Raw genomic sequence first — 57,308 nt, forward strand, 5'->3', positions numbered from 1 at the left:
CCTCAACCTTCAACTCCTCCAACACCGGCGGCTGGAAATGCGGATCCCCCGACTCCCGCATCTGCTCCTCATACACCGCCTCCGCCGGATACACATGCGAATCCATGAACTCCAGCAGATCGATCTGGTATTGCCGGGCGCGATCGGATAAGTCGAACAGCGACATGCGGACTCCTCGTGCGGTCGGGTCAGGACGACTGGGCGAGGAGCGAGGCCTGGTAGCGGCGCATTCCCCGGATCCATCGGTCGTAGTCGGCGCCCTTGTGCCGGTACATCTCCAGCACTTCGGGGTGCGGAAGGATCAGGAACTGTTCGGCTTCCATTGCGGCGAGCACGCATTCGGCCACCTCGGATGGTTCGAGCACCGAACCCGCGGTGGTGACGGCGCGTGCGGCGGTGGCCGACAGGGCGGCGTCGTCGGTGAGCAGCTTGGTGTTGACGCCCATCGGGCACAGGCAGCTGACGCGGACGCCCTTGTCGCCGTACGTGACGGACAGCCATTCGGCGAATCCGACTGCGGCATGTTTGGTCACCGAGTAGGGGGCGGACCCGATCTGGGTGAGCAGCCCGGCGGCGGAGGCCGTGCTGACGAAGTACCCCTCGCCGCGCTCGATCCAGCCAGGGACCAGGCGGCGTGCCGCGCGGATATGCGCACGGACATTCACGTCGAGGGCGAGGTCCCACACCGCATCGTCGGGTTCGAGGCCCTCCCCGGCCGCGACACCCGCATTGGCGAAGTAGAGGTCGACGGGGCCGAACGCCTCCTCCGCGGCGTCGATGACCGACGCGATCTGTGCGTCCTCGGACGCGTCGGCACCGCGGGCGATCGAGGCCCCCGGACGTGTCGCGTTGATCCGGTCCGACACCGCCTGGGCCGATGCGGCATCGAGATCGGTGACGACGACCCGGGCGCCCTCGGCGGCGAGCCGCTCCGCGAGTGCACCGCCGATTCCACCTCCGCCACCGGTGACGATGGCGACCTTCTGCGCAACCTGCACGAGATTCCTCCCTCGAGGGACACGGACGTGCCCCAGTCTTCCACAGAAAACACCTGAACCCGGTGTCGGATTCAGTTTCGTCGACCTGGGTGTCCCACGCGCTGACGCCGTCGGAGAGAGCTCAGCTCCGCTCGGGGAACCTCAGTCCATTTGCCCAGATGCGCGTCGTGGTGAACACGACGTCGTCGAAGTCGACGGGAGTGCCGTCGGTCCCGTTCACGCTGGCCACGAACACGTTGTACGCCAACCGGCTGACCATCCCCGACAGCGCCCGCGACGCCAGCATCGGGTCGAGTTCTTTGTCGGCGATGCCCCGCGCCTGCAGTTCCGCGATGCCCCGCGCGTTGCGCGCGATGAACGCGTCGGCCCGCTGACGCCGCAGGTCCGCGAACGCCGGGTCGATGTGCGCGACCTGTTCGAGCAGCCCCATCAGCTTGGCGTTACGCCGATAGGCCTCCAGGTAGGCGCGGTTACTCGCCTCCAGGACGGCGTACGGGTCGTCGGTGTCCTGCACCCGTTTCATACCCGGGTGCATCATGTCTTCCTGCGCCACCTCGAGCACGGCGGCGAACACCTGTTCCTTGTTGTCGAAGTAGGTGTAGAACGACCCCGTCGAGCAGTTGGCTTCCTTCGTGATGTCGGTGAGCCTGGCATCGAGGTACCCGGACCGCTCGAATACCGTCCGCGCGGCCGCCACCAACGCCGCGCGAGTGCGTGCTCCACGCGGGGTCGCCGGAGGCTCCCGCAACAGATCGGTGGCCGCCATCGACGGGGCGGGCTGGTCGTCCCACTCTTCATGGACGGTGCGCGTGGTCATTTCCTACTTATACGCCAGCACGGCAGGCCCGCCCAACCCGACGCTCAGGTGATGGTGATGCCGCCGTCCACCGCGATCGTCTGGCCGGTGACGTACGCGGCGGCGTCCGACGCGAGCCACACCACGGTCGCGGCCAGCTCCTCCGGATCGCCGAGGCGACCGAGAACCAGCCGCGATTTCATCGATTCGAGGTACCCGTCCTGGTACTGATCCGTCATCTCCGTCTCGAAGAACCCGGGAGCGATCGCATTCACTCGAATGCCCTTGCGGGCACCCCACTGCTGCGCCAGGTCGCGGGTGAGACCGATGACCCCGGCCTTGCTCGCGGCGTACGCGGCCTGCGGAAGTCCCGCGGTGGTGAGACCCAGCACGCTCGCGATGTTCACGATCGCGCTGCCCGGCTTCATGACCTTGCCCGCCGCCTGCGCCGCCCAGTAGGAACCGTTCAGGTTGATGTCGACGACCTGCCGGAACTGCTCCGGCGTCTCCCGCGTCGCGGGAACAGCCGTACCGACGCCGGCGTTGTTGACGAGCACGTCCACGCGGCCGAACTTCTCCATGGCCGCGTCGATCATGTTCTGCGCCTGAGCCGGGTCGGCGATGTCCGTCGCAACGCACAGCGCCTGACGGCCCGCGGCCCGCACCAGGTCGGCGGTCTTCTCGAGACGGTCGGTGCGGCGTGCTGCCAGCACCACGTCGGCGCCGGCCTCCGCCGCGGCCTGCGCGAACGCCACCCCGAGGCCCGACGACGCACCGGTCACGACGACCACCCGATCGGTCAAGCTGAACTTGTCGAGAACGGACATACGAAGCGACTCCTTTGTCGTCGGGCTACGGGGTACGGGTTCAGAGGCCGAGGTCGCGGCCGATCAGTTCCTTCATGATCTCGTTGGAACCGGCCCAGATCTTGGTGACACGGGCATCCATCCACGCACGGGCGGCACGGTACTCGGTCATGAATCCGTAGCCACCGTGCAGCTGCACGCAGTGGTCGAGGACCTCGTTCTGCACCTGAGCAGTCCACCACTTGGCCTTGGCGGCGTCCACTGCCGTGAGCTCACCGTCGGCGTGTGCGGCGACGCAGTTGTCGACGTAGGCCTGGGTGACCTCGACCCGGGTGACGAGGTCCGCGAGGAGGAACTTGTTCCACTGCAGCGAGCCGATGGGCTGGCCGAATGCCTTGCGGTCCTTGGCGTACTGGATCGTCTCCTCGAGGATCGGCGCGGCGTGAGCGATGTTCGAGACGGCGGCGCCGACACGCTCCTGCGGCAGCATCTCCATCATGTGGATGAATCCGCGGTCGATCTCACCGATGATGTTCGTCGACGGGACACGCACGTTCTCGAAGAACAGCTCGGCGGTGTCCGACTCGTGCTGGCCGACCTTGTCGAGCTTGCGTCCGCGCTCGAAGCCCTCCATGCCCGTCTCGACGGCGAACAGGGTGATGCCCTTGGACTTCTTCTCGGGGCTGGTGCGCGCCGCGACGATCACCAGGTCGGCGTTGTAGCCGTTGGTGATGAACGTCTTGGAACCGTTGATGATCCAGTCGTCGCCGTCCTTGACCGCGGTGGTCTTGAGCGACGCGAGGTCGGAACCGCCGGAAGGCTCGGTCATACCGATCGCGGTGAGCAGCTCACCGGTGCAGAACCTGGGCAGCCAGCGCTGCTTCTGCTCCTCGGTCGTGAGCTGCACAAGGTACGGCGCGACGACGTCGGCGTGAATACCGAAGCTCGACGACACGGCGGCGCTCGCCCGCGAAAGCTCCTCGGCGAGAACCGCGTTGAACCGGTAGTCACCGGCCTCGCTTCCGCCGTACGCCTCGGGGACCTCGAGGCCGAGGAATCCGTTGCGGCCGGCTTCGAGCCAGATCTCGCGGTCGATGAAGCGCTGCTCGATGAGCTTGTCGGCCACCGGCAGGAGGTTGCGGTTCACGAACTCCCGGGCCGATTCGCGGAATGCCTCGTGATCGGGGCCGTACAGGGTGCGTCGCATGACCGCTCCTTTTTCGAAATCCAGCTGTGGTGTGTCCACGCTTGTAAGCGTGTGCTTATTTTCTAAGCGCTTGCTTATACTGATGGTGCGGCGCGGTATTGTCAACAGCCGCGCAGCCGAGGATGGAGAAAGACATGAGCGAATCACCGAACCAGGTGATCAGCCCTTCCAAGGCTGCCGCCCGCATCCGAGCCGCAGCCGTCGACGCGTTCGCGACCAGCGGTTACGGGGGCACCACCACCCGTGAGATCGCCGCCCGCCTCGACATGAGCCCCGCCGCGATGTACCCGCACTACCGATCCAAGGAAGAGCTGCTCTTCGCGATCAGTTACGAAGGCCACACCGCGGCGCTCGACGTCGTCGTGAGTGCAGACCTCCCCGACGAGGCGCCCTCGACGAGACTGCAGGCGATGATCGGCGCGTTCGCGAGCTGGCAGGCCACGCACCACGCACAGGCTCGCGTCGTGCAGTACGAACTCAACGCCCTCACACCCGAGCACTATCGCGACGTGGTCAAACTGCGTCGCGACATCACCCGCATCGTTCGTGCCGTCGTCGACGCCGGGGCCGCATCCGGCGAATTCACGGTGCCCGACGGCGAAGGCGTCACCCTCGCCCTCATGTCTCTGTGCGTCGACATCTGCCGCTGGTTCCCGGCAGGCGCCTACACCGAGCCGGAGGCTGTCGCGGACCTGTACGCCGACCTCGCCATGCGCATGGTGGGTGCCGGCGAGGTATTGCCAGGATCCAGTGGGGTCGGCTAAGCTAGAACATACGTTCGATTCGGGGGAATCGACGGCAACCGGGGGGTCGGGGTGGATGCAGCAGCGGTGACCGCGTTTCTGGCCGAGTTACCGAAACTCGACCGAGATATCGACGATGCGACACGCATCGACGTACTCCGCACACTCGAAGAGGTGAAAGCCGCCTGCGCGGGCGTGCAAGCCCGGGTGACCGCAGATCTCGACGCCTCCATCCGCGCCGCACGAGCAGACCGCGAAGTGCCGGCCGCACAGCGAGGGCGAGGCATCGCCAACCAGGTGGCGTTGGCACGACGGGACTCACCGTTCCGAGGTGGCCGTCATCTCGGTATGGCGACCGCTCTCGTCCACGAGATGCCCTGCGCCTTGGCGCTGCTCGAACGAGGGGTGCTCAGCGAGTGGCGGGCAACAATTCTCGTCCGCGAAACTGCATGCCTCACCCGAGAAGACCGCACTGCACTCGATTACCTGCTGTGCGCCGACCCGGCAACATTGGACGGGCTCGGCGACCAGGCGGTGTGCGCGAAAGTTCGCGCGGCCGCTGCGGAAGTCGACGCCGAGGCCGTGGTGCGGCGGGCCCGCAAGTCGGTATCGGATCGGCGGGTCACCTCCCGTCCCGCACCGGACACCATGGCCTACGTCAGCGCCCTACTGCCGGTGGCACAGGGGGTCGCGGTGCACGCGACTCTCGCCCGTGACGCCGATTCGATCCTCGCCGCCGGTGACGAGCGCACGCGGTCGCAGATCATGGCCGACCTCCTCGTCTCCCGAGTAACCGGCGCGCCCCACACCGCGACTGCACCTCCGATCACCGTGAACCTCGTCATCTCCGACCGTGCGCTCCTCGACCGGGGGTCCGAACCCGCCTGCATGCAGGGGTACGGGCCCGTCCCCGCGGCACTGGCGGGGCATTGGATCAAGGAGGCAGTCGAGGCCGCGATCGATCCAGGCACCGGGGACGAGGCGCGGGTGACCCTGCGCCGCCTGTACGCGAACCCGCACTCGGGAGCCCTGACCGCAACCGAGTCCCAAGCCCGCTGCTTCCCCGCCGGGTTGGCGAGGATGATCGATCTCCGCGATCGAACGTGCCGGACACCGTGGTGCGATGCGCCGATCCGGCATCACGACCACATCCAACCCCGCGAATACGAGGGCCCGACCACCGCACACAACGGCGCCGGCCTGTGCGCGGCCTGCAACTACGCCAAACAAGGTGCAGGGTGGAACGCCAAGCCCCACCAGGTGCCCGGCGGACTGCACAAGATCGAGATCCACACCCCCACCGGACACCGGTACCGATCAACCGCACCACCACTACCGAAACCGTTGCCGTTCCGTGAGGTTCAGATCAGCTCACCAGTGGAACGCATCCTCATCGAATACCTCCACGCGGCCTGAACATCGGGTCGCCGCACACTAGACCGCGTGACACACGTGTGCGGTAGCATCTCCGCACGCGGCCGTGGGGGTCCTGTCGAGTACTGGGGGGATGGGGATGAGCAAAACACTGCGTCTGGAAGATGACGCAATCCAACGATGCGTGGGCATCTGCAACACGATGATCGAGCAGATGGATCAGGCGATTAAGAATGCCGACCAATTGAGGTACGTCTCGGGCTTTGGTGGATTCGACTCAGCCAAGGAACTCCAAGGTCGATACGACGCCAAGTTCAACGGCGGCGATGGCTCCGGTTCCGTCAGGGAGCGCCTCAACCAGTTTCGTCTCGTTATCGAGACTATGCGGGACACCTTTCAGGCCGGGGGCGACGCGTTTGCAGATACCGACAGCGCCATCGGGCGGGCACTGGCCGGAATCCACGGAGAAATCGAACAATGAAACGCAACGCAATCGCTCTCGCTGCACTCTCATTGGCACTCTTGGCAGGGTGTGGCACCGAGGTTGAACCTCAATCGGAAATTGAATCCGTGGTCACGCCTACTCGGGTTCCCAGGCACGTCGACCAGTCCGACCGCCCTCAAGTCACCTTCGACCCCTGCCTCGACATCCCAGACACCACGATTGCCCAGGCCGGATACGATCCGGCAAGCGAGACGAATGCCGACTTCAAAGGTGGCAGCTACACCTTCCTCGGCTGTGGCTATGACACTCCACAGCGCCGCTACGTGATGAACGTGCTGTCCGGGAACATCACGTTCGCAGAAGAACAAGAGAAGAAGAAGGACCACTCGACACCCATCGATATCAACGGTCGTCGCGCGATCTTGATCTTCGATCCAAGTGTGTCCGACGCATGTGACCTCAGCATCGAAACCTCTTATGGCATCCTCGGCTTCACGCGCAGCGTGTTCGCGGGAAACGGCCAGCATGCGCCCGAATCCGAGTGGTGCGCAGGACTCGAGGATACCGCCCGGATCATTGAGCCGTTCATCCCGAAGGGAGATTGACCGATGGCACCGAAGGACCCGCTCGCTCCCTTCTTCAACGCGGTGCTGCCGAATGGCGCCGGCGATCAGCACCGCACCAAGTTGCAGAGGTCGGCGGAGCAGCTTGGATCAGACGAAATAGACCCTCCATACATCACCACGATGGAGAGTTTCGAGGGCTGGCAACACTCGGAGATTTACGCGAAGACGCAGGAAATGAACCCCGACGACATCGGCGGGCTCGCTCAGGCTTGCCATGCCATCGTCGGCTCACTACCCATCGGGTTCGGGTTTGCCCTGCTCAAGAACACGATTGCCGAAAAGTGGGAGGGCGCTGCCGCCGACGCGGCGCTCGCTGCGACGGATACCCTTGCGGGTGCGAGTGACCAATTGACCTCGGGGGTTCAAGCAATTGGCGTGAAGCTCGACATTCTCAGCAGTGCTGCGCAGGATGTGAAAAACAGCATCCCAGCACCGATGTCGGAGCAACCCCTCAGCCTTCTTCCCCTCACACCCACTGCCGCCGAAGCTCAGGAAGCAGCGCGGGATGCGGCGAGGGAGGAGGCCATTCGGAAGCTGCAGAACATCTACGTCCCGAATTACCAGGACGTGGGCACGAATGTGCCGGTCCTTCCTGCGCCACACTCACCCAACGGCAGGGTCGATTCCGTCGATCCGAATGTCGCTGCGCCGAGCTCGGGCAGTCCCGGTTCCTGGGGCACAACGGACAGCCATACCTCCTCCGCGTCGGGCGAGGGCGATTTGTCGGCGGATAGCGAGAACTCCGCGGACGGTAATTCCGCAGGCGATGATGCCGCGGCTACGTCCGCAGCGAATGCCGAATCTGCTGCCAACCAGGGCGCTGGGGCTGGATCCGGATCGGCCGCGCAGACTGCCGCAGCGAATGCGCAGAATGCGGCCGGTACCGGTTCGCAGTCGGGCAGCGGCGCGGGTGCCGCGGGTTACGGCGGCGGAATCGGCGGAGGTTCGGGGTCCGGTGCCGGAGGTTCGGGCCTCGGGGGTTCGGCGTCGGGCGCGCGCCGGAAGAACGACAAGCGCGACTCCGAGTCCAGCTCGAGCGGTGTGGTTCCGGGTGGCCCGATCCCGTCCGGTGGCGCCGCAGCCGGCGCAGGGGCGGCTGCCGCTGCTGCAGCGGCGACCCCGGTGAAACCGAGCATGAGTCGTCCCGGAATGGGAATGGCACCCGGGATGATGGGTGCACCCGGCCGAGCGGGCGGCAACGGCGATGGCGACACGGAGCATCAGACGCCGAGCTATCTCATCACCGTCGACAACGGCAACGAACTGATAGGCAAACTCGACCCCGTCGCACCCCCGGTGATCGGCGCATGAACTGGCGGCTGACGTCAGCCCAATTCATGTGCCTTTGGGAGGCAACCGATCTCGACCGGATGCCGTACCCGCTGCAATACCGGTCCGCAGCTGCGACAGCGGACCGGTACGCCGTCCAGCAACGCGAGCTGGAGCAGTGGCGGACCACGCTCGACGAACCGAAACTGGTCGCCGCAATCCAGGCGCTCCGGGATCCGCAACTGTCCGTCACGGTGCTCGCCCCCTCCCCCGAACTCGACTCGGGGCTTCGCCGGAGGGGCAGCATCCGTGGCCGGGTCGCCGTCGTCGCCGAACAACTGCGCGGAGAACCGGGCCGCGGCGACATCCGGATCGACGCCGGCACCGAGGGTGTCGACTGGCTGACCACTCAACTCCTGAAAGACCTGCCCGACTGCGCGCCCGGACGGACCCCGTCCCTGACCGCGCACCCCGACGACCTCGAGAACCAAAGCAGCGGTACTTCCGTCCTGCAGAATGCTCGCGCCTCCGACGGCACTCTCCTGCGAGGGATCGTCGGCCGGCCACGGACCGGAATCGGATACATCTGCATCCGGGGTCCGCGCAGCGGGCTCGACGAGCCCGTTCTGGGTGAACTGACCTGGATCGACGTCGAAGCGGACGGCCGGTACCTCTATCACCAGGACAACCGTGTTCATCTGCGGTCCGCGACAGTCCGGTTGGTTCGCGACGAGCTGTCGAAACGCGTGTCGGCGGCCCTCGCCAACCCTTCGCCGACCCGCGACTGAGCGTTACCCTTGTCCCATGACCGATCGGGACAGGGACGGGACGGGGAAACCCCTCAACGCACGCCCCCGCGACGAACTCGGCCGACCCCTGCCCCACGACGCCGAGGGTGTGCCGCGCATCCCCGACGACCTGCGGTTACCACCCGACGAGGCGATCACCGAGGCTCAGCGGCTACTCGACCACGGCATGCCGTTCCACGCCCACGAGGTCCTCGAGGGTACGTGGAAGATCGCCCCCGAGGACGAGCGGGAACTGTGGCAGGGGCTCGCCCAGCTCGCGGTGGGTCTCACCCATCTGATGCGGGGCAACAAGACCGGCGCGCGGTCACTGCTGCGCCAAGGCCACGACCGGATCCGGCATTACGAGGTGGAGGCGCCGCACGGCCTCGACATCGCCGGCCTCCTGACGTGGTCGGAACACCTCACGGACGAGATCGATCGCGTCGACCCGCTGCCGGCGACGCCCGTACCCCGATTGAGAATCCCCTGATGACTCTGCTCCCCATGTTCCCGCTGGGCTCGACGATGCTGCCCGGTCAGCAGCTTCCCCTCCACGTCTTCGAACCCCGCTACCAGGAACTGGTTCGCGACTGCCTGGACGCACCGGACGGTCCCCGTTTCGGGGTCGTTCTCATTGCCCGTGGCAACGAGGTGGGCGGCGGCGACGTCCGCCACGATGTCGGCACCATCGCGAGGATCGAATCCCACGCGTCGATCGGCGACGGGCGGTACGAGCTGTTCTGCCGCACCGAGGAACGGATCAAGGTGTCGAAGTGGTTGCCCGACAACCCGTATCCGATCGCTGAGGTCGATGTGTGGCCGGACGAGAACACCGGCACCCAGACGGCGGACTACGAATTCCCGTCCCTCATCGAGAGACTCGAATTCCTGTACGGTCTCCTTCGCCGTCTCGCGACGGAGACCGGCAATGTCCCGCCCGACGTTCCCGTCATCGGCGCTTTCCGCGGGTCGCTCGGCACGCGGCTCTACGAGATCGCCACCTACATTCCGATGGGGGACGCCGACCGCCTGCAGATCCTCGCTGCGGCGGGCGCGGACGAACGCTTGCGGGAGGTCTCCGAGGCGATCGAGAACGCCATCGAAATGGTCCAGTTCCGGCTGATGTGACCTAGCCCTCCCCAGGGTTGGTCAAGAGCACTCCGGGAAGGGTGTAGTGTTGTCAATGCAACGCGGGGTGGAGCAGCTCGGTAGCTCGCTGGGCTCATAACCCAGAGGTCGCAGGTTCAAATCCTGTCCCCGCTACCACTGGAAACGGCTCCGGAGATTCAATTCTCCGGAGCCGTTTTTCGTTGTTCCACATCCTCCGGGACTAGAACGTATTCTCGTACGTGAGGCCTCAGGAGGGACAGTGCAGCTCGCCGACGTCGATCTCTACAACCCGGACACCTTCGCGAAGGGCGTGCCCCACGAGATGTTCGCCGTGTTGCGGCGGGAGGCACCGGTTTACCGGCACCTCGACGAGCGCGGCGACCCGTTCTGGTGCGTCACCCGGCATGCCGACATCGTGACGGTGAACCGGGACGCCGAGACGTACTCGTCCTGGCGGGGCGCCACCTACATCGACGACCTGAGCCCCGACGACCTGGCGGGCCAGCAGCTGATGATGCTGAACATGGACCCGCCCGACCACACGGCGCTGCGGAAGATCGTGAGCAAGGGTTTCACGCCCCGCCGCATCGGCCAGCTGCACGAGATTCTCGCGAGGCGGGCCACGACCATCGTCGACGCGGTGATCGAGCGCGGCGAGTGCGACTTCGTCGTCGATGTCGCGTCCGAACTCCCGCTTCAGGCGATCGCCGATTTCCTCGGGGTGCCCCAGGAAGATCGCAAGCTGATCTTCGATCTGACGAATCAGATGATCGGCTCGTCCGATCCGGAATTCCATCTCGAGGAAGGGCAGGAACGGGCGGCGGCGGCCCAGATGTTCGCGTACAGCCTGGAGATGTTCGAGGACCGCAAGAAGCACCCGCGCGACGACATCGCAACAGCTCTCATCCAGGCCGATGTACACGGCGAGAAGCTGGGCGAGCTGGATTTCAACATGTTCTTCATGCTCCTTGCGGTCGCGGGTAACGAGACCACCCGCAACGCCATCTCACACACCCAGCTGGCGCTGATGGAGCATCCCGAGGAGCGCAGGAAGGTGCTCGAGGATCCGTCCAAGCTCGACGCTCTGATCGAGGAGGGGTTGCGCTGGGCCACCCCGGTCATGCAGTTCCGCCGGACCGCGACCACGGACACCGTGCTGCACGATGTCGAGATCTCCGAGGGCGACCGCGTGGTCATCTGGCACATGTCGGGAAACCGCGACGAGGCGGTGTTCGACGACCCCTACACGTTCGACATCGACCGCCCTACGGGCCACTACTCCCAGCACATTGCGTTCGGCGGCGGCGGTCACCATTTCTGCCTCGGCGCCAACCTCGCTCGCGCCGAGATGAAGGTGATGCTGGGCGAGATTCTGCGTCGCATGCCGGACATGGAACAGACGGCACCGGCACAGCGCCTGCGCTCCAACTTCATCAACGGGCTCAAGCACATGCCGGTGACGTTCACACCCTCGTCCATCTGAGCGGAGCGCCGCCTTTTCTGACAGCCTGGTCGAGTGAACAACGTCGACGCAGTGGTCATCGGGTCCGGTCCCAACGGACTCGTCGCGGCCGCGACCCTGGCAGATGCGGGCTGGGACGTCGCGGTCGTGGAGGCGCAGCCGACGCCCGGCGGTGCGGTGAGGTCGGCGGAACTCGTCCCCGGCTTCACGTCGGACCTGTTCAGCGCGTTCTATCCCCTGTCCACCGTGTCGCCGGCGCTCCGCGGTCTCGACCTCGAGTCGCACGGACTGCGGTGGAGTCACGCGCCCAGCGCGCTCGGGCACGCCCGCTCGGCTGCCGACGAGGACGCGCCGGTGATCCACCCGAACCCCGCGGACACGGCCGCCGACCTCGAACGCCGCCAACCCGGTGACGGCGTCGCGTGGACGGCGCTGGTCGAGCAGTGGCACGACATCAAGGAACCGCTGCTGAGCACCCTGTTCAGCCCGTTCCCGCCCGTGCGTGGTCCGAGCCGACTGCTGCGACAGCTGGGGACCGCCGAGTCGCTGCGGCTGGCCCGATTCCTCCTCCTGCCCGCACGGCGGATGGCCCATGAACTGTTCCGGAGCGAGGCGGGTCGACTTCTGTTGCTGGGTAACGCGATGCACGCCGACACCCCGCCGGACGCAGCGGGCAGCGGCGTCATGGGTTACATCCTGACGATGCTCGCCCAGGACGGCGGTTACCCCGTTCCGGTGGGCGGCGCGGGCGAATTGTCGGCCGCGATGGTGCGCCGGGCCGAGCACGCGGGTGCGCACTTCCACTACGGCGACGCCGTGACCGGGATCGACGTCCGGTCGGGTCGCGCCGTGGGGGTACGGACGGCGTCGGGTGTCCGCTACACGGCACGTCGGGCGGTGATCGCCGACGTCTCTGCGCCCGCACTGTACGGGTCGCTGCTTCCCGACCACGCCGTCCCCGCCCGCGTGCGGGCCGACCTCGAGCACTTCGAGTGGGACACGCCCGTCCTGAAGGTCAATTACGCCTTGTCGCAGAAGATTCCGTGGCGTTCCCCCAGCCTGAGCGGAGCGGGCACCGTACACCTCGGTGCCGACGACAACGGACTCGTCCGCTGGATGGCCGACCTGACCACCGGCACCGTTCCGTCCAGCCCGTTCCTGTTGTTCGGGCAGATGACGACCGCGGATCCCACCAGGTCACCGGCAGGTACCGAAAGCGCCTGGGCGTACACGCATCTACCGCGCGACGTCACCGACGACGCGTCCGCCGATCTGCTGGCCGCGCGGGTCGACGACGTCCTCGAGGCGCACGCACCGGGTTTCTCGGAGCGGGTCGTCGGACGGGTCGTCCAGCGCCCGTCGGATCTCGAGGCGGCCGACGCGAATCTCGTGGGTGGCGCCGTCAACGGCGGGACGGCGCAACTCCATCAGCAGCTGATCTTCCGGCCGGGGCCGGGCACGTCCCGTTCGGAGACGCCGGTTCAGGGCCTGTACCTGGGAAGCGCCTCCGCACACCCGGGTGGCGGCGTACACGGGGTGTCGGGCCTGAACGCCGCCCGCGCCGCGCTCGGCGAGGACGGACCGCGTGGGTGGCTGCGGCGGCGCACGTCGCGCGCCGTCATCGACCTGTTGTCGAAGGGACCGATACCCTAATTTGTCCCGTGCCGGGGTACCTCACCGTGCAATGATCTGAGTCGTCGAATTCGGACCACGAAGGGGCATCATGCAGCATCGAGAATCGTCCTTCGCCGGCGTCGGCGGAATTCCCATCGTCTACGACGTGTGGCTCCCCGAGCGGCGCCCGCGCGGCGTGCTGGTTCTGTGCCACGGCTTCGGGGAGCATGCCCGGCGCTACGACCATGTGATCGAACGGCTCGGGGAGCTCGACCTCGCTATCTACGCGCCCGACCACCGCGGGCACGGGCGGTCGGGCGGCAAACGGGTCCACCTGAAGGACTGGAGCGAGTTCACCGACGACCTGCACCAGTTGTTCGGCATCGCGTCGACGGACTGGCCCGGCACCGACCGCTTCCTCCTCGGGCACAGCATGGGCGGTTCCATCGCGCTGACCTATGCACTCGACCACCAGCAGGACCTGAAGGCACTCATGCTGTCCGGGCCTGCGGTCGACGTGACGAGCGGCACGCCGCGCATCGTGGTCGAGATCGGCAAGCTGGTGGGTCGCTTCCTCCCCGGAGTGCCCGTCGAGTCGCTCGACGCGAAGCTGGTCTCCCGCGATCCTGCGGTCGTATCGGCCTACGAGGAGGATCCTCTCGTCCACCACGGAAAGGTGCCTGCCGGGATTGCGCGCGGAATGATCCTCGCCGCCGAACGGTTGCCGGAGCGTCTGCCGTCGTTGACGGTTCCCTTGCTGCTCCAGCACGGCCAGGACGACGGACTCGCGAGTGTGCACGGCACGGAACTGATCGCGGAGTACGTCGGTTCGGAGGATCTCACGGTGGAGATCTACGAAAACCTGTTCCACGAGGTATTCAACGAACCGGAGAACGAGGAGGTACTCGACGACCTCGTCGCGTGGTTGCGGCCGCGCGTGCAGGCCTGACTTCGGCGGGGGTGTTCTGCACCCCCGGACGATGGATGCCAGGATGGGCTGATGAAACGTCACGTCAGCGCCACTCTCGACATCGAGGTCACCGACGCCACCAGTCTCGAATTCAAGATCGCGGTGGCCCGGACCCCCGGTTCGGAGTTGTCGGAATCGCTGACGTTCACCCTCGACGGTCATCGTGTGGAGGCACGAGAGATGGTGGCGGAGCACGGCACTCGCGTCCACCTCCTGGACAGCGAACCCGGATCGCTGCACGTCGAGTATTCGGCTTCGGTTGCGGGTAAAGCCGATTCGCCTCCAGTCACCGACTACGACCTGTCGAAGTATCTGCGCCCGAGCCGATATGCGGAGGCGGACAAGTTCTTCGGTTTCACCGGCGGCGAATTCAATCTGTCCAAGCCGCACCCGGAACTACTGCAGGACATCACCACGTGGGTGGGGTCGCGGCTGCTGTACCAGGCGGGTTCGAGCAGATCCACCGACAGCGCCGTCGACACGATGCTGTCCGGGGCGGGCGTGTGCCGTGACTTCGCCCACCTCACGGTGGCGCTTCTGCGGGCCGTCACCATTCCGGCGCGGCTGGTGGCCGTGTACGCGCCGGGGTGCGATCCGATGGACTTCCATGCTGTCGTCGAGGCGTTCGTCGATCACGAATGGCGTGTGGTCGACGCGACCCGATTGGCTCCGCGTTCGGCACTCCTGCGGATCGCGACGGGTCGCGACGCCGCGGACACGGCATTCCTGGACAATCACGGAGGGGCGATCACGCTCGAGAACACCGTGGTGACAGCCGTCGTCGACGGCGAATTCCCGTCCGACGACTATGCGACGCCCACCTCACTGACCTGACGGGTCAGGTTGCGTCCGAAAGCCTTTCGGTGAGCACGCCCACCTGAATCTTCTTGGCGTCGGCGTGCACCTCGCGGCCGGCGTCGGTGACGTCGACGAACACGCCTCGCCGGTCCGCCTCGCACAGCGCCCGCGCGACCAGGCCCGCCTTCTCCAGCCGGGCCACGCTCCGGGACAGGGCGCTGGGGCTGAGGTACATCTCGGCCGCCAGGTCCTGCATCCGAGGTCGCTCGCAGGTGGCGTCCATCAGTCGGTCGAGCGTCTCGAAATCACTCATGCTCAGGCCGTGAGCGTGTTGCATCTCACGATCCAACTCGCAGGCGATCTCGTTGTATCTGCTCGCGAGCAACCGCCACGTGCCGCGCAGGTCCGCTTCAGAGCTCATGCCCCGCACCCTAGCGCGCATACGCAAAAGGTGCAAGCGAATTAAATGCAAAAGAAATTAGTGCTTGCGCATTGATTGCACGTGCATCTACATTCTTCCTGTGACTATCAGCGACGCCACCCCGGACCTCGCCACCTCGTCGGGCGCCACTACGACCCCGTCGACCGACCAGGCCTGGACGCCCCGCCTCTGGGGCGTCCTGGCCGTGCTGTGCCTCGTCATGTTCCTCGACGGTCTCGACGTCTCGATGGTGGGTGTTGCGTTGCCCTCCATCGGAACCGAGTTGGGGCTGTCCACCACCTCGCTCCAATGGATCATCAACGGATACGTACTCGGATTCGGTGGTCTGCTGCTGCTGGGCGGACGCACTGCCGACCTCCTCGGACGCCGCCGCGTCTTCTTGATCGCACTCACCGTGTTCGCGATCGCGTCCCTGGTCGGCGGACTCGTCGACAACGGCACGCTGCTCATCGCGAGCCGCTTCGTGAAGGGACTCGCCGCAGCGTTCACCGCGCCGACCGCGATGTCCATCCTCACCACCACGTTCAAGGAGGGGCCCGCCCGCAACCGGGCCCTGTCGATCTTCTCCGTCTTCGGAGCCAGCGGCTACTCGTCCGGCCTGATCCTGGGCGGACTACTGACCAGCGCCGGGTGGCGCTGGACCTTCCTGATGCCGGTGCCGTTCGCGGTTCTCGCCCTGGTCGCGGGCGCCGTCCTGATCCCCCGCGACCGCGCCGCCGACAACGGCGGACACGACATCGTGGGAGCCGCCACGCTGGTGTCGGGGATGCTGCTCGCCGTCTACACCGTGGTGTCGGCACCGGCCCGCGGCTGGGCCGATCCGCTCACGCTGGGCTCGTTCGCACTGGCCGCAGCCCTGCTGGCGTCGTTCTTCGTCGTGGAGAACCGGGTGGCGCACCCGCTGGTACGTCTGAGCATCCTCCGGGTCGGCTCGATCGTGCGGGCGAACCTCAGCATCGTCGCGCTGTTCGGCTCCTACCTGAGCTTCCAGTTCATAATGACCATCTTCCTGCAGTCGGTGCTCGGATGGTCGCCGCTGGAGATGGCGCTGGGCCTCCTGCCCGCCGGCATCATCGTGGCCTTCGGATCGCCGTTCGTCGGACGTCTGATCGACGCGTTCGGCACGGCACGCATGATCATCGCGGCACTGACCTCGTTGAGCCTCGGCTACCTGTGGTTCCTCTTCGCGGGGAGCGACCAGCCCCACTACGCGGTCGCGATCCTGCCGAGCGTGCTACTGCTGGGCGTCGGTTTCGCGCTGGGCTTCACGTCGATCATGGCCCAGGCCACGTCGGGCGTCGACGACTCCGAGCAGGGGTTGGCGTCGGGCCTCGTGCAGACATCCGCACAGGTCGGTGCAGCACTCGTGCTGGCACTCACCACCGCGCTCGTCACCGCCGGCTCGCACACGGCCACCGGTATCAGCGGCGCCGGGTTCCACCAGTTCCACTCCGGCCTCGTGCTGGTCACGGGAGTCGCGTTGCTGGGATTGCTGATCACGGTGTCACCGCTGCTTCGCAGGGTGCTCAACCCCGCATAGGATCCGAACGGCGGAACGGGTGGGCACAGGCCCACCCGTTCTGGTCGTTCAGGCCGAGTGCCGCTTCGACTCCGTGAGCGCGCGGGACGCGAAGTCGACGGTGAGTCCGATGATCATGCGACTCTCCCGCAGCACCTTGCCGATCACGGGGAACGCGTGGATCTGCCCACTCCAGATGTGGGTCTCGATCTGCCGTCCCTCGCGATCGAACCTGTCCGTGATGATCTCGACGTCGGGCCGCATGATCTCGTATTCGGCGGCGGTGAGGAAGACGGGCGGGAACAGTGCCGGATCCGCGTTCACCGGAGACTGGGCGCCCGGAATCTGATCGGGCCCGGCCAGCCAGCGATCCTTGAGCTTGGCCACCTGCGACATCGGCAGGTACGCGTCGCGTTTCATGAAATCCGGGTCGTGATCCTCGAGGTCGAGGTTGAGCAGCGGGGAGTACCCGATGACGGCTGCCGGGCGGGTGAGGCCCCGCAACGCGGCAACTTCCGCGACCTTCATCGCGAGATACCCGCCCGCCGAGTCCCCCGCGACGATCACCCTGCTGGGGTCGTCGCAGACGTTCAGCACCTCGGTATATGCGGTCATGGCGTCCACCAGCGACGCCCCGATCGCACCCTTGGGAAGCTGCCGGTACTCGACCGAGACGACGGGCGCACCCGAACGTGCGGCGAGCAGCCCGCACAGTGCCCGGTGGGTGGCGAGCCCGCAGAACACGAATCCGCCGCCGTGGAAGTAGAGGATGGTGGCGCCGTCCATCGACGTGATCGTGGGTCGCGGATGGGTGATCTTCTCGCACGGCACCCCGCCGAGCGAGATCGCCTCGATGTCGAGGCCCTTCGGCTTGGGAAGCCGGTCGATCAGCTCGTCGAGGGTCGCCAGCAGTTCGATGCCGCGGTCCGTCGTCGGCCATATCGTGAACAGCGGTTTGACGAAAGCCCTGGCAAACCAGAACGTCATGCGCGCCCGCCGACTGACATTCCAGTGCCACACGATCGATTCACGCGTTCGCATACTGCCCTCCGTTGTATCGGACGCTTGTCCAGCCAAGTGGACACCCTAGGGCGATCCGGAGAGAAACGCACCCGAAACTGTCACGTCTGCTCCCCGAGACCTCCCGCCACGGTAAGTCGAAGTCGCCCGTTGCCGAGCGACTTCGACTGATTTTCGTCCGATTGCCGGAGGTTCACCGAGCCAGTCGCTCCTCCAGCCGAGCGATGATCTCGGTCGCCACCTGGGTGGGCGATCCGCCCACGTCCACCACGATCGCGTCCTCGTCCGGCTCGATCGGTTCGAGCGTCGAGATCTGCGTGTCCAGCAACGACGGGGGCATGAAGTGGTCGAGCCGGGCGGTCAGCCGTTCCCCGATCTGCGCCCGCGACCCGGCGAGATGCACGAAGACGACGTTGTCGCCCCGCAACACATCGCGGTAGCTGCGCTTCAGCGCCGAGCAGGTGATGACCCCGGGAAGACCGTTCTCGGTGTGTTCCCGAATCCACCCCGCGACGACATCGAGCCACGGCCAGCGGTCCTCGTCGGTCAACGGCTGCCCCGACGCCATCTTCGCGACATTCGCGGGTGGGTGCAGGGCGTCTCCCTCCTGCAGGTCCCAGCCCATGGCGCCGGCGATGATCCCCGCGACCGTCGACTTCCCGGACCCCGACACCCCCATCAGCACCAGGACCGGATCCGCGGTCTGCGGCGTGCGTCCTGCAGATTCGCGCGTACTCACGTGCATCTCACCAACCTCACTCGACATTTCTCAGCCCCTCTAGATGAATACGCTCAGTGCGAGGACACCGGCCAGACCGGTGACGGAGATGATGCATTCCATCACCGTCCACGTCTTCAGGTTCTGTACCACCGTGACGCCGAGGTATTCCTTCACCAGCCAGAATCCCGCGTCGTTGACGTGCGACAGGAACAGCGAGCCGGACCCGATCGCCAGCACCATCAGCGAGACGTGCGTGGAGGTCAGCTCGGCGGCGACGGGTGCGAGGATTCCGGACGCGGTGACGGTCGCGACGGTGGCCGATCCGGTGGCGACGCGGATGAGCACGGCCACGAGCCAGGCGAGGAACAGCACGGGAAGGGCGCTGTCCTTGATCGCGTCGGCGATCACGTCGGCGATGCCGGTGTCGATCAGGACCTGCTTGAATCCGCCGCCGGCGCCGACGATGAGGAGGATTCCGGCGATCGGGGGCAGTGAACTCTCCAGCGAGCCGGCGATGGCCTTGCGGTCCATGCCGCCACCCCGGCCGAGGAGCGCCATCCCGGCGAGCACCGCGAGACCGAGGGCCACCACCGGCGTTCCGAGGAAGTCGAGCAGCGCCTTCGCGGGCGACTCCGAGTCGGCGGCGATGACGTCGGCGATCGCCTTGCCCAGCATCAGGACGACAGGCAGCAGGATCGCGGACAGGGTTGCCGCGAAGCTGGGCCGGCGACGCTCGGCGGCGGCTTCCGCGCCTTCCCGGTCCTCGACGGTCACGTAGAGCTCGGGGACGGGGACGTCCACCCAGCGTGCCGCCAGCTTGCTGAACAGCGGCCCGGCGATGACGACGGTGGGAATCGCGACGAGGACGCCGAGCGCGAGGGTGAGTCCGAGGTTGGCGTTCAGGGCCGCCACCGCGACCAGCGGCCCGGGGTGCGGCGGAACGAGACCGTGCATGGCCGACAGACCTGCCAGCGTGGGAATCGCGATCCGCATCAACGACAACCCCGAACGACGCGCGACCAGAATGATGACGGGCATCAACAGCACGAGGCCGATCTCGAAGAACATCGGCAGGCCGATCACGGCGCCGACCAGCGCCATCATCCACGGCAGCGTCCGCGGGCCCGCCCGTCCGACGAGGGTGTCGACGACGCGGTCGGCGCCACCGGAATCGGCGAGCAACTTGCCGAACATGGCACCGAATCCGATCAGGATTCCGACGCTGCCCATCGTGGCCCCGAAGCCCTCGACGAACGACTTCACCGAATCTTGCCCACCCAGACCTGCGGCGATGCCGACGCCGACGGCGCCGATCGACAGCGCGAGGAACGGATGGAGTTTGAGCCAGGTGATCAGCGCGATGATGACGGCGACGCCGACGACGGCGGCCGTGATCAGCCGCGCGTCGTGGCCGGCACTGTCGGCCGCTGCGAGTAGTGACGCGGTACTCATTCTGTTGCTCCAGGGAGATCGGTGATGGAATGACCCTTGTTCGTGACTCAGGTCACTCTGCCTCATAAACCATATGATTTCAAGGCCGAACCCAATTAAGTACTACTTAGAGTCTGAATCGCGCGCCAACGTGTGTTCAATGGGGGCAGCCGTGGGAACATCGGCGGATGACCAACGCAGACGGCGGCGAGTACCGGCAATTGCACGAAACGGTGCTCGATCGGCTCGGTAGCGACATCGTGGCCGGAGTCGTCGCACCCGGCACCCGGATCTCCGCCGACGACGTGGTCACCCAGTACTCCGTCTCCCGCACCGTCGTCCGCGAGGTGGTCCGCGTTCTCGAATCGCTCGGCCTGCTGGCCGTCCGACGTCGCGTCGGGATCACCGTCCTGGGCGAGGAGCACTGGAATTCACTGGATCCGAGCGTGATTCGGTGGAAGTTGGCCGGCCCGCAGCGGTTCGAACAGCTGTCGAGCCTGAGCGAACTGCGGTCGGGTATCGAACCGCTCGCCGCGCGTCTCGCGGCAACCCGGGCGACACCGGAACAGTGCGGGGCGCTGACGGCGGCCGTCATCGGAATGTCGTCGACGTCCCGCGCCGCGGACACGGACGCCTATTTGGCCCACGACTCCGATTTTCACCGCACACTGCTGACCGCGTCGGGGAATCCCCTGTTGCGCGCGATGTCGCAGATCGTCGTGGAGGTGCTCGAGGGCCGCACCCGGCACTCACTGATGCCGCACGTCGCCGAGACCGAAGCAATCCGCCTGCACGGCGTGGTGGCGTCGTCCATTCAGATGGGCGACGCCGACGCGGCGGAGGCGGCCATGCGCGCGATCGTGAGCGAATCCGCGACGGCAGTCGAGCAGATGAAGGACGAAGAAGACACCCACGAGTGAGGTACTCGCGGGTGCCTTTCTCACAGCTCGGTGAGTCTTATGCGACCGAATCCGATTGCATGGCTTCGAGTTCCACGCCCTTCGTCTCCTTGACCCAGCGCAAAACGAAGACGAGTGACAGCACGGCGCACACGGCGTAGAAGCCGTAGGAGATTCCCAGCGAGAAGTCCTTCATCGACGGGAATGTCACGGTGATGAGCCAGTTCGCGGCCCACTGGGCGCCCGCCGCGAGGGAGAGGGCGGCGGCGCGGATGCGGTTGGGGAACGCCTCGCCGAGCAGGACCCACACCACGGGACCCCAGGACATTCCGAAGGCCACCACGAAGAGGTTGGCGGCGACGAGGGCGATCGGGCCCTGCAGTCCGGTCAGGTGCGGCGTCGTGACGCCGTCCACGACGGTGGTGGACGCGGTTCCGAAGATGAACGCCATGGTCGCGAGCGTCACGGCCATACCGGCGGAGCCGATGATCAGCAGCGGTCGCCGGCCCACACGGTCGATGTACGCGATGGCGATGAGGGTGGTGGCGATGTTGACCACCGACGTGATGACCGTGATCTGCAGCGAGCTGCCCTCGTCGAAACCGACGGCCTGCCACAGGACGCTGGAGTAGTAGAAGATCACGTTGATACCGACGAACTGCTGGAAGACGGAGAGTCCGATGCCGATCCACACGATCGGCATCAGGCCGAACGCGGAGCCCTTCAGATCACGGATCGACGGTTGCGTCTCACGGGCCAGCGTCGAGCGGATGCTCTCGATCTTGAGGTCCAGGCCCTTCTCGCCGAGCAGGACCGCGAGGATGCCGCGGGCCTCGCCGAGGCGGCCCTGGGCGATCAGATAGCGGGGGGATTCGGGAATCGTCAGCGACAGCAGTCCGTAGGCCAGTGCGGGCACGCACATCGCGAGGAACATCCAGCGCCAGGCCTCGAGCCCGAACCAGAGTTCTTCCTGCGACCCGCCGGCGAGGGCAGCGAGGGCGTAGTCGACCAGGAGCGAGACGAAGATGCCCGTGACGATCGCGAGTTGCTGCAGCGACCCGAGACGTCCCCGCACCCGGGCGGGCGAGATCTCGGCGATGTAGGCGGGTGCGATGACCGAGGCCAGACCCACGCCGATGCCGCCGACGATCCGGAACGTCACCAACATCTCGACGTTGGCCGCGAATCCGGTGCCGATGGCGCTCAGCAGGAACATCACGGCAGCGGCCCGCATGGTGACGAGGCGTCCGTACCGGTCGGCGATCCGGCCGGCCAGCATCGCTCCCGCCGCGGCCCCCAGCAGCGCCGAGGCGATCGCGAATCCGAGGAGAGCGGAATCGACCTGGAACTTGCCCTCGATCGCCGACACCGCGCCGTTGATCACCGCACTGTCGTAGCCGAACAGCAACCCGCCGAGTGCGGCGACGACCGCGATACGGACGGGAACCGAAGTGCCCTCTGCTGTGTCGCCGGGCGATTCCGCGCCGGGCAACAGGACGTTTTCAGTCATGGGACTCCTCGTGAGCAAGGGGGTGATCAAGACTCGGATCGAGCCGAGGCCTGCGCGAGAGCGCATTCGTTGTGGTGTGGAACACAGTAGGCAACGAACACAGGAATCGTCAAGACATGAACACAGATAGACGGATATGACCGATTTATGTTCACTGATGAACACTCAAGGCGGCAGAGCCTTGTCCGCGAGAGGAGCGAATTCAGCGGCGAACAGTCAGGCCGGAAGCGCAGATCGCAGACCCAGCGCGACGGCGCCGAGCACCTGCGCCCGCGGGCCGAGTTCGGCCACGCGGATGTCCAGGGAACGGACCGCACTGGGCACCGCGTAGCGGCCCACCACCTCGCGCATCGGCCCGAGCAGAAGTTCGCCGGCCAGCGCGAGTTCGCCGCCGATGACGAGTCGTTCGGGATTGACGAGGTTGCACAGGCTCGCTACCGCGACGCCGACGTGCCGCCCTGTGTCGGCGAGCACCCGGATGCAGGCGGCGTCACCGCCCTCGGCCATCGCGACGATGTCGGCGATGGTGAGATCGGGACCGCGACTCGGGGCGAGCAACCCGATCACGACGTGCGAGGCGACGAGGGTCTCGAGGCAGCCGCGGTTGCCGCAGCGGCATACCTGACCGAACTCGTCGAGTGTCAGGTGGCCGATTTCGCCTGCGGTGCCGCCTCTTCCGCGGTACAGCCGGCCGTCGAGGACGAGGCCGGCACCGACTCCGTCGGACAGTTTGATGTAGGCGAGATCGGTGGTTCCGCGGCCCGCTCCCCACATGTGCTCGGCGAGCACGCCGAGGTTCGCGTCGTTGTCGACCTGCACCGCGGTGCCGAGATACTCCGACGCGATGGCGGCCGCATCGACACCGACCCACCCCGGGAGGATCGACGGGCCACCGACCTCGCCGGTGTCGGTCTCGAGCGGAGCGGGCAGACCCATCCCGACCGCGAGGACGGACGTACGGTCGCAGCCGAGGCGATCGAGCGCCGCGTCGAGAAGGGCGCCCGCCTGCACCACGCCGTCCGCGGCGCGGTGCCCCGCACCGAGTTCGACGCGCTCCTCGGCGAGCACCTCGTGTGCCATGTCGGCGACGGCCACGGTGAGATGGCGATGCCCGAAGTCGATCCCGACGGCGAGCCCCATCTTGCGGGTCAGCTTCACCGCACGGCCCCGCTGGCCCGGGTGGTCGCCGCCCGGCACGGCAACCATCCCGGCCGCGGTCAATTCCTTGACCATGTTGGACACGGTGGCGGGCGCCAGCCCGGTGCGGCGCGCGATCTCCGCCTGGGTGAGCTCACCCGACGTCTGGAGCGCGCGGACCACACGGTGCTGGTTGGCGGACTTCAGCGAGGACTGAGAACCCGGCCTCGGGGAGTCACCGTTGTCACTGTCGCGCACGACATCACCGTACCGCGCCGCTTCTCGCGCTACCGGGCGAGTGCCGCCGCCTCACGCGCGAGGCCGCTGATCCGGTCCCAGTCCTTCTGCTTCACGGCGTCGGCGGGTGTGAGCCAGGATCCACCGACGCAGCCGACGTTGGGCAGCGACAGGTAGTCCCCGACGTTCGACGTCGAGATACCGCCGGTGGGGCAGAACCGTGCCGCCGGAACGGGTGAGTGGATCGAGCCGAGGAACTTCGCGCCACCCGACGCCTCGGCGGGGAAGAACTTGAGTTCGCGATAGCCGCGCTCGAGCAGGAAGAGCACCTCGGAGACCGTCGCCGCGCCCGGGAGGTGTGGCAGTCCGGTGTCCGTCATCGCCTTCAGCAGAGTTTCGGTGCTACCCGGCGAGACCAGGAACTGTGCTCCCGCTTCGGCCGCCTGCGCGGCCTGCACCGGTTCCACGATCGTGCCCGCGCCGACGCGGATCTCCGGCACCTCGTTCGCGATCGCCTTGATGGCGTCGAGAGCACACGGCGTGCGCAGGGTCAGTTCGATCATCGGGATGCCGCCGGCCACCAGGGCGCGGGCCACCGGCACTGCGTCGCCGAGGTCGTCCACGACGACGACGGGGATGACCGGGACGCGGTCGAGGAGGGAGGGGCTGTTCGTCACTGAGATACTCCTTAGACGGGTTGGGGGTGGAAAACGCTGGCGCCCTGGGTGGCCGGTCCGACAGCGGCACGCAGGCCGGCGAAGAGTTCGCGCCCCGTGCCGACCCATTCGTCGGCACCGAGCGCACGACCGGTCGCCGGGCGGGCGGCCAGTTCCTCGTCGTCGAGGTGCACGTTCACGGAGCCGGTCACGGCGTCGACGGTCAGGACGTCGCCGTCACGCACACGCGCGAGCGGTCCGTCCGCGGCCGCCTCGGGGGTGAGGTGGATGGCCGCGGGAACCTTCCCGGAGGCGCCGGACATCCGGCCGTCGGTGACCAGCGCGACCTTCCGGCCCTGGTCCTGCAGAACGCCGAGTACCGGTGTGAGCTTGTGCAATTCGGGCATCCCGTTGGCGCGCGGGCCCTGGTACCGGAGTACGGCCACGAAATCGCCGGTCAACGTGCCCGCCTCGAACGCGGCGAGGAAGTCGAGCTGATCGTCGAAGACCCTGGCCGGAGCGGTCACCACGCGGTGGTCCGGGTGGACGGCCGACGTCTTCATCACGCACGAACCCAGGTTTCCGGTGAGCATCTTGAGCCCGCCGTTGACGTCGAACGGATCTTCCGGTCCGCGCAACACGCTGGTGTCGAGGCTGATTCGCGTGCCCGGCTGCCATTCGACGCCCTCACCCGACAGCTTCGGTTCCTCGGTGTACCGGCGCAGCCCGGGGCCGACGACGGTCTTCACGTCCTCGTGCAGCAGTCCCGCGTCCAGCATCGACGACACGACGTAGCCGAGTCCGCCGGCCGCGTGGAAGTGGTTCACGTCGGCCGAGCCGTTGGGGTAGATCCGGGCGAGCAGCGGCACCACCGCGGATAGTTCCGACAGGTCGTCCCACGTGAGGGTGATTCCGGCGGCGCGGGCGATCGCCACGAGGTGCATCGTGTGGTTGGTCGAACCGCCGGTGGCGAGCAACGCCACGCAACCGTTGACCACGGCTTTCTCGTCCACGACCTCACCGACCGGCGTGTAGTCGTCGCCGAGTGCGGTGAGACCGGTGACGCGCCTACCCGCCTCCGACGTGAGGGCCTCACGCAGCGGGGTGCCGGGGTTCACGAAGCTCGATCCGGGCAGGTGCAGGCCCATGACCTCCATGAGGAGCTGGTTGGAGTTGGCAGTGCCGAAGAACGTGCACGTGCCCGCGCCGTGGTAGCTCGCCGCCTCCGCGTCGAGCAGTTCCTCGCGTTCGGCCTTGCCCTCCGCGTACAACTGCCGCACGCGCGACTTCTCGTTGTTGGGCAGACCGGACGTCATCGGCCCGGCCGGGACGAAGATCGTCGGTAGGTGACCGAACCCCAGGGCGCCGATGAGCATCCCCGGCACGATCTTGTCGCACACACCGAGCATGAGGGCGCCGTCGAACATGTCGTGGGACAGTCCGATCGCCGTCGCCATCGCGATGACGTCGCGGCTGAACAGCGACAGCTGCATGCCGTCGCGGCCCTGGGTGATGCCGTCGCACATCGCGGGGACACCACCGGCGAACTGGGCGATGCCACCGGCCTCCATGACCGCGGCCTTCAGCTGCCGCGGGAAGTGCTCGAACGGCTGGTGCGCCGACAGCATGTCGTTGTACGACGAGACGATCGCGATGTTGGGCTTGACGAAGCTGCGCAGCGCCTTCTTGTCGGCCGGGCCGGACGCGGCGAAGCCGTGCGCGAGGTTCGCGCAGGCCAGCTTGCCGCGCGCCGGGCCGCGGTCCCCCGCCGCCCGGATGCGGTCGAGGTAGATCGTGCGCTCGGGTTTGCTGCGCTCGATGATGCGTTCGGTGACAGCCGCGAGGACGGGGTGCACGTCGGCCGTCGGTGTGGGTGCGTCGGTCATGCGGTGACTCCTTCGTGCCAGGCGCGGCCGTCGCGCTCGATCAGGGTGGTCGCGTCGGTGGGTCCGTTGGTGCCGGCCGGGTAGCGGCGCGGGGCGCGGTCGGACTTCTTCCAGCCGACGAGGATCTGCTCGACCCACTCCCAGGCGGCCTCGACCTCGTCGCGGCGCATGAACAGGGTCGGGTTGCCCCGGACCACGTCCATCAGCAGCCGCTCGTAGGCGTCGGGCGACGGGCGCTTGAACGTTTCGATGTAGTTGAGGTCCAACGACACCGGCTTGAGCCGGATACCGCCGGGTCCGGGTTCCTTCGCCGTCATGTGCAGCCGCATGCCTTCGTGGGGCTGCAACTGGATGACTAGTCGGTTGGGTTCGCTGTGGCCCTCGCTGCCGGGGAACATGGGGTGCGGGACGGGCTTGAACTGCACCACGATCTCCGAGCAGCGTCGGTCCATGCGCTTGCCGGTGCGCAGGTAGAACGGCACGCCGGCCCAACGCCAGTTCTGGATCTCGGCCTTGACGGCGATGAACGTCTCGGTGGCGCTCTCCGGGTTCTCGACGTCCTCCTGGTAGCCGGGGACGGCGATCCCGTCGGCCAGTCCGGGGCCGTACTGGCCTGCGACCGTGCAGCGTTCGACGTCCTGTGGGCTCATCGGCTTGAGGGCCTGGAGGACCTTGAGCTTCTCGTCTCGCACGGTCTCGCGGTCGACGTAGGTGGGCGGTTCCATCGCAACGAGGCAGAGCATCTGCAGGAGGTGGTTCTGCAGCATGTCGCGCAGGGCACCCGCCGACTCGTAGTAACCGCCGCGACTGCCGACTCCGAGCGACTCGGCGACGTTGATCTGCACGTGGTCGATGGACGAGGAGTTCCACAGCGGCTCGAGGAACGTGTTGGCGAATCGCGTGACCAGAAGGTTCTGGACGCTTTCCTTGCCGAGGTAGTGGTCGATGCGGAAGATCTGCGATTCCTCGAACACGGCGCCGACCGCGTCGTTGACGGCGCGGGCCGAGGCGAGGTCGTGTCCGATCGGCTTCTCCAGCACGACGCGGGACTGCGCGTCGGCGAGACCGTTCAGGGCGAGGTTCTCACAGATCGGCCCGAACAGACCGGGAGCGCAGGCCAGGTAGAAGACCCGGATCGCCCCTTCCCGCGCCGCGAGGCACTCCGTCAGGCCCGCCCAGTTCGCCGGATCCGCGGCGTCGACGGAGACGTATTCGAGGCGATTGAGAAATCGCTCACAGGTGTCCGAATCCAGTTGATCGCTGGAGACGAACCGCGCGAGTTCTCCCCGCACCTTGTCGCGGTAGCCGTCGGTGTCGAGACCGGCTCGCGAGGCACCGATCACGCGGGTTTCGGCGGGCAGCTGGCCGTCCCGATCGCGCAGGTAGAGCGCGGGAAGCAGCTTACGAACCGCCAGGTCGCCGGTTCCGCCGAACACGACGAAATCGCACGGTTCCACGGTGGTCGCTGGTGACATGTCATCTCCCTCTGAAAGCCGGATGTGTGGGCCGTCACAGACGACAGTAGGCGACCTTTGGCTTTCGATCAATACAGACTTAAGTATTTCTGCGAACAAAGGTCACGGCCTTACGTTGTCAGACGCGTGTCCGGTTGGTTGAATGGCCTGCATGCGGACGCCTCGCTCGACGACCTCCCCGGCGACGGGTGGCGACGTCTTCGCCCTCATTCGCGCAGGGCAAGCAACGACGCGCACCGAGATCGGCACCCTCACCGGCCTCTCCCGCACCGCTGTCGCGGCCCGGGTGTCTTCGCTGCAGGCGTCGGGGCTCGTCGTCGAACGCGAGGAGGGCGTCTCGACCGGTGGTCGGCCGCCGGTGAAGCTCTCGTTTCACGTTCAGGCCGGTGTCGTGCTGTCGGCGGCCATCGGCCGGAGCCGCACCCAGCTGGCCATCTGCGACCTCGCCGGCGACGTCATCGTCGCCGAGGACGTGGAGCAGGAGATCGGCACCAGCCCGGCCGAGCTGATGCCCGTCATCGCGCAACGCCTCATCGCGCTGCGCGAGAGTCTGGGCGAGACCGCGGGACGGACGGTCGGGATCGGGATCAGCCTCCCCGGGACCGTCGACACCGAACGCGGGTGCAGCCTGAACTCCCCCATGATGTCGGGCTGGGACGGCGTCCCTCTCCAGCCGTTCCTCGCCGACGTCACCGACGCGCCCGTCTTCGTCGACAACGACGCCAACGTCATGGTGCTGGCGGAGCGGCGCGGAGAACGCCGCGACTTCGCCGACATGCTGCTCATCAAGGCGTCGACCGGACTGGGTGCCGGACTCGTGTCCGGTGGCGTGCTCCAGCGGGGCGCCCTCGGCGCGGCGGGCGAAATCGGGCACACGAAAACCGCAGCGGCACAAGGTGTGGTGTGCCGCTGCGGTGATGTGGGTTGTATCGAGGCCGTGGCCGGCGGGTGGGCGCTGGTCCGCAATCTGCAGGAGCAGGGACGCGAAGTCACCCACATCCGCGACGTGATCACGCTCGCCCTCGCCGGGGACGCCGAGGCGCGGCGGATGATCCGTGAGAGCGGGCGGCAGATCGGCGAGGTCCTGTCGGGCGCGATCAACCTCCTCAACCCGGAGGTCGTGATCGTCGGTGGCGACATGGCGCAGGCCTACGACACGTTCGTCGCGGGGCTACGCGAAACCCTCTACGGCAACGCCATCGCCGTTGCCACCCAACAGCTTCAGATTCTCCCCTGGACGCACGGGGAACTGTCGGGCGTCGTCGGCAGCGCCACCATGGCACTCGACCACGTCCTCAGCGTGCGCGCGGTGGACCAGCTGCTCGCAGGCGCTCCGCGCCCGTGAGCGGTTGACGAGTCCAGAGACTCGCTGACCGCGCACGGGCCCGGAGGGCCTATTTGACGTCGGAACCGTGCTTGGTGAGCGGCATGATCTCGATGTTCATGTACGGGAACAGTGGAAGGTTCCACAGGATCTCGTGCAGTTCGTCGGCCGACTCGACGTCGAAGATGCTGATGTTGCTGTACTGCCCCACGATGCGCCAGATCTCGGGCCACTTGCCGGAGCGTTGGAGCTCCTGTGAGTACGCCTTCTCCTTGGCGATGGTCTCGTCCCGCACCTTCGGGTCGAGGTCACGGGGAATGGCGACGTCCATGCGGACGTGAAAGAGTGCCATCGGGTGGTGTGCTCCTTAGTTCCTGGTCCAGGTCTTGACTGCGTCCATGTTGAGCTCGACTCCGAGTCCGGGCCCCTCGGGCAGGAACACCTGGCCGTCGGCGTAGCGGATCGGTTCCTGCAGCAACTCCTCGCTGAACAGCAGCGGTCCGAACAGTTCGGTACCGAAGTCGATGCCGGGTTCCGCGCACGCGAAGTGGACGGACGCCGCCGTCCCGATCGGGCCTTCGATGGACGTGGCTCCGTGGCAGGCGATTCCGGCTGCCTTGGCGATTGCGACCACCTCGCGGCTCTTCTGCAGGCCGCCACATTTGGTGGTCTTGAGGGCGATGACGTCCGCGGCGCCGCGGCGTGCGACCTCGAGGGCGTCGTGCGGAGTCTGCACGCTCTCGTCCGCCATCACCGGGACGGGGACGAGTCGGTTGAGCTCGGCGAGGACCTCGAGTTGCTCACCGGGTGTGGGCTGCTCGATCAGTTCGACGCCGCCGTCGACGAGGCGGGGCACGTACTTCAGCGCGGTGAGCCTGTCCCAGCGGGCGTTGACGTCGATGCGGACGCCGGCCTTGCCCTGCAGGGCCTGCGCGATCCGAACCACCCGGGCAGTGTCGACGGCGGGATCGAGCGCACCCATCTTCAACTTGAAACTGAAGTGCCGCTTCGACTCGACGAGATCGAGGGCCTCCTCGATGATCTCCTCGGCGGGTGCGGCGCCGAGGGCCCACGTGACGTCGACACTCTTTCGGAAGGCGCCGCCGAGCAGCGTGTGCACGGGCACACCCAGGCTGCGAGCCCAGGCGTCGTGCAACGCGACGTCGACGGCGGCTTTCGCGAAACGTGCATTGGCGACGACTCGTTCGATGTCCGGCATGATGCCGGTGATCTCGTCGACACCACGCCCCAGCAGGACCGGGACTATGTACCGCTCGACGATCGCCTGCATCGTCTCCACCGATTCGCCGCCCCACCACGGGCCGCCGGGGACGACGCCCTCGCCGTAACCGGTCACGCCGCCCGCGGTCGTGACGGCGACGAGCAGCAGCGGCTGCGCCGTCATCGACGTGGTGGCGAACTTGTGGGGACGCACCAACGGCACATCGAGGATCGTCGTTTCGACGGAAACGATCGACAGGTCGGTCATCGGATCACTTTCTCTACGGGTGGAACGGGTCACGCGGGGTCGAGCACGAAGTTGTAGGTGACGTGGTTCTTGCCGTCGTCACCGGTCTTCGGGTCGAGGATGAGTTCCGGCTTGGTAGCCGACGCGACGTCGCTGTCGATCCACTCGCCACCCTTGAAGTACAGCTGCGTGGTCACCGACTCCTTGCCCGGCGCCGACACGATGAGGTGCAGGTGCGCGGGACGCCACGGGTGACCGTTCTGCGCCTCGATGAACTGACCGGTCGGGCCGTCGGTCGGGATCTGGTAGGGCGCCGGCTGGATCGTGGTGATCTCGTAGCGGCCCTCCTCGTCGGCGATGATGGTGCCGCGCAGGTTCCACTCGGGCAGGTGCGGGGCGAACTGCGAGTAGTAGCCGTCGTTGTCGGCGTGCCACAGTTCGACCTTCGCGCCGGCGAGGCCGTTGCCGTCGAGATCGGTGACCTGGCCGGAGAAGACGAGCGGGGTGATCTTCTCGTCCTCTTCCCGCATCGGCAGGGTGCACTTCGACGGCAGCTCGGGCGAGTTCTCGATGTAGTACGGGCCCTCGATGCTGCCCTTGGTGCCCTTGCGGCTGCGAGCGAGGACTTCTTCGACCGAGTGCTCGATGAACACGTCGAGGAACAGCGGCCATTCGCCGCCCTCGCCCACGTCGATGAGCCACTGCTTGAACACGCGGTACTCGGGGTAGGTGACGCCGTGCTTCAGGATCACGTCGTTGAGTGCGCCGAGTGCGTCCTTGGCGATGGCCGCGAGCCGCTCCGGCGAGGTGTCGGCTGTGGCGCGCTCGGCCTTGAACTTGTCGGTGGCGGCGGAGCCGGATCCGGCGGCGGTGGGGCTCTCGGTGGTGGTCATCTGTTTCTCCTTGGGCTGGGAGGGGAGCGGATTGGGCTGATATCGAGTTTTGGGCGACGCGGTGGGTGTTCACGCGCCGAGGGTCTTGCCTTCTGTACGCTCTGCGTACTAGCATCACGCTGTGCGTACACCACTACTGTGCGCGCAGTCACATTGAAATGTCAACCCCAAGTCCGAATACGCACCCGAATCGCTGATGGAGGCCGCAATGACCGAGAGCGATCGCGATTACATCCAGAGCATCGAGCGCGGGTTCGCAGTGCTCCTCGCGTTCGACGCGCAGCGTCCGAACCCGACGCTCGCCGAACTCGCCACAGAAGCGGGACTGTCGCGCCCCGCAGTCCGCCGGATCCTGCTCACCCTGCAGAAGCTGGGGTACGTCGCCGGCTCGGGTGGCCGATGGTCGCTCACCCCCCGCGTGCTGAGCATCGGACAGCACTACTCGGAGTCGCACGCACTGATCGAGGCCGCGATGCCCCGACTGCTGGAGGTGGCCGAGAAGACCCAGGAGTCCGCGTCGCTCGGCGTGCTCGACGGCGCCGACGTGGTCTACGCGGCGCGCGTTCCCGTCCGGCGGATCATGAGCATCAACGTCTCTGTCGGCACCCGCGTCCCCGCGTACGCCACGTCCATGGGTCGCGCGCTCCTGGCCTGGGCCCCCGCCGACGTGGTCGAGCAGGTGGTCGCCGAGTCCACGTTCGAGAAACTCGGGCCCGAAACCATCAGCACTGCAGCCGAACTCGACAAGGAACTCACCAAGGTCCGCGAGCAGGGGTTCGCCCTGACGTCCGAGGAGCTGGAGAAGGGGCTGATCTCGCTGGCCGCCCCCGTCCGCGACGCCGGCGGCACAGTGGTCGGCGTGATCGCCTGCTCCACGTCGTCCGCGCGGAATACTCCGGCACAGTTCCGGGAACAGGCCGTTCCGTGCGTCCTCGCCGCCGCGGCCGCCCTGAGCACGGACATGGGCTTCGCCGGCTGACGGCATCACTCGGTCAGATCGGGTCGAGCACGAAGTCGCAGGAGACCTCTCCGCCGACCAGGCCGACGAGCGACTCGACGGCGGACGCGTCCACTTCTCGCGATGCGCCCGGTGTCGGCACCAGGCGCGTCTCGAGCGGTCGGAAGCCACGCGCATGCACGACGACGTTGACGTGCCCGACATCGGCTTCGCCTCGGGCGCTCGAGAATTCGCACGGCGCCGGCTGCACGGTCGAGATGTCGAAGCGGCCACCGGCGCATGTGACGACGATGCCGCGCAGGTTGTTGCGCAGAATCTCGACGGAGTACCCGGAGTAGCAGCCGTCGGCGTCCGCGTGCCAGATCTCGAGTTCCGCCCCCGACAAAGGGGCGCCGTCGCGTGAGCGCACGACCCCCGCGATGCGGAGCGGAGGCCCCGGTTCGCCGGGGAGTGCCGCAAGGTTCGCCTTCCACGGCAGCACTCGCTGCGCGGGGAGGTAGAACTCGCGGTCGACGTGGTCGAGGCAAGCCTGGTCCACGTGAGGTGCGGTCGTCGTCGACGTCGAGGTCATCACCTGATCCCATCACTCTCGTACGCTGTGCGTACGTTGAGAACGCTGTGCGGTCGTTGTCGAGTGTGCGCGTGGTCACATGCGTTCGTCAACCTCCGGTCCGTTCACATCACGGACGGGTCGGTCCGGTGCATCTGTGGGATAATTTCCCCGCCACCGGCGGACAACGACGTTTCGCCGTCCCCGGTTCGCGCCCTCGTGCCGGCCACGTCGAATCCCCAAGGATCACATCGATGACCACGCCTCCCCGCAGCATCACCCTCCGCTTCCTGGCCGCACCCACCGAAGTGGCGACGCTCGGAGGAGCCGTCCAGGGCGGCCGGATCCTCGAATGGATCGACAAGGCCGCCTACGCCTGCGCGGTCGGCTGGAGCGGGAGCTACTGCGTCACCGCCTACGTGGGAAACATCAAGTTCACCCGGTCCATCGAGTCGGGTCACCTCGTCGAAGTCGAAGCCCGGCTCGTCCACACCGGGCGCTCGAGCATGCACATCCAGTGCACCGTTTCGTCGGCCGACCCGCGCACCGGACAGTTCACCGAGGCCAGCAACTGCCTGATCATCTTCGTCGCCGTCGACGACTCCGGTAAGCCGACGAGCGTGCCGCCGTGGCAGCCCGTCACCGCCACCGACCGCGCCGAGTCAGAGGAGGCGGTCATGCGCATCGGCCTGCGGGCCGACATCGAAGAGGCGATGAGCAAGCAGAACTACACCGACGCGGGCACCGCACCGGAATCGCTCACCCGCTTCCTCGCCGCGCCCACCGACGTCAACTGGGGCGGCAAGACGCACGGTGGAACCGTGATGCGCTGGATCGACGAGGCCGCCTACCTGTGCGGCACGTCGTGGAACGGCACGCCGTGCGTGTCCGTGTACGCCGGCGGGGTGCGCTTCTACCGCCCGATCCAGATCGGTCACGTCGTCGAGGTCGACGCCCGCCTGCTGCACACCGGCGCGCAGACCATGCACATCTCGGTGCACGTGCGATCCGGCGACCCGCGCACCCGGGAAATGAACCTCACCACCCACTGCCTCACCGTCGTCGCCGCCGTCGACGAGGACGGCGCCGCAACGGCAGTGCAGCAGTGGGTGCCGCAGTCCGACGAGGACCGCAAGCTGGAGGCGCACGCCCGCGAACTCATCGCCCTCCGCGACCGGGCTCGAATCGGCGCCCTGGCGTAATCCGCCCGAGTAGCGTCACGGGAAACGGTCTACCCGCGGGAAGGAGCGGGGGGTGCCTGGGAACCGTCCACTCGACGTGCAGTTGTCCCGGCGGCGTGTGCTGCAGTGGGGTGCCGGAGCTGCACTCCTCGGGCTCACCGGGGCCTGCGCCCGTACCGACGACACCGAGGCCCCGATCGGACCCGACTCCCCGGAGGTGCGCGCGTTCGCCGAGGCCGAGTCCCGGCGATTTCCCGGCGGCAGGCCGGTCGCCTACGAGCTCTCCGCGACGCAGTCCGAGGTCGACCTCGCAGGCAAACGCACTGCCGCGTGGCTGTACAACGCGCAGCTGCCAGGCCCGATCCTGCGGGCGAACGTCGGGGACAGGGTCCAGGTGCGGTTTCGCAACCAGCTGCCGGATTCCACCACCGTGCACTGGCACGGGCTGGCCATCCGCAACGACATGGACGGGGTCCCGGATGTCACGCAGGCTCCGATACCGGCGGACACAGAGTTCGTCTACGACTTCATCCCGCCCGACCCGGGCACGTACTGGTACCACACGCACTGCGATCTCCAGCGCGGCCGAGGGCTGTACGGGGCTCTGATCATCGACGATCCCGGGGCTCCCGCGAACTACGACGCCGAGTTCGTCGTCGTGCTCTCCGACTGGTTGACCGACCGCACGCCCTCGCAGGTCTTCGACGAACTCCGCGGCGGGCGCATGAGGTCCATGCCCGAGATGACGTCGCGCGTGCTCGGCGGTGACTCCGGCGACGTCCGGTACCCGGTGTACCTGCTGAACGGGAAACCACCCGGCGATCCGACCGTCTTCACCGCACGGCCGGGGCGGCGAGCCCGCATCCGGCTGATCAACGCGGGCGACGACACCGCGTTCCGGGTCGCGCTGGGTGGCCACCGGCTGACCGTCACGGACACGGACGGTTTCCCCGTCGAACCGGTCGACACCGACTCGGTGCTGATCGGCATGGGCGAGCGGTACGACGCCGTCGTCACCCTTCAGGACGGGGTGTTCCCGCTGGTCGCGGTCGCCGAGGGGAAGGGCGCGCAGGCATTCGCGGTGGTGCGCACCGGCGGCGGCGCGGCCCCCGACCCCGCCGTGGCGCCCCGTGAGGTGGGCCCTCCCCCACTCACCGTGGTCGGCTTGCGGGCCACCGACGCCGTCCGGTTACCCGTCGTCGACCCGGGTGTCACCCTGGAGGCGTCGCTCGGCGGCCACATGATGCAGTACGTGTGGACGGTGAACGGCAAGGCCTACCCCGACCACACCCCGCTGACCGTCCACCGGGACCAGCGAGTGCGGCTGGTCTATACGAACCCCACGATGATGTTCCACCCCATGCACCTGCACGGGCACACGTTCGCCGTCGCCCGGTCGGACGGTTCGGGACCGCGGAAGGACACCGTGATCGTGCTCCCCGGGCAGACCGTCGCCGCCGACATCGACACGACCAACCCTGGTCAATGGATCACGCACTGCCACAACGACTATCACCTTGCCGCCGGTATGGCGACGATCTTCTCCTATGTGAGCTGACGCCGGACCGTCAGCCCCGGAGCGCTTCCGAGGGCGCCACGCCGTACCTCCGGCGGTACGCCGCTGCGAACCGGCCCGTGTGGGTGAAACCCCAGCGCATCGCGACCTCGGCGACTGTCGACGAACCGTCCGCGCGCAGCAGGTCGTCGTGGACACGTTCGAGCCGGACGTCCAGCAGGTAGTCGCGGGGGCTCACCCCGACGTACTCCTGGAATCCCTCCTGCAGGCGACGGATCCCGACGCCCGCGATCCCGGCCATCTCGGCCGCAGTCCACGCCCGCGCGGGGTCGGCGTGGATCTCGTCGATGACACGCTTGACGATGCGCGGCCGGGTACCGGCACCGGCCGTCTCGTCGTCCGGGATCGCTGCCAGGACCAGCGCCGTGGTGACCGCCCCCGACAGTTGCTCGGCGACGAGGGGGTTCGTGTAGATGCCGTCCGACCGCAGCATCTGGTCGAGCAGCGACCGCACCAGCGCCAGCCAGCTGGCACCGTTCTCACTGGTCAGGTCCAGTTGTGGGGGCAGACGCAGTCCCGGCCGCGCCAGGATCCGCGCCATCTCGCGGTGCAGGTGGTCGCGGTCGACGCGCACGCCGATGATGGAGCAGTCCTTGCTCCAGTCGGTGATGAGCGTCGTCGTGTCGGGCGGGCAGATCGTTCCCGCCCCGGGCACGGACGACACCTCGTTCTTGCCGGTCACCGATTCCAGATGCCCCGACAGCGGCACATTGATCGCATACGCGCCGGGGTGGTCGGACTGGATCGACACGTCGGCGCCCCAGCCGATATGAGTGATCTTCACGGGCCCGAGTTCGACCGCCTCCGCGACGGTGTTGCCCGCGTTCGAGCTGTTCAGCGGGGTCAGCCGGTGCGGGAAGTACACGTCCGACACCACATGCGACGCTTCGTCCCAATCTTCGGGGCGAATCAGCTTGGACGCGGGCTGCATGGCACCAGTGTGACTACGGACACCTTCGATTGCAATTTCCGGCGTGATCCAAGTCACCGCGCAAAGCGGATCACCTCCGCGCTCAGCGGATCGACGCACCGTTCCCACGGTCGTACTTTCGTCGGTACCTCATCAGCGTCCCGGACAGGAAGGGAGGCTCCGACCATGGAGCAACGCGAACTCCGGAACATTTTCGGGCAGTTTGCCAGCGGAGTCACGGTCATCACGTGCGCCAACTCCGAGGGCCTGCCGCACGGAGCGACGGTCACCGCCTTCACCGCCGTCTCGATCGAGCCGAGACTGTGCCAGATCACCCTGACCCGAAAGTCCAAGGCCTGCAACTATTTGAGCAAGGCACCGTTCGCCGTCAACATTCTCGCCGCCGACCAGGTGGACACCGCGATGCATTTCGCCGGGCGCCCGCAGAACCCCGAACCCGTATGGGCCGACGGGCCGACCGCCCCCATCATCTGCGGTGCCGCCGCCACGCTGTCGTGCCGGCCGTGGGCCGAGTACGACGGCGGCGATCACATCATCTTCATCGGTGAGATCGTCGCGGCCGAATCCAGCGGCAAGGACCCGCTGCTGTTCTACCGGAGCACCTTCCACGATCTCGGCTCGCCGTCCGCGTCGGCCGCGTGGAACGGATCGATGGACGATCCGAACAACGGCTGGTTCGACTCCACCACCTCCTTCACCCCGTTCCATCTTCAGCCCGTCAACTGACCGCTCAATCCGAAAGGACATTCCATGACCACCACCGAAAGCGCTCCCGAGACCGCGCTCGACCCGACGAAGGTCAACCCGGCCGCAGACTGCGAAGCCAACCGCACCGCCAACTTCGCGTCGCGCCCGATGACCGGTGACGAGTACATCGAGTCGTTGCGCGACGACCGCGAGATCTGGTTACACGGCGAGCGCGTCGAGGACGTCACCACGCATCCGGCGTTCCGCAACCCCATCCGGATGACCGCACGCCTCTACGACTCGATGCACACCGGTGAACACGTCGACAAGGTCACCACCCCCACCGACACCGGCAACGGCGGCGTCACGATGCCGTTCTTCAAGGCACCCAGCTCCTCGGACGACCTGCTGAAGGAACGCGACGCCATCGCCACCTGGGCGCGCATGACGTACGGCTGGATGGGCCGGTCCCCCGATTACAAGGCGTCGTTCCTCGGCACCCTGCATGCCAACAAGGAGCTGTACTCGCCGTTCCAGGACAACGCCGAGCGCTGGTACAAGGAATCGCAGGAAAAGGTTCTCTACTGGAACCACGCGATCATCAACCCGCCCGTCGACCGGCAGCTCCCGCCCGACGAGGTCGGTGACGTGTTCATGAAGGTCGAGAAGGAAACCGACGCCGGACTCATCGTCAGTGGCGCCAAGGTCGTGGCCACCGGCTCGGCCATCACCAACTACAACTTCATCGCGCACTACGGTCTGCCGATCAAGAAGAAGGAATTCGCCCTCATCTGCACCGTCCCGATGGACGCACCGGGCGTGAAGCTGATCTGCCGGTCCTCGTTCACCCAGAACGCGGCCGTGATGGGCACCCCGTTCGACTACCCGCTGTCGAGCCGCATGGACGAGAACGACACCATCTTCATCTTCGACAAGGTGCTCGTGCCGTGGGAGAACGTCTTCATGTACGGCGACGTCGACAAGATCAACGGCTTCTTCCCGCAATCCGGATTCCTGCCCCGCTTCACCTTCCAGGGCTGCACCCGTCTCGCCGTGAAGCTCGACTTCATCGCCGGCATGCTGATGAAGGCACTCGACGCCACCGGCGCAGGCGGTTTCCGTGGCGTGCAGACCCGCGTCGGTGAGGTCATCGGCTGGCGAAACCTGTTCTGGTCACTCACCGAATCGATGGCACGCAACCCCGAGCCGTGGATCGGCGACACCGTCATCCCGAAGCTCGAGTACGGCCTCACGTACCGCATGTTCATGATCCAGGGCTACCCGCGGATCAAAGAGATCATCGAACAGGACGTCGCGTCCGGTCTGATCTACCTGCCCTCGAGCGCCCGCGACTTCAAGAGCCCCGACGTCCGCCCGTACCTCGACAAGTATGTCCGCGGCTCCGACGGCATGACTGCCGTCGAACGCGTCAAGATCATGAAGGCACTGTGGGATTCGATCGGCAGTGAGTTCGGCGGCCGGCACGAACTCTACGAGCGCAACTACTCCGGCAACCACGAAAACGTCAAGGCGGAACTGCTGTTCGCCGCCGAGAACCGTGGCGACGTCGCCTCCATGAAGGGCTTCGCCGAGCAGTGCCTGTCCGAATACGACCTCGACGGCTGGACGGTCCCCGACCTCATCGGCAACGACGACGTCTCGTACTTCGGCAACAAGTAACCGCACACCCACGCAATCCCCGTCAGAAGCGAATCAGCTCTGACGGGGATTTGCCGTACCGCCGGCGGTACGCGGCGGAGAACCGGCCCGCATGGGTGAACCCCCACCGGGCAGCGACCTCGGAGACCGTGACACCGGGTTCCAGTGCCCTCAGGTCGGCGTCGGCGCGACTCAGGCGGATGTCGAGGAGGCATTCCGACGGACTGCGCCCGACGTACTCGCGAAACCCTTCCTGCAACCGGCGGACGCTGGTACCCGCCAACTCGGCCATGTCGGCTGCCGTCCAGGCGCGGGCTGGGTCGTCGTTGAGTCCGTCGAGCACTCGCTTGACGATTCGCGGTCGGGGTGCGCCCCCGCGCACCTCCTCGTCGGGCGTGACGGCCAGGACGAACGCCGAGGTGATCGCGCCGGCGAGCTGTGGGCCGACCACCGGGTTGGCCAGGAGGTCGGCCGGCTCCCGCAGTTGCGCGGTCAATGAGCGCACCAGACGAAACCAGCTGTGTCCCGGGGCCTCGGTGAGATCGATCTGCGAGGGCAGGTGCAGCCCGGGCCGCAGGTCGGAGCCGAGGATCCGGTCAGCCTCCTGCTCGAGGTAGGCGCTGTCGAATTTGACGCCGAGCACCGAGCAGTCGCCGCTCCACCGGGTGATCAGGGTCGGCTCGTCCGCCCGGAAGACCGTGGCCTGACCGGGCCGAGACAGCACCGTGTCGCCCTGCGAACAGGACTCCAGCGAACCGGACAGCGGAATGTTGATCTCGTACGCATCCGGATAGTCGCACTCGATCGACACGTCGGCACCCCAGCCCAGCCTCCCGAGAGTGACGGGGCCGAGGTCAACGGTCCGCATCGACAGCTTCATCGCTCCGTTCGGCGACAAGTCGGTCAACGTGTGGGGAAAGTACGCACCGGCCACCGCCCTCGACGCCGCATCCCAGTCCTGGGTTTCGGTGATCGTCGATGCCATCGTCATGCACCTGCCTCACTGAAGAATCGTTCCGACCTCATTGAAACCGTGTCGTCACGCCCAGTCGAGGATAACTGAGACCGCAATCACAAGTAGTCGCGCAGATGGTCCAGAGACCGCGCAGAGTGGCTAGACCACCCTCCTGCGACGGCCTACCTTCTTCCTCACCCCGCTCACACAACGAAAGTTGTTTCCGAGCAGTTGCTTTGAATGAGGAGATTCAGATGACCGCCACCCTCTCTTGGATCGACGAGATCACGATGACGGAACTCGAGCGCAACCCGTACCCCGTCTACGAGCGGCTGCGCGCCGAGGCGCCGCTGGCCTACGTCCCGGTCCTCGGCTCGTTCGTCGCGACCACCGCCGACCTGTGCCGCACCATCGCCAACAGCCCCGACTTCGAGGGGATCATCACCAAGGCCGGCGGCCGCACGTTCGGTCACCCTGCGGTGATCGGCGTCAACGGCGAGATCCACCGCGACCTCCGCTCGATGGTCGACCCCGCACTGCAACCGTCGGAGGTGGACCGCTGGGTCGACGGACTCGTCCGCCCCATCGCGCGGCGCTACGTGGAGCAGTTCGAGAACGACGGCAAGGCCGATCTGGTCTCGCAGTACTGCGAACCCGTCAGCGTGCGCGCACTCGGTGACCTGCTGGGGCTGAACGACGTCAGCTCGGACACATTGCGTGACTGGTTCCACCGGCTGTCGAACTCCTTTACCAATGCCGGAGTGGACGCGAACGGCGAATTCACGAACCCGGAGGGATTCGTGCAGGGCGACGAGGCCAAGGCAGAGATCCGGGCCGTCGTCGATCCGCTCATCGACAACTGGATCGTCAACCCCGATGACAGCGCCATCTCGCACTGGTTGCACGACGGCATGCCCGAAGGAAAGGTCCGCGACCGCGAGTACATCTACCCCACGCTCTTCGTGTACCTGCTGGGCGCGATGCAGGAACCCGGCCACGGCATGGCGTCGACGCTCGTGGGCCTGTTCACCCGCCCCGAGCAACTGGAGGCCGTCATCGACGAGCCCGCGCTGATTCCGCGGGCGATTTCCGAGGGAATGCGCTGGACCTCGCCGATCTGGTCCGCCACGGCCCGCATCAGCACCAAGGACGTCACGCTCGGGGACGTGTTCCTTCCCGAGGGATCCGTGGTCCTGTTGTCCTACGGTTCGGCCAACCACGACACCGCTGTCTACGACGCCCCCTCCGACTACGACATGACGCGTCCCCCGCTCCCCCACCTGGCGTTCGGTTCCGGCAATCACGCGTGCGCGGGCATCTACTTCGCCAACCACGTCTGCCGCATCGGCCTGGAGGAACTGTTCGAGGCGATCCCGAACCTCGAACGTGACTCCGGCGCGGACGTCGAGTTCTGGGGCTGGGGTTTCCGCGGCCCGACCGCCCTCCGGGCCACGTGGGAGGTGTAGCCGTGACCTTCACCGTCTCGGTCGCCGCCGACAGGGTGGAATGCCGCCCCGACCAGCCGATACTCGACGCTTTCCTCCGGGGCAGCGTGTGGATGCCGAACTCCTGCAACCAGGGCACGTGCGGAACGTGCAAGCTGCGGGTCGTATCGGGGGAGGTCGATCACGGCCTGTCGCCCGAACACACGCTGACCCGGGCCGAACGCGAGCAGGGGTTTGCGCTGGCCTGCCAGGCGACCCCGTGCAGTGACACGGTGGTGGAACGCCTCGACGCGGCGCCCGCGGGCACCGTCCACACCCTGCGGGACCTCGTCGGCACCGTGAGCGCGATCGAGGACGTTGCCCGTGACACGCGGCGGGTTCTCGTCACGCTCGACAGCCCGCTCGAATTCTCCGCGGGGCAGTACGTCGAACTGCGAGTACCCGGCACCGACCACCGCCGCCAGTACTCGATGGCGAATACGCCGGGTGAGTCGAAACAACTCGAGTTCCACATCCGCAGGCAACCGGGTGGAATCGCGACGGACGGTTGGGTGTTCGGCTCGTTGTCCGTCGGCGAGCGCGTCGACATGGTGGGGCCGCTCGGGGACTTCCGTCTCGATCCGGAGGACGAGGGTCCGATGATCCTGCTGGGCGGCGGAACGGGCCTCGCCCCGCTGAAATCGATCGTCCACCAAGCACTCACCGTCGCTCCGGACCGCGCGATCCACCTGTATCACGGCGTGCGCGAGGAGTCCGACCTCTACGATGTCGACCTGTTCCAGGAGTGGGAGCGAGCGCACCCGGGCTTCCGGTACGTGCCGTGTCTGAGCGACCAGTCGTGGTCCGGGCGGTCCGGTTACGTCACGGACGCGTTCGTGGAGGACTTCGACACCTGTCGCGGCTACTCCGGGTACCTGTGCGGGCCGCCGGCGATGGTCGACGCCGGCGTCAAGGCGTTCAAGCGCCGGCGCATTGCTCCGCGACGCATCTTCCGGGAGAAGTTCACGCCCGCCGCGTGATTACGGCATCCCGATGCGTACGCCGAGGCCCTCCGAGCCTCGGCGTACGCATGCCGAACACGTCCTAGTCAGTACTCGGTAAATGCCTAGTGTGATGCAGCGCACAGGCTGCAAGAGTGGAATCCATTGCCGGACCCGGGCGCCCTCGCAGGGCGCAAGCCCCCCGGAGATCTTGGAGGATCCCATGACTGAAACCCTGTACACAGCGCCGTCCGACGACGTGCGCGCCAAGCTGGCCGACGCGCTCATCGAGGACGCGGAAACCGGCCGCTACCAGGTGCGACGTAGCGTTTTCACCGACGAGGACCTGTTCGAACTCGAGATGAAGCACATCTTCGAGGGCAACTGGATCTACCTGGCCCACGAAAGCCAGATCCCGAATGTCGGCGACTACTTCACCACGTACATGGGCCGCCAGCCGATCGTGATCTCCCGCAACAAGGAGGGCGAACTCAACGCCCTGGTGAACGCGTGCAGCCACCGCGGCGCCATGCTGTGCAGGCGCAAGACGGACAACCGGACCACGTTCACCTGCCCGTTCCACGGCTGGACGTTCAACAATTCGGGCAAGCTCCTCAAGGTCAAGGACCCGCGTGAGGCCGGCTACCCGGAACAGTTCAACAAGGACGGCTCCCACGACCTCACCAAGGTCGCGCGGTTCGAGAACTACCGCGGTTTCCTGTTCGGCAGCCTCAACGCCGACGTCCCGCCGCTCGAGGAGCACCTGGGTGACACCACGAAGATCATCGACATGATCGTCGACCAGTCGCCCGACGGCCTCGAGGTCCTGCGCGGTGCGTCCACCTACACCTACGACGGCAACTGGAAGCTGCAGACCGAGAACGGTGCCGACGGCTACCACGTGTCCGCCACCCACTGGAACTACGCCGCGACCACGTCACGCCGGGAGTCGGGCGAGTCCACCAACGCCACGAAGGCGATGGACGCCGGCAAGTGGTCGAAGCAGCAGGGCGGGTACTACTCGTTCGACAACGGTCATCTGCTGCTGTGGACGAAGTGGGCCGACCCCGCCAACCGTCCGCTGAACGAGCGTCGCGACGAACTGGTCGCCGAGTACGGGGAGGATCGCGCCGACTGGATGATCGGTGTGTCCCGCAACCTGTGCCTGTACCCGAACGTGTACCTGATGGACCAGTTCGGTTCGCAGATCCGGCATTTCCGTCCGATCTCCGTCGACAAGACCGAGGTCACCATCTACTGCATCGCCCCCAAGGGTGAGAGCCGCACGGCACGTGCCGCCCGCATCCGCCAGTACGAGGACTTCTTCAACGCCACCGGCATGGCCACCCCGGACGATCTCGAGGAGTTCCGCTCCTGCCAGAAGACGTACCAGGCCGGAGCCGCACCGTTCAACGACCTCAGCCGCGGTGTCACCCACCAACTCCAGGGCCCCGACGAGGGTGCGAAGAAGATCGGCATCAATCCCATCTCCAGTGGTGTGAAGACCGAGGACGAGGGCCTTTACCCGATCCAGCACGGCTACTGGGTACAAGCGCTCACCAAGGCGCTCGACGCCGACGTTGCCGCGAACAACCGCTGAGGGAGACGACGAACATGACCGCAGTAGCCGAAAGCACTGTCACCCAGCACGACATCGAGCAGTTCCTCTACCGTGAGGCCCGCTACCTCGACGACCGCGAGTTCGAGAAGTGGATCGAGTGCTATCACCCCGACTCCGAGTTCTGGATGCCGGCGTGGGCCGACGACGGTGACCTGACCACCGACCCGATGACCGAGATCTCACTGATCTACTACGCCAACCGTGGTGGCATCGAGGACCGGGTGTTCCGCATCAAGACCGACCGGTCGAGCGCGACGAGCCTTCCGGAACCCCGCACCGGTCACAACATCTCGAACGTCGAGGTCACCGACCGTCGCGGCGAAGTCGTAGATGTCCGGTTCAACTGGTTCACGCTCTACTTCCGGTACAACACGGTCGACACGTACTTCGGGAATTCGTTCTACACCATCGACTTCTCTGGTGAGCAGCCTCTGATCCTGAAGAAGAAGGTCGTGCTCAAGAACGACTACATCCACCACGTGGTCGACATCTACCACATCTGATTTCTTCCCCATTCTTCGCGAATCGAGCTGTTTTCCATGACTTTCCAAGTTGCACTGAGTTTCGAGGACGGGATCACCCGCTTCATCAAGTGTGACGGCGACGAGACGGTCGCCGACGCGTCCTACCGCGCGCGCATCAACATTCCTCTCGACTGTCGAGACGGGGCGTGCGGCACCTGCAAGTCGCTCTGCGAATCCGGCACGTACGACGGCGGCGACTACATCGAGGAAGCGCTCACCGACGAAGAGGCGGAGCAGGGCTACTGCCTTCCGTGCCAGATGATGCCGGAAAGCGATTTGGTACTGCAGATCCCGACGACGTCCGACGTCGCGAAGACCGCCGCAGGCACGTTCTCGTCGACGGTCACGGAGATCCGTAAGTTCTCCGACACCACCATCGGGTTCACGATCGAGATCGCGAACCGGGACGACCTGGTTTTCCTCCCCGGCCAGTACGTGAACATCACCGTTCCCGGGACCGAAGCGACGCGCTCGTACTCGTTCAGCACCGGACCCACGTCGAAGGAACTGTCGTTCCTGGTCAAGATCACCGACGGCGGCCTGATGTCGGAGTACCTGCGTAGCCGCGCACAGGTCGGCGACACGCTCGAGTTCACCGGCCCGATGGGAAGCTTCTTCCTCCGCGAGCAGAAGCGTCGCGCCCTGCTGCTGGCCGGCGGCACCGGGCTGGCCCCGCTGCTGTCGATCCTCGACAAGATGCGCACCGACGCCGCCGACCACCCCGTGCACCTGGTCTACGGAGTCTCGTCCGACGCGGACCTGGTGGAACTGGACAAGCTCGAGGAGTACACGAAGTCCCTGCCCCGGTTCACGTTCGACTACTGCGTGTCCGACCCGGCGAGCAGTGCACCGAACAAGGGATACGTCACCGGCCTGTTCGAGCCCGCACACCTGAACGACGGCGACGTGGACGTGTACCTGTGCGGTCCGCCTCCCATGGTCGAGGCGGTGCGCGACCACCTGAAGTCGGAGGGCATCACGCCGGCGAACTTCTACTTCGAGAAGTTCAACAACGCCGCGACACCGAGTGGGTCCGAGGCGTCCGCACCGCTGGCGGCCGACGCCCTCGAGGCGGCCCCCGAGTACGAGATCGGCGAGGAACACCAGCCGCTGTCCGAGTCGGACGCGCAGTTCGACGCCCGCATGGCGCTCGAACTCGGGGCGATGGAACTGACCATCGGCCGGATGACGAAGGAACAGCTGTCCGAGTACCGGATCCTCGCCGAGACCTCGTGCGAATCGATCGAGAACGACCGCTTCACGGACGCCGGCGCGTTTACCGACACCAACGCCGCATTCCACGAATTCCTGTTCCGGTGCACCGCCAACGACGTGCTCCTCGAGGCGTACAACCGCCTGGAGGTCACGCAGCTCATGACGAAGGTGCTCCGCACCGCGGACTGGGTGGACGAGCACATCCAGCACGACCACCTCGACATCGTCGCCGCCTTCGAGAAGGGTGACCGGGCCGCCGCCCACGACCTGATCGTCAGCCACAGCGCGCACGCCAAGGCCACCATGTGCCGCGCCATCGAGAGGAGTGCCGTCGCATGAGTGGACTCGTCACTCCGCACCGTTTCGACGGCAAGGTCGTCGCGGTCACCGGCGCAGCGCAGGGCATCGGCCTGACGGTCGCGACCCGACTCGCGGCCGAGGGTGCGTCGCTGATCCTGATCGACCGCGCCGAACTCGTCCACGACGTCGCGAAGGGGTTGCGCGAGAACGGCACCGACGCGCACAGCATCACCGCCGATCTGGAACAGTTCGCCGACGCCGAGGCGGCGATCGACGAGGCGCGGCAGCAGCACGGCCGGCTCGACGTGCTGATCAACAACGTCGGCGGCACCATCTGGGCCAAGCCGTACGAGCACTACACCGCCGAGCAGATCCAGGCGGAGGTGCAGCGGTCGCTGTTCCCGACCCTGTGGACGTGCCGCGCCGTCCTCCCCCACCTCATCGCGCAGCAGTCGGGCACCATCGTCAACGTGTCCTCGGTGGCCACGCGGGGTGTCAACCGCGTGCCCTACGCGGCGTCGAAGGGCGGGGTCAACGCCCTGACCGCGTCACTCGCTCTGGAAGCCGCACAGTACGGAATCCGCGTGGTGGCCACCGCACCCGGCGGCACCGAGGCGCCCGCTCGCCGCGTTCCCCGCGGCCCCGGCGCGGAGACCGATCAGGAGAAGGCCTGGTACCAGCAGATCGTCGACCAGACCGTCGACTCGTCCCTGCTGAAGCGGTACGGAACGCTGGACGAGCAGGCCGCGGCCATCGTCTTCCTGGCCTCCGACGAGGCCACTTACATCACCGGGACGGTACTGCCCGTCGCCGGTGGCGACCTCGGCTAGCTGCCCACAGATCTCGACCGCCTCATCGGCGGGGCGCATTGCATCGTCTCGCCGATGGGGCATTTCTTTAGCCGAATTTGACTGTGAGACAGCACACTTACGAGTTCGGCCCGGTTCCCCGTCACACCCACCGAGCGGAGATCACCATGAACCCATCCACCACCCCCGACACCTGGGCGAGTCCGAGACACCGCAGTGCCGTCACGTGGGTCGTCGCGATCGCCACGATCGCGATCATCTTCGACGGCTACGACCTCGTCGTGTACGGCACCATCCTCCCGACGTTGATGAACGATCCCGGCCAGCTCGGCGAGATCTCCGCGCAGCAGGCCGGTGCATTGGGCTCGTACGCTCTCATCGGTGTCATGGTGGGCGCGCTCACCGCCGGCGCCGTGGGCGACTACCTGGGCCGGCGGCGGATGATGCTCGTCAACATCGCGTGGTTCTCCATCGGAATGGGGCTCGCCGCGTTGGCCACCAACGTCACCATGTTCGGCCTGCTGCGATTCTTCACCGGTATCGGGGTCGGTGGCCTCGTCGCCACCGCCGGTGCGATGGTGGCGGAGTTCGCCCCTCCCGGAAAGCGGAACCTGTACAACGCCATCGTCTACAGCGGCGTCCCCGCCGGCGGGGTGCTCGCATCCCTCCTCGCGATCGTCCTGCGCGACACGATCGGCTGGCGCGGCCTCTTCTGGATCGGCGCTCTGCCCATCGTGATCCTGCTGCCGCTGGCGCTCGTGAAACTGCCCGAGTCGCCGAAGTGGCTCGTCGCCCGCGGCCACGAGGACAAGGCCCGCCGCATCTCCGAACGCACGGGCATCCCGATGCCCGGCGCCGACGAGATCGCCGCGGAACGGGCCTCGGCCGAGAAGGTCGGCTTCGCCGCACTCGCGACGCGCCGTTACGTCTGGGGCACTGCACTTCTCGGCATGATGAGCTTCTCCGGCCTGCTGCTCACGTACGGACTCAACACGTGGCTTCCGAAGATCATGGAGGACGCCGGTTTCAACGCGAAAGGTTCGCTGTCGTTCCTGCTCGTCCTCAACGGCGGCGCGATCCTCGGCGGCCTGATCGCCTCCAAGGTCGCCGACGGCATCGGACCGCAACGCGTCGTCGCCACGACGTTCGGTCTCGCCGCACTCGCCCTGATACTCCTGACGCTCGGCTTCCCGCTGCCGGTGCTGCTCGCGTCCGTCGCGGTCGCCGGAGTCGGCACCATCGGCACCCAGGTCCTGATCTACGGCTTCGTCTCCAACTACTACTCGACGTCCGCGCGCGGCGCCGGGGTGGCGTGGTGCGCCGGATTCGGCCGGCTGGGCGGCATCTTCGGCCCACTGATCGGCGGAGCACTGATCAGCGCGGGCATCAGCAGCCAGGTGGCGTTCTACGTCTTCGCGGGCATCGCCGTCCTGGGCGGGATCGTGACGTTCTTCGTTCCGCGTGCACGGGTCACCCGCGCCGAGGTGGCGGGCACCGGCGAAGCCGCCTACTCCACCGTCCAGGTGTCGTGACCGGTCAGCAGGCGCTGCAGCGAGCCGTCGTCGACGGGATCCTTCTCCCGCGCGATCTCGTTCTGCAGACGCACCATGTCGTCGTACGTGTCCCGCACGACACTGCGGAACACACCGGTCACGGTGTGGGTGAGGTCCTGGTCGGAAAGTCTCGACAGGGCGGACGCGTAGTCGGGGTCGTCGGTGTGGGCGTCGTGCACGACGATCTCGTCCCGGTCGACGTCGGCGGTCGCGACCACCTTCAGACCGAAACCCGATCGGACGACGCAGTATTCGCCTGCTCCGCCGAACACGATCGGCTCGCCGTGGGTCAGCGGGATGAGGCGCTGCTCCGAACCGTCCTTGCGTAGGACGTCGAACGAGCCGTCGTTGAAGATCGGGCAGTCCTGGTAGATCTCCACGAACGACGTGCCGCGGTGGGCCGCCGCCTGCCGCAGCACCTCCGTCAGCCCCTTGCGGTCCGAGTCCAGGGCGCGGGCCGCGAACGTGGCCTCGGCTCCCAGCACGAGGGACAGCGTGTTGAACGGGTGGTCCACCGACCCCAGCGGTGTCGACTTGGTGACCTTGCCGACCTCCGAGGTAGGCGAGTACTGCCCCTTGGTCAGCCCGTAGATCCTGTTGTTGAACAGCAGGATCGTCATGTTGACGTTTCTCCGCAGGGCGTGGATGAGATGGTTGCCCCCGATCGACAGCGCGTCGCCGTCACCGGTCACCACCCACACCGACAGGTCGGGGCGCGTCACCGCGAGACCCGTCGCGATGGCGGGCGCACGACCGTGGATCGAGTGCAGGCCGTACGTGTCCAGGTAGTACGGGAACCGGCTCGAGCAACCGATGCCGGAGACGAACATCAGGTTCTCGCGTCGGAGTCCCAACTCCGGCAGGAAACTTCGGATCGTGGCGAGGATGACGTAGTCTCCGCAGCCCGGACACCACCGGACCTCCTGGTCCGACGTGAAGTCCTTGGCCTTCTGCGGTTCGTCGGTCTGGGGCACGTGCGCGGTGGCGCTCAGCCCCAGGTCCGCACCGACACGACTGATCATCCGTGTCACGCCGATTCCTCCTGCCGGGGTCCGGTCGATCGGTAGGTCGCCGACGCGAGCGCGTCGGAGGTCTTCGCGAGCTCGTGCTCACGCAACGTTCCGGCCAGCGCGGAGTCGATCACCTCGTGCAGTTCGTCGCCGAGGAAGGCGAGCCCCCGCACCTTGGTCACCGAGTGCACGTCGACGAGGAACCTCGAACGGAGGATCATCGCGAGCTGGCCCAGATTCATCTCCGGTGCGACGACGGTCCCGTAGCTGCGCAGCACCGCACCGAGATTGGCGGGCAGCGGGTTGATGTTGCGCACGTGCACGCGGGCCACCTTCTTGCCCTCACGGCGAGCACGCCGGCAGGCCTCACCGATGGGTCCGTACGAGCTGCCCCACCCGACGAGCAGCAGGTCGGCCTCACCCGAGGGGTCGTCGACGACCGCGTCGGGAACGGCGATTCCGTCGATCTTGGCCTGGCGCAACCGCACCATGAGGTCGTGGTTGGCGGGATCGTAGGAGATGTCGCCGCTGCCGTCGGATTTCTCGAGTCCGCCGATGCGGTGTTCGAGCCCGGGCGTTCCCGGTATCGCCATGGCACGGGCGAGCGTCTCCCGGTCGCGGGCGTACGGCGCGAATTCGCCGTCCACCGGTGGCGCCGTGTCGCAGCCGGGGTCGATCCGGTCCAGTTCGGACACGTCCGGGATGGCCCACGGTTCGCTGCCGTTCGCGATGGCACCGTCCGACAGCAACAGCACCGGTGTGCGGTATGTGAACGCGATCCGGGCGGCGTCGACGGCGGCGTCGAAGCAGTCCGCGGGTGAGCGCGGCGCGATCACCGCGACCGGCGACTCGCCGTTGCGTCCGTACATCGCCTGCAACAGGTCCGACTGCTCGGTCTTCGTCGGGAGCCCGGTGGACGGGCCACCGCGCTGGACGTCGATGACGAGCAGCGGGACCTCCGTCATCACCGCCAGCCCGATGGCTTCGCTCTTCAGCGCCAGTCCGGGTCCGGACGTGCTCGTCACGCCGAGCGCACCCCCGATCGACGCGCCCAGCGCCGCGCCGATTCCGGCGATCTCGTCCTCGGCCTGGAACGTGGTGACGCCGAGATTCCGGTGCTTGCTCAGCTCGTGCAGGATGTCCGACGCCGGCGTGATCGGATAGGTGCCGAGGAAGACGTCCCGCGACGCCAGCCGTCCCGCGGTCACCACCCCGTAGGCCAGGGCCGTGTTCCCGGTGACCTGGCGGTACGTGGCCGGTGGGAGCGTCGCCGCGGACACCTCGTAGGTGGTCGCGAAACTCTCCGTCGTCTCCCCGTAATTCCACCCGGCCTTGAACGCGAGCAGGTTGCCCTCCGCGATCTGCGGTTTCGCTGCGAACTTGGTCTGCAGGAACCGCTCGATGCTGTGGGTGGGGCGGTTGTACATCCACGACAGCAGTCCGAGCGCGAACATGTTCTTCGCCCGCTCGCCGTCCTTCCGGCTCAGTCCGGCGGGTTCGACCGCGCCGACCGTCAGCGTCGACATCGCCACCGGATGCACCACGTAGTCCTCGAGGGAGTCGTCGTCGAGGGGGCTCGTGGCGTATCCGACCTTCGCGAGATTCCGCTTGGTGAACTCGTCCGTGTTCACGATGATCATGCCGCCGCGCGGCAGATCGGCCAGGTTCGCCTTCAACGCCGCCGGGTTCATGGCGACCAGGACGTCCGGGCGGTCGCCGGCCGTGAGGATGTCGTAGTCCGCGATCTGGATCTGGAACGACGACACACCGGGGAGCGTGCCCTGAGGCGCCCGGATCTCGGCGGGAAAGTTGGGCTGGGTGGCGAGGTCGTTGCCGAACGCCGCCGCCTCGGACGTGAACCGGTCGCCGGTCAACTGCATGCCGTCGCCGGAGTCTCCGGCAAAGCGGATCGCCACTCGCTCCAACTTCGTGGAGTTCGCCTCCGTCGTCATGGATGCACCGAATCCCTCGACTCGTAGTCGTTCTGACCAGCAGCTTCTAACCTCACGGTACAAGCGTTCCCAGTTTTCGCCAGGAACACGCCGAAATCAGGCGTCGCGATACGGTGAGTGGTGTGAGGGATCCAGGGAACATCGAGCTCGTCGGGCGTTCCCGCGAACTCGCCGAACTAGAGTCGATCCTGCGTGAGGCGGGCGAGAACGCGCCCGTCGTCGTGGTCGTCGAAGGCGTGCCGGGCATCGGCAAGACCACCTTGGTGGACCACTTCCTCGCGGCGCATCCCGACCTGCCCGCGTTCTCCGCGGTCTGCGCCCCGTGGGCGTCGGGCCATCCCTTCGGCGTCGCCGAACAGCTCCTCGGGGCGGCCGTGACGTCGGAGGACCCCCTCGACGTCGCCCGCGAACTCGTCGCGGCAGTGGGTCCGCCTGCCGGTGACGTTCCGTTCGTCTTCGTGCTCGACGATGCGCAGTGGGCAGACCTGGCCTCATTGCAGGCGCTGACCTCCGCCGTGCATCTGCTGGACCGACCGGCAATGATCGTCCTCGTCACGAACTCGGAACCTCCTGAGGGTGTTCCCGCGGACGTCCTCGACCTCCTCGACCGGCATCGCCGGCATCGGATCCAGGTCCGTCCGCTCGATGCGTCCGACACCCGCAGACTTGCGAATACCCTTGCGCATCTCGACCTTCCGGCCCCGGTGGCGCACCAGCTCGTTCAGCACACGGCGGGGAATCCGCGGCACCTCACGCAACTTCTGCAGGAAGTCGACCCGAGCGCGTGGAGCCAGTGGCAGCCAGTGCTCCCGGTGCCCCGCGCGTTCGCCGCGAAAGTGCAGTCACAACTGTCCGCGTGCTCAGCGCCTGCCCGGGCACTCGTCGAATCGGCGGCCGTACTCGCCGGGGATCCCCGATTCGCCGACGCCGCCGCGCTCGCGGGCATCGAGCACCCGGTGGAAGCGCTCGACGAAATCCATCGGGCGGGCCTCCTCACCGTCGGTGAGCATCGCGGCGTGACCGTGCTGACCTTCCCGTCGCCGCTGACCCGGGCCGCCGTCTACCGCAGCCTCGGGCCGATCCGGCTACGTGACCTGCACGATCATGCCGCGCAGATCGTCGAGGACGAGGGCAGGCGGCTGGACCATCGCGCCGCGGCCGCGCCGTTCGCCGACCCCGCGCTCGCGGACGAACTGGACACCTATTCTGCGCAGCGGGCGACCGTCGGGGCGTGGTCGGCCGTCGCGGACGCATTGATCAAGTCGAGCCGCCTCACCGTGGACCGCGGCGAACGCGAACAACGCCTCATCCGGGCCGTCGACGCTCTCGTCGGTGCCAGCAACCTTCCCCAGGCTTTGGCGTTCGCGCCGGAGATCGAGAGCTTCCCCGAAAGTCCGTTACGCGACGCCGTACTCGGCTACCTCGCAATCCTCCGGGGACGACCCGCGGAGGCCGATCTGCTGCTCACCCAGTCGTGGACCGCATGCGACCCGGACACCGATCCGGCGACCGCCGCGCTGATCTGCCAGCGCCGCGTCCTGGACTCGCTCGTGCGCTGGCACGGACCGGACCTCGTCGAATGGGCCGGCCGGGCCGTGGCTCTCGTCGATCCGGGGGATCCGTCGGCCGTCGAATCCGCGGCGATCATGGGACTCGGACTCGCTGCCACGGGTCAGATCGTGGAGGCACGGGCCGCCTACGACACGCTGTCCGCGAAGATCGCTCTCGGTGCCCAGTCCCAGCGCTTCGACATGGCCAGGGGGTGGCTCGACCTGGCGCTGGACGATCCCGAATCGGCGCGTCAGGAACTGGAGAGCGCCGTCCCCACGGCCTTCCGGATGGGCTCGACCCGCATCTCGCTGTGGGCGCAGGCCTGGCTGGCGCGAACGCAATTCGCCCTCGGCGACTGGAGCGGCGCCATCACCACGGTCGACCGTGCGGCACACCAACTCGAGGACGCCGCGCTCGACCTCGTCCGGCCCCTGGTGCACTGGACCGGCGCGCAGACACACGCGCTGCGCGGAAACTGGCCCGCTGCGCACGAGCACCTCCGTCTCGCGGCGGCGAGTTCGCACGACTACCCGATGATGTTCATTCCGTCCTCACTGGCACGCGCCCAATGCGCCGAGGTGCAGGCCGACTACGCCGCAGTGATCAGGGCGCTCGAGCCTCTCACCCGCCTGCAGCCCCGCGAGGGCATCGACGAGCCGGGCTTCTGGCAGTGGCCCGACGTCTACGCGAACGCTCTCGTGATGGCCGGTCGCGTCGACGACGCGGACACCTTCCTCACCCCGCACGAGGAACGCGCCGCCGAGCGCGGCCACCGGTCGGCGATGGCTCGTCTCGGTTACGCCCGCGGTCGCGTCGCCGGCGCGCGTGGCGACATCGATGCCGCCCGGGACGTGTTCGAGACGGCGTTGACGCACCTCGACACCCTTCCCCTCCCCTACGACCGCGCCCGCGTGAACTTCGCGTACGGCCAGACCCTGCGCCGGGCAGGTAAGCGACGCGAAGCGGACGCCGTCATGCAGGCCGCCCGGGAGGGATATTTCGCGCTCGGAGCCACCTCCTACGTGCAGCGGTGCGACCGCGAACTCAAGGCCGGCGGCCTCAACCTCAAACGCAGCCGGTTCACGCTCGAGGAACTGACTCCGCAGGAACGGGCCGTGACCGAACTCGTCGCCGGCGGAGCCAGCAACAAGGAGGCGGCGGGCGAGCTGTTCCTGTCCGTCAAGACCGTGCAGTACCACCTGACCCGGGTCTACGCGAAGCTCGGCATCCGCTCGCGCAGCGAACTCGCGGCGCAGTTCCGCGACCAGGAGTGACGTTCGGGGTGGCGGGAACCTACCCCGAGGGTGCCTGTTCCGGGCAGCACCATCCGGCCAGGCTGGATCTCGACCGATGCAGCCGACCCACCGGAGTACCGAGATGGATGACACGATCGACGCAGTGCGAGCCGACCGCGACCTGAAGAACAAACACCGCGCCATGTGGGCTCTCGGCGACTACCCCACCCTGGCCACCGACATCATCGCCGGCCTCGGCCCCGCCCTGGTCCGGGCGAGCCGGGTCAGGCCCGGTGACCGTGTTCTCGACGTCGCGGCAGGCTCCGGCAACGCCGCCATCCCTGCGGCGCTGTCCGGTGCGAGCGTCGTGGCCGGTGACCTCACCCCCGAACTGTTCGACGCCGGCCGCCGCCGGGCCGCCGAACTCGGAGCCGAGGTGGAGTGGCGCGAGGCCGACGCCGAGGCGATGCCGTTCGCCGACAACGAGTTCGACACCGTGATGTCCTGCGTCGGTGTCATGTTCGCCCCGCACCATCAGGCCAGCGCCGACGAACTCGTCCGCGTCTGCCGGCCGGGAGGGACGATCGGTCTACTCAGCTGGACCCCCGAAGGTTTCATCGGCCAGATGTTCGCAACGATGAAACCGTATGCACCCCCGCCCCCTCCGGGCGCGCAGCCCCCGCCGCTGTGGGGTCGCGAGGAACACGTCCGGGCGCTGTTCGGCCACCGCATCACCGACATCGTGGCAACCCGGCACACCGTGCGAATCGATCAATTCCGGTCGCCGGAGGACTTCCGTGACTACTTCAAGACCCGCTACGGTCCAACCATCGCGGTGTACCGGAACATCGCCGACGATCCCGCCCGGGTCGCCGCACTGGATCACGAACTCGCCGATCTCGCACGTCGTTTCGACCACGGCACCGGCAGCACCGTGATGAACTGGGAATACCTCCTACTCACCGCGCGGAAGTGGTAATTGCGGACGGAGGTCGCAACAGCCACCGGGATCAGTCGTGGCCGTTCTTGTTCCAGAACTGGTGGGTAAGCCCACTGGGGGAGGTGACGGTCTCGACTGTGAAGCGGTCTTCGATGCCGGCCAAGCCCTCCCAGAGGGAGACACCGCGCCCGAGGGTGATGGGCACGATCACCAGGTGCATGAAGTCGATCAAGTCGGCCTGCAGAAACTGCCGGACGGTCGAGGGTCCTCCGCCTATACGGACGTCCCGACCGTCGGCAGCTTCCTGGGCCATGCGCAGAACCTCATGGGGTGGCGCGTCCACGAAGTGGAAGCTGGTTCCGTTGGGAAAGTCGATGCTGGGGTATGGGTAGTGGCTCATGACGAACACCGGTGTGTGAAATGGCGGTTCGTCGCCCCACCAGCCCCGCCACCCGTCGTCGGGCCACTCGCCGGTTTGGGGGCCGAACTTGCGACGGCCCATGATCTCCGCGCCGATGCCCTGGCTCCACAGGCTGGTCACGGCGCGGTCCAGGGTGATTGGGGCGTCTACCCGGTCGACCCCGTGGATGACGCGTCCGTCGAACCAATCGAATAGCCGTTCGGCACCGCCGATCGGGGCGTCGAACGTCACGTGCTCGCCGGCGGCGTAGCCGTCGAGGGAGATATTCATATTGTGGATCCGGGTGCGGGGCATGGGCGATTCCTCCAATAACCGGGTGCGGGATACAAATAGACAGACCTGAAGAGATGGCCGAACTCATCGCAGAACGTTGAAAATCGTATTCCCTCGAGCCGTACTCTGAGGCTGCAACCTGACAGCGCCGCGGCCCGCACGCCATCTTCGGGGAATCACCCTTGCCGATGGACAGGTGGTCACCGCCACGGAGACGGGGCCGAGATGGCGGGGTCGATCGGTGGGCCCATAGCGGCGCCGGTGGACATCGAGTCGTCCAAGGTCGCTCGGCTGCTGGCACCTGTCGGTCGTCAACCGCTGACGTGGCGCGCAGGCCCGGGTGACGAGGTGCTGGCCGAGGACCTGCTCGCGTGTCCGCCGCGAGCCGCTGACGGGGCGGGTGGTGCCGGTCGACCTCGGGATGATGGTCGGGGAGGACGCCGCCGTCGACGTGGAGGCCGAGCCCGACCGTTGGCTCCGGTTCGACTGCACCGGCCCGCGGGGACGGCTGGCGGGACATGTCGGCCTTCGCTGAGCGGCACCGGTACCCAGCCTGCGATTCGGGCATTGCCCGGTCGGGACTTCGCTGCTAGAGTCGAACATGTATTCGAATGACCTTGGGGGAGGTTGGTTGTGGGGGCAGTACTTCTCGAGGAATTGCGCACATTCACGGCGCGACTGCAATGCGCCGAGGCGGCAAGTGGAGATCCGGGACTGGGCATAGATCTGCTCGATGCGATCGAGACTTTGAAATCGGTCGGGTGTGCGGTGCAGGCGGTGATCACCGACGACGTCGCGACGAGTATCCGTGCGGACCGCAGGGCTCGAGAGTTGCCACGGGCGGAGTGGGACCGCGGTATCGCGTCGCAGATTGCGTTGGCGCGCCGGGAATCCCCGAACCGCGGCGGTCGACATCTGGGGTTCGCGCAGGCTCTGGTGCACGAGATGCCGCACACCCTGGCCATGTTGCAGACCGGGCGGTTGAACGAATGGCGGGCCACCCTGTTGGTGCGGGAAACAGCGTGCCTGTCGGCTGCCGATCGGGGCATCGTGGACCGCCGGTTGTGCTCGGATCCAGCCATTCTCGACGGAGTCGGTGACCGCGGGCTGATCGCACGGGCGAAGGCGTTGGCGGTGGAACTCGACGCCGCGTCCGTGGTGCGGCCGCATCGCAAGGCAGTGTCCGAGCGTAGGGTCACGACCCGCCCAGCGCCGGATTCGATGGCCTATCTGAGCGTGCTGATGCCCGTGGAGCAGGCCGTGTGTCTGCAGGCGACCCTGGGGCGGGATGCGGACAGTCTGATCGCGACCGGGGACAGTGGTGGTCGCACCCGCAATCAGCTGATGGTGGATCTGTT

53 protein-coding genes, 1 tRNA gene and 1 pseudogene (1 of these 55 running past the window's edge) are annotated in these 57,308 nt (G+C 67.0%); 32 read left to right on the forward strand and 23 right to left on the reverse strand.

Features of this window, described 5'->3' with window-relative positions; all coding sequences use genetic code 11:
- From G9373_RS46350 to G9373_RS11010, 5 genes and pseudogenes are all read right to left on the reverse strand, one after another.
- A pseudogene (locus tag G9373_RS46350) lies at positions 1-166 on the reverse strand (acyl-CoA dehydrogenase); the annotation flags it as partial.
- Positions 167-188: 22 nt separating this feature from the next.
- A complete protein-coding gene (locus G9373_RS10995) occupies positions 189-998 on the reverse strand; it encodes an SDR family oxidoreductase (RefSeq protein WP_005264086.1) in 810 nt (269 codons plus the stop codon).
- 121 nt (positions 999-1,119) lie between these two features.
- Positions 1,120-1,815 (reverse strand): TetR/AcrR family transcriptional regulator, encoded by a 696-nt coding sequence (locus tag G9373_RS11000; protein ID WP_005569496.1) that lies wholly within the window; start codon positions 1,813-1,815, stop codon positions 1,120-1,122.
- Positions 1,816-1,859: 44 nt separating this feature from the next.
- Positions 1,860-2,621, reverse strand: a complete 762-nt coding sequence (locus G9373_RS11005; RefSeq protein ID WP_167115123.1) for a glucose 1-dehydrogenase — start codon at positions 2,619-2,621, stop codon at positions 1,860-1,862.
- A gap of 40 nt (positions 2,622-2,661) precedes the next feature.
- Entirely contained in the window at positions 2,662-3,807 is a 1,146-nt protein-coding gene (locus G9373_RS11010) for an acyl-CoA dehydrogenase family protein (protein ID WP_005264084.1), read from the reverse strand.
- Positions 3,808-3,941: 134 nt separating this feature from the next.
- Between G9373_RS11010 and G9373_RS11015 the strand changes: the two genes are divergently transcribed.
- From G9373_RS11015 to G9373_RS11075, 13 genes are all read left to right on the forward strand, one after another.
- On the forward strand, positions 3,942-4,571 hold the full coding sequence (locus tag G9373_RS11015; RefSeq protein ID WP_043791221.1) for a TetR/AcrR family transcriptional regulator: 630 nt from the start codon (positions 3,942-3,944) through the stop codon (positions 4,569-4,571).
- Positions 4,572-4,622: 51 nt separating this feature from the next.
- Positions 4,623-5,966, forward strand: coding sequence for an HNH endonuclease signature motif containing protein (locus G9373_RS11020; RefSeq protein WP_167115126.1), 1,344 nt, complete (start codon positions 4,623-4,625; stop codon positions 5,964-5,966).
- Between the two features lie 97 nt (positions 5,967-6,063).
- Positions 6,064-6,405, forward strand: coding sequence for a hypothetical protein (locus G9373_RS11025; RefSeq protein WP_308820916.1), 342 nt, complete (start codon positions 6,064-6,066; stop codon positions 6,403-6,405).
- Positions 6,402-6,974 carry a DUF3558 domain-containing protein gene (locus G9373_RS11030; RefSeq protein ID WP_120660459.1) on the forward strand — a complete coding sequence of 191 codons (573 nt, stop codon included), beginning with the start codon at positions 6,402-6,404 and terminating at the stop codon, positions 6,972-6,974. The genes G9373_RS11025 and G9373_RS11030 overlap by 4 nt, the downstream gene beginning before the upstream one ends.
- A 3-nt stretch (positions 6,975-6,977) precedes the next feature.
- On the forward strand, positions 6,978-8,306 hold the full coding sequence (locus G9373_RS11035; protein ID WP_120660458.1) for a hypothetical protein: 1,329 nt from the start codon (positions 6,978-6,980) through the stop codon (positions 8,304-8,306).
- A complete protein-coding gene (locus tag G9373_RS11040) occupies positions 8,303-9,052 on the forward strand; it encodes an ESX secretion-associated protein EspG (RefSeq protein WP_054247127.1) in 750 nt (249 codons plus the stop codon). The genes G9373_RS11035 and G9373_RS11040 overlap by 4 nt, the downstream gene beginning before the upstream one ends.
- Before the next feature lie 16 nt (positions 9,053-9,068).
- Complete coding sequence (locus G9373_RS11045) at positions 9,069-9,542, forward strand: DUF309 domain-containing protein (RefSeq protein ID WP_005264077.1); 474 nt, start codon at positions 9,069-9,071, stop codon at positions 9,540-9,542.
- Positions 9,542-10,180, forward strand: a complete 639-nt coding sequence (locus tag G9373_RS11050) for an LON peptidase substrate-binding domain-containing protein (protein ID WP_005569482.1) — start codon at positions 9,542-9,544, stop codon at positions 10,178-10,180. Before G9373_RS11045 ends, G9373_RS11050 begins: the two co-directional genes overlap by 1 nt.
- 61 nt (positions 10,181-10,241) lie before the next feature.
- Positions 10,242-10,318 (forward strand) — tRNA-Met (locus G9373_RS11055).
- A 103-nt stretch (positions 10,319-10,421) separates the two neighbouring features.
- Positions 10,422-11,645, forward strand: coding sequence for a cytochrome P450 (locus G9373_RS48150; protein ID WP_005569476.1), 1,224 nt, complete (start codon positions 10,422-10,424; stop codon positions 11,643-11,645).
- 33 nt (positions 11,646-11,678) lie between these two features.
- Complete coding sequence (locus tag G9373_RS11065) at positions 11,679-13,277, forward strand: NAD(P)/FAD-dependent oxidoreductase (protein WP_064080057.1); 1,599 nt, start codon at positions 11,679-11,681, stop codon at positions 13,275-13,277.
- A gap of 70 nt (positions 13,278-13,347) precedes the next feature.
- Complete coding sequence (locus G9373_RS11070) at positions 13,348-14,187, forward strand: alpha/beta hydrolase (protein ID WP_061701609.1); 840 nt, start codon at positions 13,348-13,350, stop codon at positions 14,185-14,187.
- A gap of 51 nt (positions 14,188-14,238) precedes the next feature.
- Positions 14,239-15,042: a transglutaminase family protein gene (locus G9373_RS11075; protein WP_025433208.1), complete on the forward strand. Its 804-nt coding sequence runs from the start codon at positions 14,239-14,241 to the stop codon at positions 15,040-15,042.
- A 4-nt stretch (positions 15,043-15,046) separates the two neighbouring features.
- On the opposite strand, the gene G9373_RS11080 is transcribed toward G9373_RS11075, so the two are convergent.
- Positions 15,047-15,427, reverse strand: coding sequence for a MarR family transcriptional regulator (locus G9373_RS11080; RefSeq protein WP_065492177.1), 381 nt, complete (start codon positions 15,425-15,427; stop codon positions 15,047-15,049).
- A gap of 64 nt (positions 15,428-15,491) precedes the next feature.
- Here G9373_RS11080 and G9373_RS11085 point away from each other — a divergent pair, with 64 nt between their 5' ends.
- The gene (locus G9373_RS11085) at positions 15,492-16,988 is read left to right on the forward strand and encodes an MFS transporter (RefSeq protein WP_043793601.1); all 1,497 of its coding nucleotides are present in this window, start codon (positions 15,492-15,494) and stop codon (positions 16,986-16,988) included.
- Positions 16,989-17,036: 48 nt separating this feature from the next.
- Here G9373_RS11085 and G9373_RS11090 read toward each other — a convergent pair whose 3' ends face one another.
- From G9373_RS11090 to G9373_RS11100, 3 genes are all read right to left on the reverse strand, one after another.
- Positions 17,037-18,008 carry an alpha/beta hydrolase gene (locus G9373_RS11090; protein WP_005264069.1) on the reverse strand — a complete coding sequence of 324 codons (972 nt, stop codon included), beginning with the start codon at positions 18,006-18,008 and terminating at the stop codon, positions 17,037-17,039.
- A gap of 172 nt (positions 18,009-18,180) precedes the next feature.
- Positions 18,181-18,732, reverse strand: coding sequence for a gluconokinase (locus tag G9373_RS11095; RefSeq protein ID WP_005573887.1), 552 nt, complete (start codon positions 18,730-18,732; stop codon positions 18,181-18,183).
- 33 nt (positions 18,733-18,765) lie between these two features.
- Positions 18,766-20,160: a gluconate:H+ symporter gene (locus tag G9373_RS11100; protein ID WP_005264067.1), complete on the reverse strand. Its 1,395-nt coding sequence runs from the start codon at positions 20,158-20,160 to the stop codon at positions 18,766-18,768.
- A 167-nt stretch (positions 20,161-20,327) separates the two neighbouring features.
- Between G9373_RS11100 and G9373_RS11105 the strand changes: the two genes are divergently transcribed.
- Complete coding sequence (locus G9373_RS11105; protein ID WP_005251406.1) at positions 20,328-21,059, forward strand: FCD domain-containing protein; 732 nt, start codon at positions 20,328-20,330, stop codon at positions 21,057-21,059.
- A gap of 37 nt (positions 21,060-21,096) precedes the next feature.
- Here the strand turns inward: G9373_RS11105 and G9373_RS11110 are convergent, their stop codons facing one another.
- From G9373_RS11110 to zwf, 5 genes are all read right to left on the reverse strand, one after another.
- The gene (locus G9373_RS11110; protein WP_005251404.1) at positions 21,097-22,548 is read right to left on the reverse strand and encodes a sugar porter family MFS transporter; all 1,452 of its coding nucleotides are present in this window, start codon (positions 22,546-22,548) and stop codon (positions 21,097-21,099) included.
- A gap of 216 nt (positions 22,549-22,764) precedes the next feature.
- Positions 22,765-23,943: an ROK family transcriptional regulator gene (locus G9373_RS11115; protein WP_005573886.1), complete on the reverse strand. Its 1,179-nt coding sequence runs from the start codon at positions 23,941-23,943 to the stop codon at positions 22,765-22,767.
- A 29-nt stretch (positions 23,944-23,972) separates the two neighbouring features.
- A complete protein-coding gene (gene eda / locus G9373_RS11120) occupies positions 23,973-24,599 on the reverse strand; it encodes a bifunctional 4-hydroxy-2-oxoglutarate aldolase/2-dehydro-3-deoxy-phosphogluconate aldolase (protein ID WP_005573885.1) in 627 nt (208 codons plus the stop codon).
- 11 nt (positions 24,600-24,610) lie between these two features.
- A complete protein-coding gene (gene edd, locus G9373_RS11125; protein ID WP_167115128.1) occupies positions 24,611-26,464 on the reverse strand; it encodes a phosphogluconate dehydratase in 1,854 nt (617 codons plus the stop codon).
- Entirely contained in the window at positions 26,461-27,939 is a 1,479-nt protein-coding gene (gene zwf / locus G9373_RS11130) for a glucose-6-phosphate dehydrogenase (protein WP_005264061.1), read from the reverse strand. The genes edd and zwf overlap by 4 nt, the downstream gene beginning before the upstream one ends.
- Before the next feature lie 151 nt (positions 27,940-28,090).
- Between zwf and G9373_RS11135 the strand changes: the two genes are divergently transcribed.
- Positions 28,091-29,284 carry an ROK family protein gene (locus G9373_RS11135; protein ID WP_005264060.1) on the forward strand — a complete coding sequence of 398 codons (1,194 nt, stop codon included), beginning with the start codon at positions 28,091-28,093 and terminating at the stop codon, positions 29,282-29,284.
- Between the two features lie 49 nt (positions 29,285-29,333).
- On the opposite strand, the gene catC is transcribed toward G9373_RS11135, so the two are convergent.
- The 3 genes from catC to catA are packed head-to-tail and all read right to left on the reverse strand — an operon-like array spanning position 29,334 to position 31,624.
- Entirely contained in the window at positions 29,334-29,615 is a 282-nt protein-coding gene (gene catC, locus G9373_RS11140) for a muconolactone Delta-isomerase (RefSeq protein WP_005573881.1), read from the reverse strand.
- 15 nt (positions 29,616-29,630) lie between these two features.
- Positions 29,631-30,752 (reverse strand): muconate/chloromuconate family cycloisomerase, encoded by a 1,122-nt coding sequence (locus G9373_RS11145; protein ID WP_005573879.1) that lies wholly within the window; start codon positions 30,750-30,752, stop codon positions 29,631-29,633.
- 29 nt (positions 30,753-30,781) lie between these two features.
- Positions 30,782-31,624: a catechol 1,2-dioxygenase gene (gene catA / locus G9373_RS11150; protein WP_005573877.1), complete on the reverse strand. Its 843-nt coding sequence runs from the start codon at positions 31,622-31,624 to the stop codon at positions 30,782-30,784.
- A 208-nt stretch (positions 31,625-31,832) separates the two neighbouring features.
- On the opposite strand from catA, the gene G9373_RS11155 reads away from it, so the two are divergent.
- On the forward strand, positions 31,833-32,603 hold the full coding sequence (locus G9373_RS11155; RefSeq protein ID WP_043793602.1) for an IclR family transcriptional regulator C-terminal domain-containing protein: 771 nt from the start codon (positions 31,833-31,835) through the stop codon (positions 32,601-32,603).
- 13 nt (positions 32,604-32,616) lie between these two features.
- Here the strand turns inward: G9373_RS11155 and G9373_RS11160 are convergent, their stop codons facing one another.
- Positions 32,617-33,153 (reverse strand): intradiol ring-cleavage dioxygenase, encoded by a 537-nt coding sequence (locus tag G9373_RS11160; protein WP_005573874.1) that lies wholly within the window; start codon positions 33,151-33,153, stop codon positions 32,617-32,619.
- 233 nt (positions 33,154-33,386) lie between these two features.
- Between G9373_RS11160 and G9373_RS11165 the strand changes: the two genes are divergently transcribed.
- Together G9373_RS11165 and G9373_RS11170 are read left to right on the forward strand one after the other, a co-directional pair.
- Positions 33,387-34,334 (forward strand): hotdog domain-containing protein, encoded by a 948-nt coding sequence (locus tag G9373_RS11165; protein WP_005573872.1) that lies wholly within the window; start codon positions 33,387-33,389, stop codon positions 34,332-34,334.
- Between the two features lie 52 nt (positions 34,335-34,386).
- Positions 34,387-35,871, forward strand: coding sequence for a multicopper oxidase family protein (locus G9373_RS11170; RefSeq protein WP_167115131.1), 1,485 nt, complete (start codon positions 34,387-34,389; stop codon positions 35,869-35,871).
- Between the two features lie 10 nt (positions 35,872-35,881).
- Here G9373_RS11170 and G9373_RS11175 read toward each other — a convergent pair whose 3' ends face one another.
- Positions 35,882-36,820, reverse strand: a complete 939-nt coding sequence (locus G9373_RS11175; RefSeq protein ID WP_005573871.1) for an AraC family transcriptional regulator — start codon at positions 36,818-36,820, stop codon at positions 35,882-35,884.
- Positions 36,821-36,985: 165 nt separating this feature from the next.
- On the opposite strand from G9373_RS11175, the gene G9373_RS11180 reads away from it, so the two are divergent.
- Positions 36,986-37,546, forward strand: a complete 561-nt coding sequence (locus G9373_RS11180) for a flavin reductase family protein (protein ID WP_037231006.1) — start codon at positions 36,986-36,988, stop codon at positions 37,544-37,546.
- 24 nt (positions 37,547-37,570) lie between these two features.
- Positions 37,571-39,187, forward strand: coding sequence for a 4-hydroxyphenylacetate 3-hydroxylase N-terminal domain-containing protein (locus G9373_RS11185; protein WP_005264050.1), 1,617 nt, complete (start codon positions 37,571-37,573; stop codon positions 39,185-39,187).
- 22 nt (positions 39,188-39,209) lie between these two features.
- Here G9373_RS11185 and G9373_RS11190 read toward each other — a convergent pair whose 3' ends face one another.
- Positions 39,210-40,157: an AraC family transcriptional regulator gene (locus G9373_RS11190; RefSeq protein ID WP_005562308.1), complete on the reverse strand. Its 948-nt coding sequence runs from the start codon at positions 40,155-40,157 to the stop codon at positions 39,210-39,212.
- 218 nt (positions 40,158-40,375) lie between these two features.
- On the opposite strand from G9373_RS11190, the gene G9373_RS11195 reads away from it, so the two are divergent.
- From G9373_RS11195 to G9373_RS11225, 7 genes are all read left to right on the forward strand, one after another.
- A complete protein-coding gene (locus G9373_RS11195) occupies positions 40,376-41,587 on the forward strand; it encodes a cytochrome P450 (protein WP_054246360.1) in 1,212 nt (403 codons plus the stop codon).
- 2 nt (positions 41,588-41,589) lie between these two features.
- The gene (locus tag G9373_RS11200) at positions 41,590-42,585 is read left to right on the forward strand and encodes a 2Fe-2S iron-sulfur cluster-binding protein (RefSeq protein WP_005258731.1); all 996 of its coding nucleotides are present in this window, start codon (positions 41,590-41,592) and stop codon (positions 42,583-42,585) included.
- Positions 42,586-42,769: 184 nt separating this feature from the next.
- Complete coding sequence (benA, locus tag G9373_RS11205; RefSeq protein ID WP_120660447.1) at positions 42,770-44,146, forward strand: benzoate 1,2-dioxygenase large subunit; 1,377 nt, start codon at positions 42,770-42,772, stop codon at positions 44,144-44,146.
- A gap of 14 nt (positions 44,147-44,160) precedes the next feature.
- Positions 44,161-44,670 carry a benzoate 1,2-dioxygenase small subunit gene (gene benB / locus G9373_RS11210; RefSeq protein WP_005258735.1) on the forward strand — a complete coding sequence of 170 codons (510 nt, stop codon included), beginning with the start codon at positions 44,161-44,163 and terminating at the stop codon, positions 44,668-44,670.
- Between the two features lie 36 nt (positions 44,671-44,706).
- Entirely contained in the window at positions 44,707-46,245 is a 1,539-nt protein-coding gene (gene benC, locus G9373_RS11215) for a benzoate 1,2-dioxygenase electron transfer component BenC (protein WP_065492189.1), read from the forward strand.
- On the forward strand, positions 46,242-47,036 hold the full coding sequence (locus G9373_RS11220; protein ID WP_007297188.1) for a 1,6-dihydroxycyclohexa-2,4-diene-1-carboxylate dehydrogenase: 795 nt from the start codon (positions 46,242-46,244) through the stop codon (positions 47,034-47,036). Before benC ends, G9373_RS11220 begins: the two co-directional genes overlap by 4 nt.
- Before the next feature lie 146 nt (positions 47,037-47,182).
- A complete protein-coding gene (locus tag G9373_RS11225) occupies positions 47,183-48,547 on the forward strand; it encodes an aromatic acid/H+ symport family MFS transporter (protein ID WP_120661420.1) in 1,365 nt (454 codons plus the stop codon).
- Here the strand turns inward: G9373_RS11225 and G9373_RS11230 are convergent.
- Entirely contained in the window at positions 48,523-49,590 is a 1,068-nt protein-coding gene (locus G9373_RS11230; protein WP_054246364.1) for a 2-oxoacid:ferredoxin oxidoreductase subunit beta, read from the reverse strand. The two genes, G9373_RS11225 and G9373_RS11230, sit on opposite strands and share 25 nt — an antisense overlap.
- A gap of 5 nt (positions 49,591-49,595) precedes the next feature.
- Positions 49,596-51,530 carry a 2-oxoacid:acceptor oxidoreductase subunit alpha gene (locus G9373_RS11235; protein ID WP_167115134.1) on the reverse strand — a complete coding sequence of 645 codons (1,935 nt, stop codon included), beginning with the start codon at positions 51,528-51,530 and terminating at the stop codon, positions 49,596-49,598.
- 122 nt (positions 51,531-51,652) lie between these two features.
- Here G9373_RS11235 and G9373_RS11240 point away from each other — a divergent pair, with 122 nt between their 5' ends.
- Together G9373_RS11240 and G9373_RS11245 are read left to right on the forward strand one after the other, a co-directional pair.
- Complete coding sequence (locus G9373_RS11240; protein ID WP_167115137.1) at positions 51,653-54,355, forward strand: LuxR family transcriptional regulator; 2,703 nt, start codon at positions 51,653-51,655, stop codon at positions 54,353-54,355.
- Between the two features lie 103 nt (positions 54,356-54,458).
- A complete protein-coding gene (locus G9373_RS11245; RefSeq protein WP_005258761.1) occupies positions 54,459-55,295 on the forward strand; it encodes a methyltransferase domain-containing protein in 837 nt (278 codons plus the stop codon).
- A 31-nt stretch (positions 55,296-55,326) separates the two neighbouring features.
- Here the strand turns inward: G9373_RS11245 and G9373_RS11250 are convergent, their stop codons facing one another.
- Entirely contained in the window at positions 55,327-55,971 is a 645-nt protein-coding gene (locus G9373_RS11250; RefSeq protein WP_054246355.1) for a dihydrofolate reductase family protein, read from the reverse strand.
- 382 nt (positions 55,972-56,353) lie between these two features.
- Between G9373_RS11250 and G9373_RS47650 the strand changes: the two genes are divergently transcribed.
- Complete coding sequence (locus tag G9373_RS47650) at positions 56,354-56,485, forward strand: hypothetical protein (RefSeq protein ID WP_259465681.1); 132 nt, start codon at positions 56,354-56,356, stop codon at positions 56,483-56,485.
- A 98-nt stretch (positions 56,486-56,583) separates the two neighbouring features.
- Positions 56,584-57,308, forward strand: partial view of an HNH endonuclease signature motif containing protein gene (locus G9373_RS11260; RefSeq protein WP_167115140.1) — the 5' portion only. Its footprint extends 592 nt past the window's final position; the window shows 725 of its 1,317 coding nt (coding positions 1-725); it begins with the start codon at positions 56,584-56,586; the stop codon falls past the right edge of the window.

The organism is Rhodococcus sp. A14, assembly GCF_011603105.1.
In the GTDB taxonomy this organism is placed as follows: Bacteria; Actinomycetota; Actinomycetes; order Mycobacteriales; family Mycobacteriaceae; genus Rhodococcus_F; species Rhodococcus_F opacus.

Bases quoted from the DNA above. Each gene is read 5' to 3' on its own strand.
- G9373_RS11000 (WP_005569496.1), bottom strand. From the start codon at position 1,815: ATGACCACGCGCACCGTCCATGAAGAGTGGGACGACCAGCCCGCCCCG.
- G9373_RS11005 (WP_167115123.1), bottom strand. From the start codon at position 2,621: ATGTCCGTTCTCGACAAGTTCAGCTTGACCGATCGGGTGGTCGTCGTG.
- G9373_RS11010 (WP_005264084.1), bottom strand. From the start codon at position 3,807: ATGCGACGCACCCTGTACGGCCCCGATCACGAGGCATTCCGCGAATCG.
- G9373_RS11015 (WP_043791221.1), top strand. From the start codon at position 3,942: ATGAGCGAATCACCGAACCAGGTGATCAGCCCTTCCAAGGCTGCCGCC.
- G9373_RS11025 (WP_308820916.1), top strand. From the start codon at position 6,064: ATGAGCAAAACACTGCGTCTGGAAGATGACGCAATCCAACGATGCGTG.
- G9373_RS11030 (WP_120660459.1), top strand. From the start codon at position 6,402: ATGAAACGCAACGCAATCGCTCTCGCTGCACTCTCATTGGCACTCTTG.
- G9373_RS11035 (WP_120660458.1), top strand. From the start codon at position 6,978: ATGGCACCGAAGGACCCGCTCGCTCCCTTCTTCAACGCGGTGCTGCCG.
- G9373_RS11040 (WP_054247127.1), top strand. From the start codon at position 8,303: ATGAACTGGCGGCTGACGTCAGCCCAATTCATGTGCCTTTGGGAGGCA.
- G9373_RS11045 (WP_005264077.1), top strand. From the start codon at position 9,069: ATGACCGATCGGGACAGGGACGGGACGGGGAAACCCCTCAACGCACGC.
- G9373_RS11050 (WP_005569482.1), top strand. From the start codon at position 9,542: ATGACTCTGCTCCCCATGTTCCCGCTGGGCTCGACGATGCTGCCCGGT.
- G9373_RS11070 (WP_061701609.1), top strand. From the start codon at position 13,348: ATGCAGCATCGAGAATCGTCCTTCGCCGGCGTCGGCGGAATTCCCATC.
- G9373_RS11075 (WP_025433208.1), top strand. From the start codon at position 14,239: ATGAAACGTCACGTCAGCGCCACTCTCGACATCGAGGTCACCGACGCC.
- G9373_RS11080 (WP_065492177.1), bottom strand. From the start codon at position 15,427: ATGAGCTCTGAAGCGGACCTGCGCGGCACGTGGCGGTTGCTCGCGAGC.
- G9373_RS11090 (WP_005264069.1), bottom strand. From the start codon at position 18,008: ATGCGAACGCGTGAATCGATCGTGTGGCACTGGAATGTCAGTCGGCGG.
- G9373_RS11095 (WP_005573887.1), bottom strand. From the start codon at position 18,732: ATGCACGTGAGTACGCGCGAATCTGCAGGACGCACGCCGCAGACCGCG.
- G9373_RS11100 (WP_005264067.1), bottom strand. From the start codon at position 20,160: ATGAGTACCGCGTCACTACTCGCAGCGGCCGACAGTGCCGGCCACGAC.
- G9373_RS11105 (WP_005251406.1), top strand. From the start codon at position 20,328: ATGACCAACGCAGACGGCGGCGAGTACCGGCAATTGCACGAAACGGTG.
- G9373_RS11110 (WP_005251404.1), bottom strand. From the start codon at position 22,548: ATGACTGAAAACGTCCTGTTGCCCGGCGCGGAATCGCCCGGCGACACA.
- edd (WP_167115128.1), bottom strand. From the start codon at position 26,464: ATGACCGACGCACCCACACCGACGGCCGACGTGCACCCCGTCCTCGCG.
- zwf (WP_005264061.1), bottom strand. From the start codon at position 27,939: ATGTCACCAGCGACCACCGTGGAACCGTGCGATTTCGTCGTGTTCGGC.
- G9373_RS11135 (WP_005264060.1), top strand. From the start codon at position 28,091: ATGCGGACGCCTCGCTCGACGACCTCCCCGGCGACGGGTGGCGACGTC.
- catC (WP_005573881.1), bottom strand. From the start codon at position 29,615: ATGGCACTCTTTCACGTCCGCATGGACGTCGCCATTCCCCGTGACCTC.
- G9373_RS11145 (WP_005573879.1), bottom strand. From the start codon at position 30,752: ATGACCGACCTGTCGATCGTTTCCGTCGAAACGACGATCCTCGATGTG.
- catA (WP_005573877.1), bottom strand. From the start codon at position 31,624: ATGACCACCACCGAGAGCCCCACCGCCGCCGGATCCGGCTCCGCCGCC.
- G9373_RS11155 (WP_043793602.1), top strand. From the start codon at position 31,833: ATGACCGAGAGCGATCGCGATTACATCCAGAGCATCGAGCGCGGGTTC.
- G9373_RS11160 (WP_005573874.1), bottom strand. From the start codon at position 33,153: ATGACCTCGACGTCGACGACGACCGCACCTCACGTGGACCAGGCTTGC.
- G9373_RS11165 (WP_005573872.1), top strand. From the start codon at position 33,387: ATGACCACGCCTCCCCGCAGCATCACCCTCCGCTTCCTGGCCGCACCC.
- G9373_RS11175 (WP_005573871.1), bottom strand. From the start codon at position 36,820: ATGCAGCCCGCGTCCAAGCTGATTCGCCCCGAAGATTGGGACGAAGCG.
- G9373_RS11180 (WP_037231006.1), top strand. From the start codon at position 36,986: ATGGAGCAACGCGAACTCCGGAACATTTTCGGGCAGTTTGCCAGCGGA.
- G9373_RS11185 (WP_005264050.1), top strand. From the start codon at position 37,571: ATGACCACCACCGAAAGCGCTCCCGAGACCGCGCTCGACCCGACGAAG.
- G9373_RS11190 (WP_005562308.1), bottom strand. From the start codon at position 40,157: ATGACGATGGCATCGACGATCACCGAAACCCAGGACTGGGATGCGGCG.
- G9373_RS11195 (WP_054246360.1), top strand. From the start codon at position 40,376: ATGACCGCCACCCTCTCTTGGATCGACGAGATCACGATGACGGAACTC.
- benA (WP_120660447.1), top strand. From the start codon at position 42,770: ATGACTGAAACCCTGTACACAGCGCCGTCCGACGACGTGCGCGCCAAG.
- benB (WP_005258735.1), top strand. From the start codon at position 44,161: ATGACCGCAGTAGCCGAAAGCACTGTCACCCAGCACGACATCGAGCAG.
- benC (WP_065492189.1), top strand. From the start codon at position 44,707: ATGACTTTCCAAGTTGCACTGAGTTTCGAGGACGGGATCACCCGCTTC.
- G9373_RS11220 (WP_007297188.1), top strand. From the start codon at position 46,242: ATGAGTGGACTCGTCACTCCGCACCGTTTCGACGGCAAGGTCGTCGCG.
- G9373_RS11225 (WP_120661420.1), top strand. From the start codon at position 47,183: ATGAACCCATCCACCACCCCCGACACCTGGGCGAGTCCGAGACACCGC.
- G9373_RS11230 (WP_054246364.1), bottom strand. From the start codon at position 49,590: ATGATCAGTCGTGTCGGTGCGGACCTGGGGCTGAGCGCCACCGCGCAC.
- G9373_RS11235 (WP_167115134.1), bottom strand. From the start codon at position 51,530: ATGACGACGGAGGCGAACTCCACGAAGTTGGAGCGAGTGGCGATCCGC.
- G9373_RS11245 (WP_005258761.1), top strand. From the start codon at position 54,459: ATGGATGACACGATCGACGCAGTGCGAGCCGACCGCGACCTGAAGAAC.
- G9373_RS11250 (WP_054246355.1), bottom strand. From the start codon at position 55,971: ATGCCCCGCACCCGGATCCACAATATGAATATCTCCCTCGACGGCTAC.